General features: G+C 60.0%; 37 protein-coding genes and 3 pseudogenes. 18 read left to right on the top strand and 22 right to left on the bottom strand.

Annotation, left to right across the window (positions count from 1 at the left end; all coding sequences use genetic code 11):
* The first annotated feature begins 742 nt into the window (after window positions 1–742).
* The 3 genes and pseudogenes from PRZ03_RS23115 to PRZ03_RS24140 form a co-directional block, all read left to right on the top strand.
* Window positions 743–964, top strand: a complete 222-nt coding sequence (locus tag PRZ03_RS23115; protein WP_273602465.1) for an MbcA/ParS/Xre antitoxin family protein — start codon at window positions 743–745, stop codon at window positions 962–964.
* 828 nt (window positions 965–1792) lie between these two features.
* Window positions 1793–2593, top strand: a complete 801-nt coding sequence (locus PRZ03_RS23110) for a PEP-CTERM sorting domain-containing protein (protein WP_273602464.1) — start codon at window positions 1793–1795, stop codon at window positions 2591–2593.
* A gap of 1739 nt (window positions 2594–4332) precedes the next feature.
* Window positions 4333–4419: pseudogene (locus PRZ03_RS24140) on the top strand (PEP-CTERM sorting domain-containing protein); the annotation flags it as partial.
* A gap of 318 nt (window positions 4420–4737) precedes the next feature.
* On the opposite strand, the gene PRZ03_RS23100 reads toward PRZ03_RS24140, so the two are convergent.
* The 3 genes from PRZ03_RS23100 to PRZ03_RS23090 form a co-directional block, all read right to left on the bottom strand.
* Complete coding sequence (locus tag PRZ03_RS23100) at window positions 4738–7578, bottom strand: ATP-binding protein (RefSeq protein WP_273602462.1); 2841 nt, start codon at window positions 7576–7578, stop codon at window positions 4738–4740.
* Window positions 7579–7760: 182 nt separating this feature from the next.
* Window positions 7761–7904: a DUF2721 domain-containing protein gene (locus PRZ03_RS23095; RefSeq protein ID WP_273602470.1), complete on the bottom strand. Its 144-nt coding sequence runs from the start codon at window positions 7902–7904 to the stop codon at window positions 7761–7763.
* Window positions 7905–8182: 278 nt separating this feature from the next.
* Entirely contained in the window at window positions 8183–9337 is a 1155-nt protein-coding gene (locus PRZ03_RS23090; protein ID WP_273602461.1) for an SGNH/GDSL hydrolase family protein, read from the bottom strand.
* A 409-nt stretch (window positions 9338–9746) separates the two neighbouring features.
* On the opposite strand from PRZ03_RS23090, the pseudogene PRZ03_RS23085 reads away from it, so the two are divergent.
* Window positions 9747–10043: pseudogene (locus tag PRZ03_RS23085) on the top strand (SDR family NAD(P)-dependent oxidoreductase); the annotation flags it as partial.
* 173 nt (window positions 10044–10216) lie between these two features.
* Here the strand turns inward: PRZ03_RS23085 and PRZ03_RS23080 are convergent.
* A complete protein-coding gene (locus tag PRZ03_RS23080; protein WP_273602460.1) occupies window positions 10217–11347 on the bottom strand; it encodes a rhomboid family intramembrane serine protease in 1131 nt (376 codons plus the stop codon).
* Window positions 11348–11596: 249 nt separating this feature from the next.
* Here PRZ03_RS23080 and PRZ03_RS23075 point away from each other — a divergent pair, with 249 nt between their 5' ends.
* On the top strand, window positions 11597–14167 hold the full coding sequence (locus tag PRZ03_RS23075; RefSeq protein WP_273602459.1) for an ATP-binding protein: 2571 nt from the start codon (window positions 11597–11599) through the stop codon (window positions 14165–14167).
* Between the two features lie 430 nt (window positions 14168–14597).
* Here the strand turns inward: PRZ03_RS23075 and PRZ03_RS23070 are convergent, their stop codons facing one another.
* Window positions 14598–15017, bottom strand: a complete 420-nt coding sequence (locus PRZ03_RS23070) for an Hsp20/alpha crystallin family protein (RefSeq protein ID WP_273602458.1) — start codon at window positions 15015–15017, stop codon at window positions 14598–14600.
* Between the two features lie 252 nt (window positions 15018–15269).
* Here PRZ03_RS23070 and PRZ03_RS23065 point away from each other — a divergent pair, with 252 nt between their 5' ends.
* Complete coding sequence (locus tag PRZ03_RS23065) at window positions 15270–16124, top strand: hypothetical protein (RefSeq protein WP_273602457.1); 855 nt, start codon at window positions 15270–15272, stop codon at window positions 16122–16124.
* A 656-nt stretch (window positions 16125–16780) separates the two neighbouring features.
* Here the strand turns inward: PRZ03_RS23065 and PRZ03_RS23060 are convergent.
* Window positions 16781–17656 (bottom strand): Crp/Fnr family transcriptional regulator, encoded by an 876-nt coding sequence (locus PRZ03_RS23060; protein WP_273602456.1) that lies wholly within the window; start codon window positions 17654–17656, stop codon window positions 16781–16783.
* A gap of 342 nt (window positions 17657–17998) precedes the next feature.
* On the opposite strand from PRZ03_RS23060, the gene PRZ03_RS23055 reads away from it, so the two are divergent.
* Together PRZ03_RS23055 and PRZ03_RS23050 are read left to right on the top strand one after the other, a co-directional pair.
* Window positions 17999–19579: a sensor histidine kinase gene (locus PRZ03_RS23055; RefSeq protein ID WP_273602455.1), complete on the top strand. Its 1581-nt coding sequence runs from the start codon at window positions 17999–18001 to the stop codon at window positions 19577–19579.
* Complete coding sequence (locus tag PRZ03_RS23050) at window positions 19561–20247, top strand: response regulator (protein ID WP_273602454.1); 687 nt, start codon at window positions 19561–19563, stop codon at window positions 20245–20247. Before PRZ03_RS23055 ends, PRZ03_RS23050 begins: the two co-directional genes overlap by 19 nt.
* Window positions 20248–20269: 22 nt before the next feature.
* Here PRZ03_RS23050 and PRZ03_RS23045 read toward each other — a convergent pair whose 3' ends face one another.
* The 5 genes from PRZ03_RS23045 to PRZ03_RS23025 all read right to left on the bottom strand — a co-directional run bounded on the left by PRZ03_RS23045 (window position 20270) and on the right by PRZ03_RS23025 (window position 27514).
* The gene (locus tag PRZ03_RS23045) at window positions 20270–20929 is read right to left on the bottom strand and encodes a hypothetical protein (protein WP_273602453.1); all 660 of its coding nucleotides are present in this window, start codon (window positions 20927–20929) and stop codon (window positions 20270–20272) included.
* 37 nt (window positions 20930–20966) lie between these two features.
* Window positions 20967–23312, bottom strand: coding sequence for a putative bifunctional diguanylate cyclase/phosphodiesterase (locus tag PRZ03_RS23040; protein ID WP_273602452.1), 2346 nt, complete (start codon window positions 23310–23312; stop codon window positions 20967–20969).
* Window positions 23313–23389: 77 nt separating this feature from the next.
* A complete protein-coding gene (locus PRZ03_RS23035) occupies window positions 23390–26053 on the bottom strand; it encodes a chemotaxis protein CheB (RefSeq protein WP_273602451.1) in 2664 nt (887 codons plus the stop codon).
* Between the two features lie 79 nt (window positions 26054–26132).
* The gene (locus PRZ03_RS23030) at window positions 26133–27137 is read right to left on the bottom strand and encodes a zinc-dependent alcohol dehydrogenase family protein (protein WP_273602469.1); all 1005 of its coding nucleotides are present in this window, start codon (window positions 27135–27137) and stop codon (window positions 26133–26135) included.
* A gap of 65 nt (window positions 27138–27202) precedes the next feature.
* Window positions 27203–27514: a DUF883 family protein gene (locus tag PRZ03_RS23025; RefSeq protein WP_273602450.1), complete on the bottom strand. Its 312-nt coding sequence runs from the start codon at window positions 27512–27514 to the stop codon at window positions 27203–27205.
* Between the two features lie 187 nt (window positions 27515–27701).
* Between PRZ03_RS23025 and PRZ03_RS23020 the strand changes: the two genes are divergently transcribed.
* Window positions 27702–28733, top strand: a complete 1032-nt coding sequence (locus PRZ03_RS23020) for a CBASS cGAMP-activated phospholipase (RefSeq protein ID WP_273602449.1) — start codon at window positions 27702–27704, stop codon at window positions 28731–28733.
* On the opposite strand, the gene PRZ03_RS23015 is transcribed toward PRZ03_RS23020, so the two are convergent.
* The 8 genes from PRZ03_RS23015 to PRZ03_RS22980 all read right to left on the bottom strand — a co-directional run bounded on the left by PRZ03_RS23015 (window position 28696) and on the right by PRZ03_RS22980 (window position 36922).
* Window positions 28696–29949 carry a class I SAM-dependent methyltransferase gene (locus tag PRZ03_RS23015; RefSeq protein ID WP_273602468.1) on the bottom strand — a complete coding sequence of 418 codons (1254 nt, stop codon included), beginning with the start codon at window positions 29947–29949 and terminating at the stop codon, window positions 28696–28698. The genes PRZ03_RS23020 and PRZ03_RS23015 overlap by 38 nt on opposite strands.
* A gap of 50 nt (window positions 29950–29999) precedes the next feature.
* Complete coding sequence (locus PRZ03_RS23010; RefSeq protein ID WP_273602448.1) at window positions 30000–30656, bottom strand: BON domain-containing protein; 657 nt, start codon at window positions 30654–30656, stop codon at window positions 30000–30002.
* A gap of 98 nt (window positions 30657–30754) precedes the next feature.
* Complete coding sequence (locus PRZ03_RS23005) at window positions 30755–31399, bottom strand: nitroreductase family protein (RefSeq protein ID WP_273602447.1); 645 nt, start codon at window positions 31397–31399, stop codon at window positions 30755–30757.
* Between the two features lie 142 nt (window positions 31400–31541).
* Entirely contained in the window at window positions 31542–32771 is a 1230-nt protein-coding gene (locus PRZ03_RS23000) for an efflux RND transporter periplasmic adaptor subunit (protein WP_273602467.1), read from the bottom strand.
* 7 nt (window positions 32772–32778) lie between these two features.
* Window positions 32779–35181: an ABC transporter permease gene (locus tag PRZ03_RS22995; protein WP_273602446.1), complete on the bottom strand. Its 2403-nt coding sequence runs from the start codon at window positions 35179–35181 to the stop codon at window positions 32779–32781.
* A gap of 15 nt (window positions 35182–35196) precedes the next feature.
* Window positions 35197–35946, bottom strand: a complete 750-nt coding sequence (locus tag PRZ03_RS22990; protein ID WP_409993989.1) for an ABC transporter ATP-binding protein — start codon at window positions 35944–35946, stop codon at window positions 35197–35199.
* 15 nt (window positions 35947–35961) lie between these two features.
* Window positions 35962–36423, bottom strand: coding sequence for a CBS domain-containing protein (locus PRZ03_RS22985; RefSeq protein ID WP_273602445.1), 462 nt, complete (start codon window positions 36421–36423; stop codon window positions 35962–35964).
* A gap of 70 nt (window positions 36424–36493) precedes the next feature.
* Entirely contained in the window at window positions 36494–36922 is a 429-nt protein-coding gene (locus PRZ03_RS22980) for a universal stress protein (protein ID WP_273602444.1), read from the bottom strand.
* A gap of 244 nt (window positions 36923–37166) precedes the next feature.
* On the opposite strand from PRZ03_RS22980, the gene amrB reads away from it, so the two are divergent.
* From amrB to PRZ03_RS22965, 3 genes are read left to right on the top strand one after another with little or no spacing between them, the layout of a single operon-like run.
* A complete protein-coding gene (gene amrB, locus PRZ03_RS22975; protein WP_273602443.1) occupies window positions 37167–38612 on the top strand; it encodes an AmmeMemoRadiSam system protein B in 1446 nt (481 codons plus the stop codon).
* Complete coding sequence (gene amrS, locus PRZ03_RS22970; protein ID WP_273602442.1) at window positions 38609–39751, top strand: AmmeMemoRadiSam system radical SAM enzyme; 1143 nt, start codon at window positions 38609–38611, stop codon at window positions 39749–39751. The genes amrB and amrS overlap by 4 nt, the downstream gene beginning before the upstream one ends.
* Before the next feature lie 40 nt (window positions 39752–39791).
* Entirely contained in the window at window positions 39792–40418 is a 627-nt protein-coding gene (locus PRZ03_RS22965; protein ID WP_273602441.1) for a flavodoxin domain-containing protein, read from the top strand.
* Between the two features lie 157 nt (window positions 40419–40575).
* Here PRZ03_RS22965 and PRZ03_RS22960 read toward each other — a convergent pair whose 3' ends face one another.
* On the bottom strand, window positions 40576–41877 hold the full coding sequence (locus PRZ03_RS22960) for a putative glycoside hydrolase (protein WP_273602440.1): 1302 nt from the start codon (window positions 41875–41877) through the stop codon (window positions 40576–40578).
* 196 nt (window positions 41878–42073) lie between these two features.
* On the opposite strand from PRZ03_RS22960, the gene PRZ03_RS22955 reads away from it, so the two are divergent.
* From PRZ03_RS22955 to PRZ03_RS22945, 3 genes are all read left to right on the top strand, one after another.
* Window positions 42074–43957: a hypothetical protein gene (locus tag PRZ03_RS22955; protein ID WP_273602439.1), complete on the top strand. Its 1884-nt coding sequence runs from the start codon at window positions 42074–42076 to the stop codon at window positions 43955–43957.
* A 1174-nt stretch (window positions 43958–45131) separates the two neighbouring features.
* Complete coding sequence (locus PRZ03_RS22950; RefSeq protein ID WP_273602438.1) at window positions 45132–46031, top strand: PEP-CTERM sorting domain-containing protein; 900 nt, start codon at window positions 45132–45134, stop codon at window positions 46029–46031.
* 298 nt (window positions 46032–46329) lie between these two features.
* Window positions 46330–47067: a PEPxxWA-CTERM sorting domain-containing protein gene (locus PRZ03_RS22945; protein ID WP_273602437.1), complete on the top strand. Its 738-nt coding sequence runs from the start codon at window positions 46330–46332 to the stop codon at window positions 47065–47067.
* Window positions 47068–48138: 1071 nt separating this feature from the next.
* On the opposite strand, the gene PRZ03_RS22940 is transcribed toward PRZ03_RS22945, so the two are convergent.
* On the bottom strand, window positions 48139–48663 hold the full coding sequence (locus PRZ03_RS22940) for a helix-turn-helix domain-containing protein (protein ID WP_273602436.1): 525 nt from the start codon (window positions 48661–48663) through the stop codon (window positions 48139–48141).
* A 121-nt stretch (window positions 48664–48784) separates the two neighbouring features.
* Between PRZ03_RS22940 and PRZ03_RS22935 the strand changes: the two genes are divergently transcribed.
* The 3 genes from PRZ03_RS22935 to PRZ03_RS22925 are packed head-to-tail and all read left to right on the top strand — an operon-like array spanning window position 48785 to window position 51158.
* Entirely contained in the window at window positions 48785–49444 is a 660-nt protein-coding gene (locus PRZ03_RS22935) for a hypothetical protein (protein WP_273602435.1), read from the top strand.
* Window positions 49445–50527 carry an AAA family ATPase gene (locus PRZ03_RS22930; RefSeq protein WP_273602434.1) on the top strand — a complete coding sequence of 361 codons (1083 nt, stop codon included), beginning with the start codon at window positions 49445–49447 and terminating at the stop codon, window positions 50525–50527.
* 40 nt (window positions 50528–50567) lie between these two features.
* Complete coding sequence (locus PRZ03_RS22925) at window positions 50568–51158, top strand: hypothetical protein (RefSeq protein ID WP_273602433.1); 591 nt, start codon at window positions 50568–50570, stop codon at window positions 51156–51158.
* Window positions 51159–51552: 394 nt separating this feature from the next.
* On the opposite strand, the pseudogene istB reads toward PRZ03_RS22925, so the two are convergent.
* Window positions 51553–52342, bottom strand: a pseudogene (gene istB, locus PRZ03_RS22920) (IS21-like element helper ATPase IstB); the annotation flags it as partial.

Raw genomic sequence — 52342 nt, 5'->3', positions numbered from 1 at the left:
TCGCGGACACCTGAGCTACCATCAACCCAGGCACTTGCGCGCGCCCAAACTGTCCGCGATCAGTTTGAAACGCTGTCCACCATCACGCTGAAATGACTGTCCGGGATCGCTGAAATCCGCAGAAGGAAGGTATCCGAAGCCGATAAGGCTCTCCGAGAGGAGAGTTGCTTGGCCCGAGCCGGTGATCGCGGCCTTGCAGCGAAGCCGGGCTATTTGTTGATCGGCGATGTTGACGCCTGCCGAATTTTGACCAAGGTCAGTCTTCTGTCAGCGTCAACCACGCCAAGGAGCAGTTTTGAAATTTTTCCGTGAAGGCGATAAGAGCCAAGCGTTTTGCCAAGAATGCGCAGCCCTTTCCTCCACCACTTTCGTGCGAAGGACTATTCCTTTCTCCGACGGACGTGGCGAGGCCAAAAACATTCTTGCAGCTTGCTGCGATTTATGTGGACGTACGGTGACCATCCCTCGTCAGTCAACCCCGGCCATAAAACGATCGCGTGTCGCATAGGGCGATTGTCATCACTCGTAAATCGCTACCTGAAGCCAGCGGTGGCCTGATGCGTTTTTGCAGCCTGTGAAAGCTGTCATTGGGTCAGATAGGGGCTAGGCAGCTTCATTAGAACCATTTAGTCCCAACTTGGCGCACACTCCCAGCATCATGCTACAGCCGAGGCGCTGGTCGCGGCTCGCGGCTTGCAAATTGATCATAGTGATTGCATGCAATGTTGGAGCTTGGACGGTCGTGAAATCGCTTGAGACCTCGAATCACAGTGAAACCGATGCTGCTGAACTCGCTGCAATGGCTCGCGACACCTTCAAAACAGAAGCAGACGCAGACGGATGGATGCGAGAAGAGCACCCTCTGCTCGACGGACAGAGCCCGTTCATGGCGGCGCAAACAAAAGCCGGTGCAAAGCGGGTGAGCGAAATCCTGACAGCAATAAAGTGGGGAGGTGCTGTTTGAAGACTTTGTTCTACTTTAGACAACAAACTGCAGCGTCTTTCAATCAAGCCCCGGGCCTTGGATACAGCGCTTGCGATTGAGCAAAATGTTGACGGCAGGCGCGGTGCCATGCGATTTGCAGCTTTACGCATACATGCGTAAATTTTCGGCATTCCGCAAATCGAGCAAAAACTATGGCTTTTGCGCGAGGAAATCATGCCGGCCTTGACCAAAGCCGGCGTGCTACACCAATGAAAAGGCCCCTCACCGTTACCGGGAGGGGCTCGTATTTTAAATTTCGGCTATTTGCAATTCTGAGGATTGATAGCGGAGATTTCGAAGCCCCTCCTGGTTCGGTGCCAAGGTTGAAATGAACTTTTTGGGTGGAACCTCGTTACAAACCAAATTGGTTGATGCTGAGTGCGCATGAAGTGGCTATACCTGCTACAGGCTGGCAGCAGTCGCTCGATTTTGGTGAGCAAACAACCGCTGCGGTCGAAACCGGACATTGAGCTTTTCGTTGGACGAATGTCTGCTGCACCCCCCGAAGCTGCCGATCGGCAAATCTGCGACGCGAGACCATCAGGGCATGAGGCGCCGGCCGATCCAACGACAGCTTTCACAAGCTGCGAAGTGGCTTCTGGGCCCGCTGGCTAAAACGGCGAACGAGTCGGCGGCGGTCAACTCCGTGCCCAAAGCAGCCACTTGCCCAACTTGCTTCCCGGCGCTTTTTCGGCATCTCCAACGTTACCCCCCCCCCTAGAACCAAAGACAAACCGGGAAAGGATTGCAGCTATCCTCCGCGAGCCTTTTAGGCTTACTCACTCCATTCGTCTAAGGGAAAGAATAATGAAACTAGCCGCGATTGTCTTGTTGTTACTTGCATTCGGAGCCCGCCAAGCCTGTGCGGCTGAATACCACGAATCGATCCCCTATCTTGATGACCCAAGTCATGCAAGCATAACCTTCACTAAGGCACCGGCTCCTTCAGTCTACGCTAGTGCTGCCGTCAGCAGTACGGCTCAGGGGCAAATGGTGTACACGTTTGATGTTAATGGGGCGCAGCCTGATTCCTATGTCCCGGTTAACTTTGCGGGGACGTACAAGATGGTTTTCCAGGGGGATGTTCCAGGTCTTGGGCAGGGGCGCTGGTCAATGCTCGGAGCATCATTCTATTCTGGATATTTTGATGTTGATGGAGGTTTTCATTTTGAGGGCGTTAAATTCTCGGCAGGCTGTAACCGAATCAATACTGGCGGGTGTGATGTGGAATCACTAGGCAGCATGCCGCCCAGTACGTACTCGAAAATTGAATTATCCAATACAAAAATTGGAGCTGCTTCTATATTGGGCGAATTTGGAGGCACTTTATATATTCCAATTAATTCAAAGGGCGATGCGGTCGGAGTAGTCAACTTATTTGCCTTTGCAGGTTCTTTTGGGCTTCAGTCGACCTCATTCATTGACCCTAGGCTCCAAATTGATGAAGCGTGGCTAGCCGCCCATCCCGGGGTAACGATTACCTTACCCGACGGGGTTGGCAATGCGACTAGTCCGGTCCCGGAACCTTCAAGTTATCTCTTGCTGCTGGCTGGCTTGTGTCTGATTGGTGGCGTATTCACAAGAAGATCAACACTACGGAGGATTTGAAAATGAAGAACACCTTCTTCGCTTTATCTCTTTCCGCATGCGCCAGCGCTTCATGGGCAACGCCGGTGACGTACTACAACGAATTAGTCGACTTGAATGGCGGATACGTCGGAGTATCGTCCAGTCCACACGCTACGCCATCGGTCTATACGAACAACTCGACTGGCACCAATTTTGCGTTCTTGAGATCTGTCGAGTTCAATAGCACGCCGGCTCCTTCTGTCCAAGCACGCTCAACTGTGTTCAATCCCGGCGGGGGTTTCTCAATTACCAAAGCCACCGGCGAGCTTTCATATGACATCGGTATCACTGGCCCAGCATCTACTTGGGTGCCCGTCAGTTTTTCTGGGATCTATGCGTTCGGGGGATATGACTTGGCTGGCGTCACAAATTCATTGGCGTCGACTGCGACAAGAGTCAACTTCTCTATCGACGGATCCGCACCGACGTTCGACTACCAGTGCTCATACCATCTGTGCACCAATGGCGTGTACGGCAACGACCACGCCAGCATCACCCTCTTTGAAACGCTCCAATCGATTGATTCGTTTGCAGGCTTCTTCATAGGGAAGTTCAACGTTCTGACGGATGCGTCGGGCTTCGCAACACGACGAGTTTCCATGATGGCTTCAGCTTCAAGTATTTCTTCAGGTGCGAGCTTTTCCGCTTCGGCATACGCATTCCTGGACCCCGAGTTTCATATCGACCCCACCTGGCTCGCGCTGAACCCAGGCGCCTCGGTGTTAGTGCCAGAAGGAGTGGGCAATGCCATCTCTCCAGTGCCCGAGCCACGCTCATGGCTGCTGATGATGTGCGGATTGTCTCTGCTTAGCCTCGGGCTGCACAAGCGCCTGCCTGTTCAGTCGCAGTCCATTGGATGTGAAAGTGCGCGACATGGGTTTGATGCCCGCAAGAGAGTGCTGGCCATTTGTGCAATGGCTCTAGCAGCGGGCCTGTGGTCCTCGGGCGCGCGGGCTACCACTGAGATAACCTATCTCTTGCGCGGAAATGGTACTCCTGGCACAGGCTATGTTCACCTGCAAGACCCACAGGGCACTGTAAGTCGCAGTTTCACCAATGACCACTTTGCCTATGGCCTGGGTGCGTCCCACGCTTCGATGGCCGCGCTTGTGGACTACGGAAAACTCAAGATTGAGGCATCCAGCGATGGTGGTCCATTATTTGGGTACGCAGAGGTCGCTGCGGGATTCCGGGACACTATCCGGATCGATGCTCCTGGACAGGAGGGAAAAACAGGTTTCGCTGCCATCCATATCGATACGGATTGGCAACTTACTGCATTGGCCAGCACGGGTGGTGGCGCATTCAGTCAAGTTCAAGCCGATGTTGTAGTCGATGGGAGCCACATCGGAGTGCTTCAAAATCTAAGGGTGGAGTGCCCGCCTGGACAGGGTTGCATTACTACGAATGCTGGTCCCCAACTTAGCGTGTTCGCAGCAGGCCAGCCGACTTCGACAGGCTGGATTACCAACTCTGGTGCATGGGCCTACCTGCCGTTTGTTTTCGGCAAGAATTCCAACATAAACATGAGCTTTAGCGCATTGACGCAGGCCGAAGGACCGTTCGGCGGTCCACACGGCGAGGCTGCGGTCGATGGATTTCATTCGCTGTACTGGGGTGGTATTTCGAGCGTTCTAGACGAAGGTGGCAATGCAGTGAACTTCTCCCTCACTTCCGGTTCGGGCACCGACTACCGCGATTCGCTCAAGCCGACGACGCCAGTGCCTGAGCCATCGAGTTACGCACTGATGCTCGCCGGTCTTGGCCTCATAGGTTTCGTTGCCCGCCGCCGCAAGCAGCAGTAAGCGACTGGCATCGACCGCACGACAGAACCGGCTTAAATGGCCGGTTTTTTTATGGACGGCTGAGAAATTCAATCCCTGCCGATTCACCCCTGCCCAATACAGATGTCGTGCGACTGCTCAGGGCACCCTCTTGCCGGCCACTCAACGCACTCGATTGACAAGAACTGGCCGGAACCGTGAGGCCGCATCATCGCCCGTAAGCCGACGTTGACCAAAACGGTCGGCGCACAGAGTGTCAGCTTTGCGGTGCCTGTTCGAACTGTCGGCCTGGTGCAGGATCAGCAAAGGCAGCGTCCACCCCGAGCAACCGGCAGGCACTTAAATCCGGAACATAGCCCTGCGCGGAAAGCTCAAGATGAAACGACTGCCCTGACCGGGCGAGGACTGCGCATGCAAGTCACCGCCCAGCACCGTAGTGACGATTCGGTAGGCCACCGACAAGCCCAGGCCGGATCCGCCGCGCCCGAGTTGAGTGGTGAAAAAGGGATCAAACACATGGGCCAAGACCTGCGGGCTCATGCCGAGGCCATCGTCCACCACCTCAAGCTCGAGTAAATCGCCATGGTCTTGGAGCTCAATGGCAATGCGCCCGTATGCGCGCCCCTTGAAAGCATGAGCCAAACAGTTTTGCAGCAAGTTGCCCAAGGCCCAGCCTAAAGGCCCGGGGTAGCTGTCGCAGAGCAGCGCCTGCGGCACCTCGATATTCACCTGCAGGCTGGACAGATCTGCCGGCACGTTCAGCGCAGCCACGCAGCCTTCCACCAGCGCCCGCAGATCAAACTCGCGCCGCTCTTCAGCCGCCTGGTCGACCGCCAGCTGTTTGAAGTCGGCTATCAGACCGGCCGCGCGCTGCATGGACCTCGTCACCAGGGCCGAACTGTGCATGCCATCGGACACAAAGCTATCCAGCATGGCGCGCCGCAGCTGCCCATCGGCCAGCCCTTGCGCGATCTGATCGAAGCCGCTCTCCAAGGTCGTGCTCGCCATCAAGGCATTGCCTATCGGCGTGTTCAGCTCATGCGACAGCCCCGCCACCATCGCGCCCAGCGAAGCTAGTTTTTCCTGCTGCACCAGCAAAACCTGCGTGCGCTTCAAGGCCTGAATCGCCTCGGCATTGGCCAATGCAATCGCGCCATAGGCACACAGGGTCCGAAAAATCGCGGTCTCCCGCTCCCCGTAGGCCTGCTCGCGGCTTGACTGTATCGTCATGGCACCCAGGCAACGCTCACCCACCGTCAGCGGCGCAAACATCATGCTCAGCGTGGGCAAGGTGCCGGGAATCAGCAGCGGGCTGCTCGTGCCCGCCGCCAACGAGCGCACTATCTCTAGACCATCGCGCACGCAGCGGGCCAAATTGGCCTCAGGGTCATCCAGCGCAATGCGATGGGGACTCAAGCGCTGACCACACTCCTCGCGCAGCGCACTGTGTAAGAAGCGGCCTTGCTCGTCTAATAAATAGATCGAAAAGCTGGGGGCATCGAGCAGGCCCTGAACATGGCGGGCCAAGGCATTGAACACCGCCTCGGCATCCAGACTGGCGGTGATTTCACGGCCAATTTTGCCCAAATCTTCCAAGGTCGCATTGGCGCCCAGCAAGGCATCGGCTCGGTGCGCCTCAGCCAGAGCTCGTTCGGCTTGGGCCTGGGCGAGCTGTTTCAAATGTTCCGCTTCCAATCGCGCACGTTCCATCTCGTGACGGATCTGCACCGCCATGGCGCGATTGCCGGCTTCCCTGGACTGGATGCGTTCACGCGAGAGACCCGCCTGCAAGGCCAGTTGATAAGCCTGCTCCAGCTGACCCAGGCGAGCGTATTCGCTGGCGGCATCTTCCAGCAAGGCATGAGGCACAACATAGCCATCCAGTTGCGACGCCAATGCCAGGGCTTGATTGAGATAGTGCAAAGCGGGGCTGCTGACATCTCGGCCCTGCTCAGGAGCCGGCATCGGCAGGCCGAGCTGCCCCTGCAATCCGGCGACCACCTGCAAAAGCTCGATTTGTTCAATGCGGTAGCCCCAGGCATGACACAGGCTGAGTGCCTCCTGAGCATGGGCGAGCGCTTGGTCCGGAAGGCCCAGCTGCTTCTTCACAAGGGCCAAGCCACGCAAGACGTCGATCAAGCGGTCTTGTGCCGCCATGTCCCGGCACATCGATTCAGCCTGCCTGAACCAGTCCAAGGCTTGCGCAGGTTCGGCCAAGGCAAGGGCGATATCGCCCAGCTCAATGATGGCGATCAAATAGTTGCGCGAGGCCTTGACAGGCTGCAAGGCATGGATGGCATCCAGCAGATGTGCCTGTGCAGCGGCCGGCTGGCCAAGATGGCGCAAAGCCTCGCCGGTACGCTGCAACATGCTGCCCGTCAATATATCCAAGCCAGCGGTGCGGGCAATATCCAAGCCGCGCTCGGACCACTCGAGTGCCAGCGCCGGGTTGTTCAATTGCAGGAATGCAAAACTCATGCTGGCCGCCGCCGTTACTGCTTGTTTGATCTGACCGGTCTGCAATGCGCTCGAACAGGCCATCTGGAAGTGCCAAGTGGCTTGCCGATGCTGGCTCGCCAGGCCTGCCAACAAGGCAATGCCGGCGTGCAACCAAGCCGCCGCTGCCGGATCAAGCGCCGGCCCCTCCACCAAACCGCAATTCGCCAGCAGGGCCTGGGCCGCCAACGCGTCGACATAGACCTGCACATAGATGCTGCGGGCTAGGCCCATCTGCTGACGTTGCCCATCGTCACTGGCGGCGTAGGCCTCACACGCGCACTGCATGTCTTGCAAGGCCTGCTTCGGCACACCGCAGTCATTGCTGAGGAAGGCGGACAGCCAGTACACATCTCCGCGTCCTACCGGGTCCTGCAGATCATCGAAGTCGGCTAGCGCTTCTCGCAGCAGCCGTTGAGCCTGTTCCAGATCGCCAAGCAACCAAGCACCCTCGGCCCGAATCAGTTGCAGACGTGCTCGGTCACGCGGCCACGCTCTGTCACCGCAAGCGACCGAGATGAACATCCGTTCCGCCTGATCGGCTAACTGCAATGCTCGGCTGATATCGCGTTGGCGCAACTGCCAGGCCAGGGCCAACATCAAGGCGGGAGCCGCTTCGGGCGATGCTGCAGCCAGCTTGGACTCCAGCCGCCCGAGATCCTCCGTATTCGCAAAGAATTGCATGCCGCCCCTACGCCCTCTGTAGACGCCGCAGTCTACAAGGCCGTCCATGCTTGTGCTGCGTTAGTTCGTCATGGCACCAAAGAAGAAGCGAACCCTCCAGCCTACTGGCGATGATGCGGCCTGACACTCCCGGCCAACAGCCTGCCCCGGGTCTGCCGCGTGCGGCACTGACGCCCGGGACTTTAGCGGGGCACAAGGTTCGGCGCTCGGAACTCCTCTATGAACAGCGTCACGATGACCGTGCAGACCATCAGCGCGGCGCTGGTGCAGTAGTTGATAGCCCAACTGGCCAAGTGGCGCCGGCGTTCAAGGCAGGCGAGTTCCAAACGTGCCAAGGCGACACCGTGTTGGGCATCATCTCAATCCGCGACCTGATAGAACTCATCATTGCCGAGCATGAGGCCACGATCTCCCACCTGGAGAACTACATTCGGTCCTGATCTGAACGACCACGGACCGGCCGTCGCCAAACGTCCACTCTGGTTGTTGTGGATAGCTAGCCATAACGGCCATAAGCCGGAATAGTTAACAACTGATGGCCTGAACCGCATTCCCTCGGGCAGATCAGACCTTGGGCGTCATTCGCTGCCGACAGTCGAGCCTGCTAGGGCGCAAGGGCCAGCGCCTTCTTCAAACTTGGGCTGATGGCCTCGGCCATGCGCAAGAAACCTAAGTCGGTGGGGTGGGTGCCATCGACCGTGGCCTCACCGTCTTGACCCAACAAGGACTCGCCAGGCACGAAGAAAATGCGTTCGTCCTTGGCCATCAAAGCCGAGACGATGGGGGCCAAGACGGCGTTCTTTAAGGCATGGCCCGTTTGGTTCATTGGCCCCAGGCCCGCGTGCTGATAGCTGATGTTGCCGAGCAAAATGATGGGCGTGCGCGGGTGCCGGGCACGCAGACGGGCCACAAAAGGCTCAATGCGCTCGGCAATTTGCTGCGGCGTCATGTTCGGCAAGGGGTCCAGGATGAACACGCTCGGGTTCAATTCTGAGATCAAGTCCGCCGCGACCATCTCGGCATTGCCATTGCCAGAGAAGCCCAGGTTGATGACGGGCAGATCGAATTTACGCCCCAGAATGGCGGTGTAAGCCATGCCAGGGCGAGAAGCGCAACCACCCTGCGTGATCGACGTGCCGTACACCACCACCGATTGGGTACTGAGTGGCGCCATGGCCGCAAGCTTGGCGCCCGCGGGCACGCCGATCTGCAGGTCTTCAATGCCGTTGTACAGAGGCAGATACAAGCGATAGTCACGCATGCCGCCACCGGCCGGCACGCTGGCCAGTTTGACGAGATTGGTCGGGCTCTCGGTCGGGCGGCCCACGCCCAACCACTGCCAGCGCCCCTCGTGGCGCACATATAGGTCCAGCCCGCTCATCCCCGTGGCGGGCATGTGATCCATCGCCAAGCCGGGGTTGAGCAGGGTCCAGCGCGCGCCGATTTCGCTGGCATCGGTGGAGAAGTTGATTTCGATACCGGCGCTGTGGCGGCTCAAGCTCCAGACTTCGGGCCGCACGATTCGCTCTGCCCGCGCCGGCAGGCGATCCCAGGGCTTGGCCAGGTCTTTGACGGGCCAACCGGCGCTGCTGCGCCTGAGTTGTAGGGCCGAGTACCAACTCAAGTCACTGCCAGGCTGGCTGATCGAAAAATTTGGGTCCAACTTCTCTGGGGCAAGTGCCGAGACGCCGGTGCTGCTGATGGCGTAGGTCGGAACGAAGACACAGACCAAACCAGTGATCAAAGAGTGAAGCTTCATGCAAACGAGCCCATGTATTGCGAGGAGGAATGAGGGACAGGTGAATAGAGGCAAGCCCCCCGATTCTGGCGCCCAGCCTTGCCAAGGCTGGGCCTGCGTGCAAACTTCTTCTCGGGCGGGGCGCCAAGAGCTGAGCACAGCCCAATGCGCGGCCTAGTCGGGGTGGCAGGACTTGACCCTCATTCCTCTATCAGGCTGTGAGTGACGAGGCGCATTGGGCACCCGAATGACAGGAGTTGGTCAGTTGCGTGAGTCCGCATCATCGCCAGCAAGCCGCCGCTGACCAAATCGGTCGGCGAATCGAACGTCAGCTATGCGGCGCTTGTTCGAACTGTCGACCTGGCCAGGCGGAGACATTTTGAGGGCACTTGCTGCGCAGCAACTCAGTGCCCAAAGCCGAAGTTCGGCGGCCCTGCGGTGCGGGCTGCCACAGAGCGTGCTGCACGTGTGTGACGACACCGAGCTGAAGATGGGCGCGTACTTCGATCTGGCCGCCGATCTTTGCGGCCTGCCGCGGCCGCCGCGCGTCTCGCGCGCCGAGGCGCAAGCGCAGTTGTCGCCGCAGATGCTGTCGTTCATGAGCGAGTCGCGCCGGCTCGACAACCAGCGCATTAAGCGCGAGTTGCGTTTGGAGCTGCGCTATCCGACGGTGCGCGAGGGGCTCCTCGGTGCACCGCTGCCGGGCGAGGAAGCCTCAGCCGATTAGCCGATGCCGGGCAAAGCATTCGCCCGCGCCGACTGCACGAGGCCCAGTACACGTCAATCGCGAAACCAGTGCGAGGTCGCCGCGCTGCCGATTCAAACCGGGATGCCCTGCAGGCAATGCCAAAAACAAAGCGCCCGCGGGATTGCCGCGGGCACATTCAGGCGAAGGTCGGTTCAGCTCTTGCGGCGACGCGCAACCCATGCCACGCCGGCCAAGCCGGCGATCATGAGCGCATACGTACCGGGCTCCGGAACCGGCGCCAGCGTCACGTTGTCGATGCCCACGTCGTATCCACCATTGGGGTAGATCCCGAACGTGCTGAATCGGATCGTGGCGGACGTGCCGGAGGAGGTGAAGCTGTAGGACTTCGCCACCCAGGTGTCCCAATAGTCGCTGGCCTTTGGAGGTGCGGTGAACGTCATTGCCGACGCACCGTCAGCAGTCACGATGACGCTGTCGGAATTGGTATGCTCCGACGCCATGATGAAGTTGACCGTGTAGGACGTGCTGGCCGTCAAGCCCGTCAAGGTCTGCTCGAAATACCGTGGTGCTTCGTAGCCAGCCACCCAGGCCCAATAGCGACCATCCATTCCCGAGCCGTAAGTCGTGCCGAACGGATTCAGGCCGAAGCCGTCGGCAGATGTCGCCCAACCCGTCGTGTCACCGGTCTCGAAGCTTCCGTTGACGAAGCCGGCCGCGCTGGCAGGGTTGGCGCTCATCAGCGCCGCGGTTGCGGCTGTTGCCGCGAGCAAGTGGAACTTGTGTTTCATGATGTTGGTACCCACTGTAAGTTTGTCGATCCAGGCCGCACCAGCAGCGACTCCCGCCGCTGGCCTCGGCGGAGTTGACACCCGTCGGTGCCAACGGCCAATCCCCTGAATGGGGGGGGGGGGCCAGCGATAGCGGCGTCCGAAAGGCGCCTGGCCGCGCCAGTAGCGGATCATCAGATAACCGCCAAGCGTCCCGCCCAGGTGCTCGAAGTGCGCCACCCCGGACTGCGTGCCGGTCACGCCGAGCGCCAGCTCCAGCCCACCGAACACCATCACGAAGGTCTTGGCCTTCATCGGGATCGGCGGGACCAGCGGCATGATGGTCCGGTTCGGAAACATCATGCCGAACGCGAGCAAGAGCCCGAACAGCCCGCCCGAAGCGCCCACCGTGGGCGCCGGCGAGCCGAACCTTGGGGAGGAGTCTTTTGAGGGTGAGGTCTTGAGTCTGAAGGCCGAATCGGTTCCTGCGACTCCATTTTTGGTTAGCCAGCGAACTTCCGGTATGGGCACCCTGCCGCCGGCCCCACTGCGCATCCGAATGTCAGGGCCTAGCAGGTAGCGTGAGGTCGCATCATCGCCAGCAAGCCGCCGTTGGCCGCATCAAACCGTTTCAACTTGCTGGAAGCACAGTCATTGGTGCATTGCGCAGACCATCCTTAGCGGCAAATTCAATCCCGGCGAAAGGATCGGTGCAGGCAAGAATGGAGTTGAACATAGACTTGGCGTTACTTTGAGCGCATAGGCTGCTGGTGTTGCCTGTGACAATCAGCACAGAGACCCGATATGTCCTCACATTTACCTTCTTTGATAGAACGCATCAGTTGGTTGAAGGAGCAATGGCATCTCTACGGGGAAGCGCCTTGCTCAGCTGAGGCTTTGATCGCACCCGCACTGCGCCTATATGAAGATCAGGTGCTGATGGAACGGCCCAGCGAATTCGGAGTGTTGCTGACGCTGTTCCTCTGTGAAGTGTTGCAACAGGTCCACCGCCGCGAGGAAGTGGCCACGCTGGTAGCGCGCGCACTGGCTTGGGCCGAACTTGACATCTCCAGGCGGGAGAAGGTTGCCCTCTTGAGTTGGCAATGCCGTATGCATTCGTTCTTTCAGCGTCAGGAAGAAGCTTTGACCTCCCTGGCGCAATTGAGCGAACTGACGCGAAACGAAAATGACCCGCTGCTGTTGGCGCAGCACCGCCGCGTCTTGGCTATGTCACTTTTTGCGCAGCGTGAATACCGGCGCTCGATTGAGCTGTACCGAGAAACCATCGAGCTATATCGGCGCTCTGGTGATGTGTGCGGATGGATAGGCCTTTTCACGTTGATTGCCCAACTCCACCGCAGATTGGGTGAGCGCGATGAAATGCTAGCAGCCTATGTCGACTGCGTCGCCGGGGCCGTCACACAGCGCCGTTGGGTTGAGGCCAGCAACGCCAGTACCGGAATCGCAGAGGAATATGCCGAACGAGGTGAGCACGCGCTCGCTGAGCTGGCGTTGAAGGATGCCCGCGACCTAGCTGGCCGAGCCGGCACGCTGCCAGTTTGGATGGAGTTGGAACTTTGCGCCACCGAGGCCGTTCTTTGCGCGCTAAAAGAGGATAAGGCTGGCGCAGTCGCATTAATGCGAAAAGCAATCGAATCCGGCAAGGCTCTCGGGTGGCGCGATATGTCCCAGCGCCTGCGTCAGATCGTGCCCTGGCTCTTGGACTTGGGTCAGGTCGAGGAAGCAGTGACCGCCCTTGAACGAGCCCATGGCTTGGAATTAGAGGCAGCGCACGAGGTCGGACGTAAACACATGGCCACCCAACTCAGGCTGTTGGAGGTAGATCATGCCAAAGCCGAGCAAGCTCGCAGTGTGGCTCACTCTACCGAACTGGCCGCCCGCAATCAGGCGCTGGAGCGGGCCAATGCCACGCTGGAAGAACTAGGGGGGGTGGGCCGCAACATTGCGGGTATTTTGAACGCCAACGCGATCTTTAGCGCACTCGATACGCATGTGCATGCGCTACTGGATGTCACGGCTTTCGTCATCTACCAACTTGAGGAAGATGGCCGGACGCTGAAGATGGTGTTTGGTGTGGAGGGCGGCCAAGCCGTGCCTCCGCACATCACCCGGCTTGATAGCCCGATCAGTAAGGCAGCCCTCTGCGCGCGCGAGCGGCGGGAAGTCATTGCCGACCTTTCGCAGGGTCATGAAGTGATGGTGCCCGGCACCCTGGCCAATTTGAGTGTGATGTTCTCGCCCCTGGTGGTGGGTGAGCGTTTGCTGGGCGTGATGACCATACAGTCTAGCAAGGCCAAGGCTTATGCTGAGCGCGAGGTGGCCATCTTCCGCACCCTGTGTGCCTACGGAGCCATTGCTCTGGCCAATGCACAGGCTCAAGCCCAACTGGTTCAGGCAGAAAAAATGGCCTCGCTGGGTCAGTTGGTGGCCAATGTGGCACATGAGATCAATACCCCGATTGGCGCCGTCAAGTCCAGTGGCGCCAATATTGCCGACGGACTCAAGGAGGCGCTGGCCGAATTGCCCAAGCTGGGTCGTTTGCTGAGCCGCGATGACGAACAGCACTTCATCGCTCTGGTCAGCAAGGCCTACATGCCTTCCGGCCCATTTAGTAGTCGCGAAGAGCGTGCGGCGCGCCGTGACCTCAGCGGGCAACTCCAAGCAGCAGGGCTGGAGAACAGCGAGCGGAAAGCCCGATTGCTGATGCAACTGCGTGCCCAAGACGGCTGGCAAGAACACCTGCCGCTGTTTCGCCACCCGGACTACGAGATCATCCAGAGCAGCGCTGAGCGTCTGGCCGCCATCATCAACAACACTGGCAACATCAACCTCGCCGTCGAGCGGGTGTCAAAAATGGTGTTGGCATTGAAGGGTTTTGCCAAGGCGGAACAAGCCGATGAGTGGGAACATGTAGACGTGCGCCAGGCCCTGGATACGGTCTTGACCGTGTACCAGCAGCACGTCAAACAGGGCCTTGAGTTGGTACTGGAATGTGAAGACTTAGGGCCCTTGCATTGCGTGCGTGAAGATATGAGCCAGCTCTGGACTCACCTGATCCACAACGCTTTGCAGGCGATGGAATACAAGGGCAGGCTGAGCATCGGCATTCACTCGCGCCGCCATGCCGGCCGGCGTGAAGCGGTGCTATCGGTCGGTGACAGCGGTCACGGCATTCCTGATGAGATCCGCCCTCGCATCTTCGACGCCTTTTTCACCACCCGGCGCGCCGGCGAAGGTAGCGGCTTGGGCCTGTACCTGATCAAGAAGATGGTGGACAAACACCAAGGGCGGATAGAAGTTCAGACTTCGGAGGGAGTTGGTACGACGATTGCCGTGCATCTGCCTTTGAACTAGGCAATTGAACCGCACCGGGGCGATTCAAACGTCAGCAATGCGCCGTTCGTTCGAACTCACGGCCTCGTGCGTGCCATGCCATTTCGGTGGTGCTGACGGTGTGGCAGTACCGTGCCCAAAGCAGAAGTTCATTGAGCTTCACCAACAGGAAAACTGTAGTCGCTTGATTTTGGAGAGGCAATGACCGCTGGGGCAAAGAGCAGCCATTCAGAATGCAGTTGCTGGCCATTGACCCTACCTTCGCGATGGCTGCCATGTGACCGAAGCTCAGCTAGTTCCAATCACCGATGAGCTTGTCTGCGACTCTCTGCGCAGACCGGTTCACGAAATCGGTGAAGCTTCAACGAGCCCCGCATAGGGAAATTCGGATAGACCCGGCTCATTCAGCAGGTATTTAAGCAACCTGCCGAGCCGGGCCGAACTTGATTGCCTATTGAATAGCAATTGCGCGAGTGCGTGAGCCTTCCCGTTTGGGGAGTGTCAGCTTGAGAACCCCGTCCTCCAACTTCGCAATCACTTCTTTGTCATCGATCTCGTGCCCTAACGAGAAGCCTCGTGATGCGCTGCCAACATAGGTTTCTTTCAACAGGACTCGACTGCCTGACTTTTCTTCGCGCTCTCGTTTGATGTCGGCAGAGATGGAGACAAAATTCCCCTCGACGGACACATGGATATCCTCCTTCTTCGCGCCGGGGATCTCGGCACGCACCACATACTCTTTGTCATTTTCAAGCACGTCAATGCGGATGTCGGCCGGCGCTTCGTCGGTCAATTGCATTTGGCGGCCAAATCGGCGAAAGAACTCCGGGAACATATCGTCAAAGCGCTGCAAGCGGGTCAAGGCGGTCATGTTGATCTCCAAATTGTTTGTTGTCTTTGGCTAGCGCTTGGTCGCCCCATGCGACCATGAAAATGCGATGCCCGACAAGCAAGAGTCTAGAAATACGACTTCAGGCCGGATTGATCCAGCTCATCTTGCATGAACATCTGGTGCAAAGGCGCTGTCGCAATGACTGCGTTTTCTCAATTGCCCATTCTTCAAGCACGCTAACTTTGCAGGTGGAAGTCAATCCAGAAATTCACCCTAACTTGGAGAATCAACATGCCCATCACCGCAAAGGCAAGCAAGACCACAAACAGCAAGGCGACTTCTTCCAGGGGCAAGACCAATGAGAAGTCGCAGTCAGCCAAGAAGTTGAGCGCGGCCAAGGTAACCCACAAGAAGACTCTTAGCGCCAATGGTGGGGCGAATGGGGCAACAACCTTGCGGCGGCGTGCAAACACATCCCCTGCATTGGGCCCAACCGGCCACTCAATCAAGCAAGGCGTTGCAGTCAGTATGCAAGGGCTGGAAAAGATTGAGGTTGAAATCGCTGACTTGGTGCGCGGCACCGTAGCGGATACCCTGCGGGCCGGTGGACATATTGCCCAGGAATTGAGCAACGTCCTTCGAGAGGTTGTCACGGGGGCGATTGAGGCCGCCGAGCAAGCTGGCAGCGAATTGGCCATGTCAATCAAAGCGGTTGCCCGCGGCGCGGTCAAAGGCGTCAATGACGTGCAGGGTGATTTGTCTGTCGCGGCCAAAGAGATCATCAAGACTTCAATGCGCCAAGCTCATCTACTCGGTGGCGATGTAAGCGCCGTTGCCTTGCGCACGATGGATGGCATCGTTCAAGGTGTCAGTGAAGCAGGTGGCAATGTTGCGAAGATCACCAAGGTGGTTGTCAAAAGCGCCATCAAGGTGGCGAGCGGACTCAGTGATATGGGCGCCGACGCGCTACGTAAGGTGATGGCCGGCGCTGCCGAAGGGCTAAAGGATGTCGCAGCCAACAAGGCAAAGCGCCACTCCGCTGCAAACGCCGAAAAACCCGCCAGAACTTCAAAAGCCGTGAAGGTCTCGAATGGCGCGAGCGTCAAGCAAAAGCGAAGTTTGGCGATCCCTTACCCTGCGCAATAAGCTAGGCGTTGAGTTGCCAGAAGCGGGCGATCTCAAGCGCTTTTTCGAGGCAGGCCTGGCAGCGCTGCTCAGCCCTTTAGAACGGAAGCCAAAAATGCTTTTGCGAGTGCGCGCATGGGCAAACCTCAATCGCAGTTTGAGTCGGCTTGAGTTTGCTCAACGCTTGCAATGCCTGCCGGGTCATGCTGCCGGCCATCGTTGCTTTCGACCGAGTCGGTCACGTTCACGGAGAGTTTGATGACGCCGCCGCCGCATTTCAATCCGATCACACAGAGCCTATGCTTTCATGTCCCTATCGGTAAGGGGTTCGTGACGGCCTATTTGTCCGAGACCGCTTGGCGAGCGAAACACAACCAAGACCGCCGTGACACCTCGCTACAGGAACTCTATTTCACGCATAAATCGGAGATCGACCAAGCGGTGTGCCGAAAGCTATCTGCGGGAGGGCGCGTGCCGGTGATCTTGCGAGTGGCTGACCTTTGATTTGAACAAGCCAGGCAAGACACCGACGCGACTGCAGGAATACGTGTTTTGCGCCAGCGATAACGTCCGCCTCATGTTCCATGTACAAAAACAAGCAGATCTAGCGAATTGACACTGAAATGCAGATCCCTCACCACCTGATGCAAACAGATAGCCTCAAACCAGCCCCATGCTCACGTCAGCGGCGCAGCCAAGTAATTCGAACCGGGCATGGCTTTTTTCTGGGCCAATGAATGACCATTGGGTCGACGGTCGTGCCGACATGTGCGCCCCAACAACTCATCGGCGGCGCTGCGCGTGCAGGCCGAAAAGGACTTCAAGGCGTCCAAGTCCAAAATTTCAACTTCCCGTTGCTTGACCTGCAAGTAGCCCAAGTCGACCATCGCGCTGAAGGAACGGCTGACCGTTTCGTGTGCTACGCCCAACTGGCTCGCGATATCGCGCCGACTCATGCGCAACAACAGCCGCAGCGGTGATTGCCCGCAAGCCTGCATGCGCGCCGACAGGTCCACCAAAAACCTTGCCAAACGTACTTCCGCCGCCACTGCAGCCATCAAATCAGCTGAATCGCCTTGACGACTCAATTGACGGCTGACGGCCATGTGCAGCACGCGCTCGAATCCCGGGACGCGTTCGCCGAAGGTGCAGAGGTCCTGGAAGCGCACCGCGTAAACCATTGAATCTTCCATGGCGACGGCTTCGGTTGGATACCTACCCTGGTACAGGGCGTCGTACCCGAGCAGATCACCGACGCTGGCAAAGGATCGCACCTGTTGATACCCATCTTCACAGGTTCGGAAGTTCTTGAACCAGCCCAGGCTAATGAAGTAGAAGGTATCGGCTGCACTGCCTTCTCGGAACAAGGTAGTGCCGACCCGCGAATGGCGCACCAACAGCGGTATGGCGTCGCTGCTGGCGTCGACATCCTTGTGCGCCCCCATCAGGCGCAAGACATCCGACAAAGTTCTGCGGCTGGGCAATTCAGCGCGCAGCTGACGGCGTTCTTGGCTACAACAGCCGGAGGCGACAATTTCAAGGCTTTGATTCATCGTTGAGTTCCTTCGGTGCGATTGAATTCACAACATATCAAGCATCAATCAGGGGCGCTGCTTTAGCCATCGGCGCTTGAGCAAAGTTGGAGTCAGTCCGGCAGCCTTGCCGCGCTTGTGCTCCGAGTCAAAATTAGGATTACTCCTAACAAGTTAGTTTGATGGCGCTTGACTAGAATCACCCGTGTGGAACCTCAGCTTGATAGCGATCGAAATTTCGGTGGTCGGTGTCGCTACGGGCAGTTGATTTTTCTGTAGATCTGCACCTGTCTGGCGATATTCGTCGTACTCATGCATCAATGCAATTTTTCTGTGACGGAAGTCGAATCGCAGAGGCCCAATATGGTTGGGCCCTGCATCGGTGATGCGGCTCCGAATGCAGCACTTTTTGCCTGCGAAGGCGCGGTGCGAACGGCTTTCGAGGGCGTCATCAGTGTCGATACCGAACACCGCATCGTGTTGATCAATCCGGCGGCGCTGCATATGTTTGGCTGCACCGAAGTGGAAGCGCTGGGTAGCGACTTATCACGTTTCATCCCGGCCGAGTATCGGGATGACCATGCGGCACATGTGCGCCGCTTTGCCGACTGCACGCAAGTCGATCGCGTGATGGCACAGCGTCGCACTGACATCTACGGCTTGCGCGGCAATGGCGAGCGTTTTCCGGTGACCGTGACGATCTCCAAATCCTTCGGTGCTGGTGCATTGGGGATGTCACAACCGCTTTTCACTGCGGTGGTCAAGGACCTCAGCGTTGAGCAAGCCCTGCGTGCGCAAGTCCACGAATTGAAGCATCAGTTCCGCTGCCTTTTCGAAGTAGCACCAGTTGCGATGTTGATCACGGAGGATGACATCATCGTCTTTGTCAATCGCAGTTGTATCACCCTGCTCGGCGCCACTTGCTCAGAGGAACTGACCGGTCGGCCGGTCTATGAATTGCTGCATGCCGACTCGCGCCAAATCATGAAAGCGCGGCTGCAAAACGCTTTAAACGCCCCCAGCAGCGCGCTATGCATGTTCACCGAGCAAATCCTGCGCAAGGACGGTAGTCTTCGTCGGATCGAGATGGCCGTGGCTGTGCTGCCCGGCGCCAACAAAAGCACGGTGCAAATGGTGTTGAACGACGTGACTGAGCAGACTCAAACGGCCCAGGATATGGAACAGTCGCGACTCGAACTGCGCGGACTTTCTGCCAGCTTGATGGCTGCCCGCGAAGAAGAGCGACGCCGCATCTCGCGCGAGCTTCATGATGAACTGGGCCAGAGCCTGAGTGCGTTGAAGATGGAGCTCGCAGAGGTGGGTGAAGAACTCCATGGACGCAATAGCCAGCGACGGGTCACTCGCATGTTGGACATGCTGGATAGCACGGTGGCTTCGGTGCGCAATATCGCGGCCGACCTGCGACCTTTGATGCTGGATGACCTTGGTCTCAACGCCGCGGTCGAGTGGCTGGCACGTGAATATGCCCGGCGTATGGATATCGAGGTGTCGGTGCGCCTGGATGAAGACGAGCCGCCGATAGAACCTTGCATGTCCACCGCGCTATATCGCCTGGTGCAAGAGAGCTTGAACAATGTCTCCCGCCACGCTCGCGCCACCGATGTGCAGATCGAAATGCGCGTGGAGGGCGCGGACGTGGTGTTGACGATCCAGGACAATGGCATCGGTTTTCCCGCCGGACTGGCCCGCAAGGAAAATTCCTTTGGCCTATTGGGCATGCAAGAGCGGGTCTTGCTGCTGCAAGGCAAGATGGAAGCCGACAATCCGCCCGGCGGCGGCGCGCGCATCCGTATTCGACTTCCTCTCCCTGCAAAGCCGGCCAAGCAGCAGCTTCAGACGCCGTGCCTACACCATGAGGCTCGGCAAGATATGCCAGCTCATCCAAGCATTGACACGGAGCAAACATGTCAGCGCCGACCCTGACTGCTACACGCATATTGTTGGTGGATGACCATACCATCGTGCGCGAAGGTGTGAGGCGCATCCTCGAGTCACAGGAACCAACTTGGCTGATTGACGAGACTAGCAATGGCTCTGATGCGCTGAACTTTCTAAGTCAACACGACGTCAACTTAATCATTGCCGACATCTCCATGCCAGCAATGTCCGGGGTTGAAATGATCCAGAAAGCTCGTTTGCTGCAGCCCAAGGTACGAATTCTCGTGTTGAGCATGCATGCAGAAGATCAATACGCCATGCGTGCCTTTAAGGCCGGCGCGAATGGCTACCTGACCAAAGAGAGTGCCACCAAAGAGTTGATGACCGCGGTGCGCAAGCTGTTAAGCGGGGGGGTCCATGTCAGTGCCCACTTGGCCGAGCGGGTCGTACGGCAACTCAACGGTGGGGTCGGCGTGCCCAGCCACGCCTCACTCTCAGACCGAGAGTTGGACGTTCTACGTCGCTTGGTAGATGGCCAGCGCCTGATTGACATTGCCGAGCAATTGAACTTATCAATCAAGACAGTCAGCACCCACAAGGCCCGCATTCAAGAAAAGCTGGACCTGCCCAATCTTGCTGCGCTGGTGCGCTACGGACTCGAAAACCAGCTTGACCGGCAAGCCCGAGCGGCCACGCAGGGGATGCCGGGCTGAGTTCGGCCTGGGCTGAGTCGCCTCAAGAGGCGCGTTGAGCGCTAGCTTGGCGCCGCCTGGCCTGTTGCGAGTGCTCCTCATGGGCGCCATTGCCCTCAATGGCCAAGCGTTGAGTTGACCCGGCTTTGCGGCGATTCTCAAAGCTGATCAGCTGAGCCGAGACGCGACGATCAAGCACCAAGCCATTGACCTGCGATTGCGTCACGCTGGCACGCTGACCGAGAGCAATAAAGTTATCACAAGATTGATTGACGCAGGCACTCTGTGCTCTGGAAATGATTTCAAACCCGTCTCGCAAGCCCTTGGCGACGCGCTCCGCCTGAGCAGGATAGAGCATCCCCAAGCGCCAAGGCGCGCCGAGCACACCGTCGATGTTTAGTGGGGGCAATAGAACCGGCAGGCTGTCGCTAAAGGCATCAGCAAAAAAATCCGTTTGCAGTTGCAATAGTTGCAGCTGCGCGTCGGTTACGGTGCTGAGCCAGCGGTCGCGCTGATCCGCCAAAAGCTTGAACGGTTTTAGGAACGCCTGCATATTGCCGGCTTGTTGGGTGTCGGTCATGGGAATCCCTTTTTGCTGCGATCGGAATAGAGCGTGCAGCAGAACTATCAGTGCCGCGCCGCATGCTCGAATTGCGAAACCGCAAACCGGAGCGCTTTGGGATTTCTGTCTCCATGAGGCCATGCCGGGCCCGGCATGGCTGGGTCCAATGTCGCTGCGGCTACGGCAGGCCTGGCAAATCGCTTTGGCCCTTGTCCGGCATAGGCGGCGAAAACTCCGCAGACGGTGGGTCCGGCCATCCCAAACGATGCTTGACCAAAAGTTGAGTGGCCTCAGCCGGGCACAGCGGCGCGCCGAACAGATAACCCTGCACGACGTCGCAGCTCTGCATGCGCAAAAACTCCAATTGTTCGGCCGTTTCGACCCCCTCCGCCACCACGCCCATGCCCAGCGTATGGGTCATCGAAATCATCGCGGCTGTGATCGCTTGGCTGTCCCCGTCAACGGCCAGGTGGCGCACGAACATCTTGTCGATCTTGATCACGTCGATAGGCAATTGCTTGAGCAGGCCCAGCGAAGAAAAGCCGGTGCCGAAATCGTCAATCGCGATGCGCACGCCCAAGGCGCGCAGCTTGCCCAAGACCTCGATGCTTTGCGGCATTGACTGCAACAGGCTCTCGGTAATCTCGATACCTAGCTTGATTGCGCCGCCGGGTAACTGGTTTTCGTGCATAGCCTGCGCGATCGCGTCTTCAATCCCGTTGTGCAGAATCTGTCGGGGCGACACATTGACCCACAAATAGCCCAGGTTAAAACCTTGTTCACGCCAAAGCCGCGCCTGCCGGCAGCCCTGCTGTATCACCCATTCCCCGATCTCGCTGATCAAGCCTGTTTCTTCAGCCACGCCGATGAAGGAATCCGGCTGAACCAAGCCACGCTCGGGATGATGCCAGCGCAGCAAGGCTTCCATGCCGACGATGCGGCCAGTGACCATGTCGACCTGCGGTTGATAGTACAGCTCCAATTGCTGCGCGCTCAGGGCCGCGCGCAGTCCGCGCTCAATCAGTACTCGCTCAACCGACGAGGCCATGATCTCGGTGGAATAAAAAGCAAAGGTCTTGCGGCCTTGCTGCTTAGCGCGGTACATCGCAGCGTCGGCGGCACGCGTCAAGTCTTCGGTATTGGCGCCGTCGGCGGGGTAGAACGCTATCCCTATGCTCGGCGAAATCGTCACCTGGTTGCCTTCCAGTTGCATAGGCTCCGACAGCGCCGCGATGATCTTATGAGCCATGGTCGCCACATCATCAGCCCCCCCAACATCCTCCAACGAAACCGTGAACTCATCGCCGCCAAGCCGAGCCACGCCGTCCTGCGCACGGACCGAGTTGCGCAGTCGGTGGGCGATTTCGTGCAGCAATTTGTCACCGACCGCATGGCCCATGGTGTCGTTGATCAGCTTGAAATGATCCAGATCCAGAAACAGCAATGCAATGCTTTTGCCGCTGCGCTTGGCACGCTCAATGGACCGCTCCAGATCGTTGGCAAACAGCAAGCGGTTCGGCAGGCCGGTCAAGGCGTCATGATGGGCCAAATGGTGCAAGCGCTCTTCGGCGTTCTTGAGCGAATGGATGTCCGAGAACAAAGACACATAATTCTCCACCTGACCGGCAGAATTTTTTACCGCGCTGATGGTCTGCCAACTGGGGAACAGCTCGCCATTCTTGCGCCGATTCCAGATTTCGCCTTGCCAATGGCCGCGCTCGGCCAAGCTTTGCCACATGCGCGAAAAGAAGACCGCCTCATGCCGGCCGGAATTTTGAAAGTGCGGATTCAAGCCCATCACCTCGGCGGCGGTGTAGCCGGTGATGGCGGTGAAGGCTGGGTTGACGGCCGTGACGCAGGCCTGCGCGTCGGTGATCATGATGGCTTCACGGGCGTTGTAGAAGACGATGTCGGACTGGCGCAAATGCTGCTGCGAGCGTTGCCCTTCGGACAGATCGCGCAGCAGCAACTGCCAGCGCTCGCCCGGCAGCGGGTTGATCACCAGCTCAATCGCCAGCATCTGACCGTCATGACAGCGCATCTCGGTCTGCAGCAGCTCCCCGGCAAGGACAGGCGTCGGTTTGTCACCAATGTCTTCAAATTCGGTCGCCGGCAACAAATCGGACAAGGGTCGGCCCGATAAACCTTGTGCGCTATAGCCGCTCAGCCGCGCCACCAACGGACTCACTTCCAGCAGCAAGCCATGCGCACTGAAGATCAACTCGCCGAGCCAGGGTTGTGCCAGCACACGGCCTAGCCGCTGCTCGCTGCGCCGCAAGCGGCTGGCAAAGCTGCCCAGGCCCAACCCCATCAAGGCCAGCAAGGCAGCAAAAAAAATAGCCCAATCGGGCGGCCCGAACGGGGGATGAGGCAGCCACTGCAAACCAAGCACCACCAGCGGCAACAGCAACGCCACCAACCAGAGCAAGGTGAGTAGCAAGCGCCCCTGATCTTGCAACTCGGCAGCGTCGCCAAGCGCCTCATTCTGGGCTTGCTCATCAAGTTTTGTGGCGGGCGTCATCATCTACCCATCCTCGGCCTTGGGGCGCGAGTCGAGTTGACAACCCTCAATGAGCCGCAATTTTCCGATTGCGCCTCGGTTTAAGCGGTAGGTGGCGAAGCTGGGTCAGAGTTGGCCAGCGGCGTTGGTACAGGGTTTTGCTGGGCGGCCAGCAGCCTGGCTTCCAACTGCTTGGAAGCGCTGATATCGACAAAGGTGATGACCACGCCGAGGATCTGATCGTTCAGATTGCGGTAGGGCATGGTGCGCACCGACAACCAGCGTTGATCGGCGGTAGGGACTTGCTTTTCGGAGCTGGCGAGACTGCGCAAGGTTTCCCGCGCGTCGTTCTGAAGGTCCGGGAAGTCGAGCGTGCTGCTGAGGTCGCCGAGTGGGCGTCCGACATCGCTGTCGCGCAGTTTGAATATCTTCTTGGCCTGCTCGGTGAAGCGGCGCACGTTCATCTCTTTATCAAGAAACAGCGTCGCGATCTCGGTGCTGTTGAGCAGGTTTTTCATATCACTCTGCGCCAACTCCAAGTCATCCAGCTTGGTCTGCAGCTCCACATTGATCGCTTGCAGTTCCTCGTTCATCGACTGCAGCTCTTCTTTTGAACTGGTCAACTCCTCATTGGTCGATTGCAACTCTTCATTGGTTGACTGCAACTCCTCGTTGGACGCTTGCAATTCCTCTTGCATGACCTTCATGTCTTCGCGCAGCAGTCCCAACTCCTGCTTGCTGCGTTGCAGGCCGGCCTCGGCCTCCAGCAAAGCGGCATTGCGTCGACCATGGGCAGGCGGCTTGGCCGCCGAGACATTTGTTTCTGTGGCGTCGGCAGCAGCGGTTGGCTGCGTCGCTTGAGCATTGAAAGCGACCAGCAGCAGCGCCTGGCCGGCCTCGTCCGCGTCCGGCAGCTTGCGCAGGCTGATGTCAACGCCCAGCCGGTCGGCCCCTTCTTGAACGAACAAACCCTGCAATAGCACCGGCGCCTGCTGTGCCAAGGCCTGGCGCAAGCCTCCGTCCAAGGCGCTACGCAGGCCGTCGCGGGCCATCACATGAATATTCCAGTTGGCCCGGCCGGCGGCAGGCTCGAGGTATTTGCCGGTGCGCCCGTTGATGTAGAGGATGTCGCCTTGCGCGTTGACGACCACGGCCGGCGGCGCGAACTCCTGCAACAATATGGATTCGGCCGTGGTCTGCAGATTCGGTGCTTTGTGGCTGGCATCGTCGGTCAAGAGAGGCTCCTTGCTTCTGGGGGGCTTGCGGGAATTGGCACGAATTGGAAAATCCGCCAGCAACTTGCCGCCGACATTGTCGCGGCGGCGATAGATGCGCAGCTGCGCGTCAAGTGGCTCGAACAAGGCGCCATAGCGGCCTATGCTTTCGGACGAACCCAGCAGCAAGACGCCGCCCGGGCGAAGGCTGTAATGAAACAGCGGTAACAAGCGATTCTGCAGCGGCACGGTGAAGTAAATCAGCAGATTGCGGCAGCTCAACAGGTCAAGCTTGGTGAAGGGCGGATCGGCGTTCAAGTCATGCTTGGCAAACACCAGCATCTCGCGGATAGAGCCTACGACGCGGTACTGGCCCTGCTCCAGTTTGAAAAAACGCTGCAAGCGCTGCGCCGACATCTCGCCGGAAATCGCGTTCGAATAAACCCCGCGCCTGGCCCGCTCGATCGCGTCGGCGCTCAGGTCGGAGGCAAAAATCTGCAAGCTGCTGGCAGAGCGCTCGGGCAGCCCCGCTTGCGCCTCGGTAAACGCTATCGCCAATGAATAGGCCTCTTCGCCGGTCGAGCAACCGGCCACCCAGGCGCGAAATTGGTAACCGTTGACCTGAGCGGCCAACAACTGCGGCAGCAGCTCGCTTTGCAGCCGTTGCCAGACCGTCCGATCGCGGAAGAAACCGGTCACGCCGATCAGCAACTCCTTCATCAGCAGGTCAAGCTCTTGCGGCTGCTCACTCAAGAGCTTCTCATAGGCCGCGTATGAGTCCAGCTTGTGCACACCGATTCGGCGTTCGATGCGGCGGTTCAAGGTACTGCGTTTGTAACGCGAGAAATCATGTCGGCCGGAACTCTTCAGCAACTGCAATATGCCGTCCAGATCCCGTGCCGACAGCGTGCTCGGGTGATGCTCTTTTGCCCCGCTGACCAAGGGCTCGTTACCATCCTGCAGCAGATGTTGGGCCAGCAACTCCGGTGTGCCCTGAAAGTCGACACAGCCGCTCTGGATCGCGCTGCAGGGCATGGTGTCGAACTGCGCCGAGGCCGGTGCCTGCGCCATCGTCAGCCCACCGGCCGCCTTCACCTGCCGTAGGCCGGTCGTGCCGTCCACGCCCATGCCCGTCAACACAATGGCCACAGCGCGCGGGCCCCAAGCCTGCGCCAGCGAATCGAACAAGGTGTTGATCGGCAGGCGCAGCCCGCGCGGCTGCATCGGCTCGGCCAATTGCAAACGGTCGGCCGTCAGCGTCATCGACTTATTCGGCGGAATCACATAGACATGGTCCGGCAATATCCGTTGATCTTGCTCGGCCTCGCTGACTGGCAGCGCGGTGACCCGCTGCAAAAGCTGCGACAACATCGTCGGCTGGGTCGGGTCCATATGGGTGACGACCAGAAATGCCATGCCGGTCCGCAGCGGCAGCCCGGTGAAGAATTGCTCCAGCGCGGCCAAACCGCCGGCCGATGCACCAAGGGCCACCACGCGCTTCATGACGGAAGCATCAGCGGTGGCAGGAGCAGTGGCAATATTTGGCGGCATGTCGGTGCTCATGGCACAGCAATGTAGCTGCAAACTAAGCAAGCTCGGTCGCCCATCGAGACGCTGACGACTTGCGCAGTTAGTCCGTCAAGAGTACGGCTGCCCCATCAAGCAGGCCCTGACGCAAGTCACACTGTGCCTGTTCGGCGTCGCGCAAGGCATAGCTTTGCGTATGAACCTGCAAGGGTATGCGTGCAGCCAGACCCAGGAATTCTTCGCCATCGGCCCGGGTCAGATTGGCGACCGACTGCAGGCGCCGCTCACCCCACAGCCAAGCATAGGGAAAGGAGGGAATGTCGCTCATATGGATGCCCGCGCACACCACCGTGCCGCCCGCGCGCACCGCCCGCAAAGCCGTCGGCACCAGACTGCCCTGCGGCGCGAACAGCAAGGCAGCGTCCAGCGCCTGCGGCGCGAGCTGTTCCGAGTCGCCCACCCATTGCACGCCCAAGGCGCGCGCCAGAGCCTGGGCACGGATGTCGCCCGGCCTAGTGAAGGCGTACACCTCCAAGCCCTGCGCCAGCGCCAGTTGGGCCAACAGATGGGCGGCTGCGCCAAAGCCGTAGAGACCCAGACGCCCCGACTTCGCCTCGGCCATGCCGGACATCCGATAGGCCCGGTAGCCGATCAGCCCGGCGCAGAGCAAGGGGGCCGCATGCTCATCGTCGTAAGCCGTTGGCAACTCGAACACATAGCGCGCATCGGCCAACATGTACTCGGCATAGCCGCCTGCAAGTTGCCAGCCGGTGAAACGAGCCCGCTCACAGAGGTTCTCGCGCCCCTGCAGGCAATGCGGGCATGCGCCGCAAGTCCAAGCCAGCCAAGGCACGCCGACCCGTACACCCAACTCGAAACCATTGACACCGAGACCCAGCGCATTAACCCGCCCAACCACTTCATGGCCGGGAACCACGCCCTTGGCGCCCAAGTCGGCAGGAAACGGCAATTCGCCGTCAAGGATATGCAGATCGGTGCGGCAGACCCCGCAGGCCGACACCTTGATCCGCAACTGCCCGGCAGCGGGCTGCGGCAAGCCCTGCTGCCAGACCTCCACCAAGCCCTGACCCGGCGCCCGCATGGCCATGGAAAGCCAGCGCTGCGACGTTTGACCTGCGGTAACGGGCATGTCGGCCACGGCCGGCATCGACCTCAGCGGCGACTGATCAGCATGCCCAATAGCAAGCCGATACCGGCCGTAGCGGTGATGGCCTTCCAGGGGTTTTCATGTACATAGCCGTCGGTCGCTTGACCGGCGGCGCGCGCCTGCTCGAGCGCGAGATGCGGCAATTGCGCCAGACTGGCCTTGGCACGCTGCAAATTCCCCTGCATGCGCAGGCGCAACTCGTGCATTTCCTCGCCCGCCTGGCCCGAGGTGGCACGCAAGACCTCCTCGGCGTCGGCAATCAAGACACGCAGATCGTTTTTCAACTTGTCGGTATGGATTTCATGAACCAGAGGCATGGCAAAGCTCCTGCTGTGAATATCGGCCTCAAATCTAAGGCAAGACTTGGGCTTGCCAATGAGCACGATCAATCATGCCCAGAAATGAGCGACGTCAATCTGCCGCGAAGGTCTTGGCTGCAGACTGCCCGCAAGGCATAACGCATTACTCGCACCGCTCTTCAGACAAGCCAGGGAGCCGGCTACCATGACAAGCATAGAACCGATTGAGTCTGCGGACGACTCCCCACGCCACTTGCTGGCCTTGGCCGGCGGGGGCTTTCTTGGGCTCTACACCGCAACGCTGCTGGATGCGCTGGAGGCAGGCGCCGAGCGCCCGCTGGCGCGCCATTTCGACCTGCTGGCCGGCAGCTCAATCGGCGCAGTGCTGGCTCTGGCGCTGGCATTTGAGCTGCCGATGAGTCGGCTCGTCAGGCTGATCAGAGATCATGGCCCGGAGGTATTCTCAAGCCGCCCATTGCCGGCCAGCACGGTCAGTCGCCTGCTCGATATGAGCCGCTCGGTGCTCGGGCCGAAGTACAGCGGTGATCGCCTGCGCGAGGCACTGCAAGCTGAATTCGGCGACTTGAGGCTGGGCGAGGCCCTGCATCCGGTGGTGGTGCCGGCGGTCGACATTGGCAGTTGCCATGCCAAGATCTTCAAAACGCCGCATGCGCCAGGCTCGCTCGGCGATGGTGAGTTGCGCGCAGTGGATGTGGCGATGGCCGCATGCGCCGCACCGGCCTACTTCCCCTCGGTACGCATTGGCACGCGCTTGTATGCCGATGGTGGTCTATTTGCCGTCGCACCCGACCAAGTCGCTTTGCATGAGATCGAATATTTTGTCGGCATCGACCCGGCACGCGTGTCCATGTTGTCGATCGGCACGGCGGCCGCGCATTACCAGCCCAGCGAGGGCTTGAATGAAGGGGCCGGGGCCGTGGGTTGGCTGACCGATGGTCGCTTGCTCATGACGCTCATCAGCGTGCAGCAACAACATGTCAAGGCGATGATGGAAGACCGGCTAGGTGAGCGCTACCTGCATTTGGACGCTGATTGGCCAACGGACGCCGGCTTGGGCATTGATGTGGCTACGCCCGCAGCAGCCAAGCTTTTGACGAAGCTGGCGCACGCAACCTTGCAACCCGAGCTGCTCCTGCAACTTGATCGCTTTTTTGGCCATTTCGCTGATCCGCTGCCCTTCAAGGCTGCGGATCAGCGTACATGTGAGCCCGGCTGAAGCAATAGTCGGACTGCGCACCGGGCAGGACCGCTGCCGTGCTTTGGCCGGCCGCTCCCCGCACCTGGCCGTCCGGTTTGGCCGCTAGCAACTGGTAGAGCGACAACCAGCCCTGCTCAAAACTCATCGCCGAGCCGGCCAAATAGAGGCGGTAGGCGCGCACTTTTGCTTCGTCCGTTAAGCAACGCGCTGCTTCAATCTGGCGCTCCAAACCGTCTGACCAGGCCCACAGGGTGCGGGCGTAATGCGGGCGCAGGTTCTCGACATCCAGCAGCTCCAAGCCGCCTTGTGCCAAGCTCTGCGTCACCGCTGCCACATGGACCAATTCGCCGCCCGGAAAGATGTGCCGTTCGATGTACTCGCCTATGCCCGCACCCAAGCTTTCATTGCGCAGGCCACCGGCCGTGATGCCATGATTGAGCACCAGGCCACCGGGACGTAAATGGTTACATAGCCGGGCAAAGTAACCGCCAAGATGGCCGTGGCCGACATGCTCGAACATGCCAACGGAGGCAATACGGTCAAAAGTCTGCGCCTCGGGCAGCTGCCGATAGTCGAGCAATTGCACCTCAACACGCCCGCTCAAGCCACGTTCGTCAATCAGGCGTGAAACGTAGCGGTGTTGGTTTTGTGACAGGGTGATGCCGGTCGCATGCACGCCGTAATGTTCGGCCGCCCAAAGCAGCAAGCCGCCCCACCCGGCGCCCACGTCCAGAAAGCGCTGGCCCGGCGCCAACTGCAATTTGCGGCAAATAAGCTCAAGCTTGGCCTCCTGCGCCTGCGCCAAGCCCATGGCCGGATCGCTGAAATAGGCGCAGGAATAGACCCTGCGCGGGTCCAGCCAGAGTGCGAAGAAATCGTCCGACAGATCGTAATGAGATTGCACCGAACGAGCGTCGCGCAACTGATGGTGGCGCCAGCGTGAGCGCCAATGCCGTATCGGCGCCGGCCACCAGCCCCGCTCACCGCGCTTGACCGGATTGCCGACCAAATGTGCGGCGACCTTCATCACATCGGCGAGCGAGCCCTCAATCTCCATACGGCCACGCACATAGGCATCGGCCAAGTGGCCAATTTGCCCGCGCGCCAAACCCAGCAGCAGTGGCAGGTCATGCAGGGTCAGGCGAACATCGGCGGACTTGGTACCCAAACGGCCACCCGGCCAAGCCAGCGCCAACTTGCAAGGTAGCGACTCGAATATGCGCATGTCGACCATGCCGGCAATGCTGCGCGGACCTAAGCGCAGGCCCTGGCCTTGCCCCGCGCTCACGTTTCGACCGAGATCCGGTTGATCACCCCGGTAACGCCGGGCGCCGACCAGACCGAGCCCTCCACCGCATTGCGCTCCGCCCAGGAATGGACCGAGCCTTTCAGTGTCACCAAGCCTGTTTCCGCGATTGTCATTTGCACGCGCTTGGCCTCTCGCATGGCCTGACGATTGAGCGCGCCCTGAATCCGCTCATACAGATCGCTGGACAGGGCACGTGGCCGAATTTTGATGCGGTTGCTGATGCCGGTCACGCCTTGCAATGGCCGGATCGCAGTCTCGGCACTGCGCCGCTGAAAGCCCCAATCCAGCTCACCCTCCAGCGTGACATGCCCTCCGTCCACTTTGACAGTGACCCGGTCATCCGGCACTTGCGAATTCCAACTCAAGGCGCCGCGAGCCGCGCTGGCGATTTCGGTGTCGCTGCGCCGGTGCGGTCCCACGGGCGTCACTTCGATCTCCATCGCCAATGCCTTGACACCAAAGACCCGCTTCGCCGCCCGTTCAGCCGCTACTTTCTCCGCGAAGCTGTCCAGATGGCCGGTTAGCGTTACGACGCTGTCCCTGACGGCAACGCCGATGCGAGTTTCGTCTACATTCGGATCCCAGGCCAACTCGGCCTGCACATCCTGCTTCAATACGGCGTCGGTTTTCATGCTGTGTCCTTTGAAGAACGTTGAGGAAGGCCCTTTGAAAGCATCTGCAGCTCAAAGATATATGCCTCAGTAAGCGCTGACTTGAGCAGGCGCAATCCTCAGGCGGGAAGTCCGACGGTTTGTGCCAGTAACAGTTCCTCGTCCTGCGTCAATCCCATGGCCTTGGCCAAGGCTTCGCGGTCTATCCAGGCCCGGATCACCGTGGCCAGTCCGATCGAAGCACAATACAGATAGACGTTCTGCGCCATCGCTCCCGCGGCGGCGTTGGCATAGGCGCCGCGCTGCTTGGCCGGCACCAGTTTCATGCGACGGTAATCGGCGACAAAAACAAGATCAAGCGGCGCGGTGTCGACGAAGTCCTGATAGCCGGTCACGGGCCTAACATCCTTGGTCTGCAGCAGCTTCAAGCAATGGGCGCCAGCGTCATAGCGGTACAGCCCCTCGGGCAACGCCACATACAGATCGACCTCCTGCGCATTCATCGCACTCGGTGCCGTGCGCCCGCCGAGTTCGGGCCGGTTGACACCTGCAGCGGCCCAGAGCAGATTGCTGAGTGTCTGCGCGGGCAAGACGCTGGACGAGAATTCACGCTGCGATTCGCGCCGTTGCAGGGCCTGCATCAAGGGCAGGCCACCGTCGAGTTGCGGCGGCAGCAAGGCCAGCGTGGCCAGCGCCTCGCCGGTGGAGTCTCTGGCTACGCTCTGCCCTAGCAAGCCGAGAGCCAATTTGGTCAGGGTGTTCATCGAAGTCTCCAGTAGGTTCATGCGTCGCGCCCAGCCGCTCAGATGGGCGGCCAGATCAACTCCAGTCAGCGTACTGCTCGGCAAGCTCGACGAATTGCGCCCGCGCAATCGGCCGGCCGTGCACCAAGAGCCGGGGCAAGGCTCAGGGACCGCGTTGCTTCACCCGCGCCCCATCCTTGACTGCCGGCGACGGGTAGACGATGACGGCGCTGCCAACTGGCGGGCCCTTGCGCAACCAAGCCACCCGGTCATTGCGCGCTTCTAACTCAACCTCGGTCAGGCGCGCCCGCCCGCCGTCAATGACGAACAGCGCGCGTTGTTCGGGCCCGCCACCGGGCAAGGGGAAGACCGCGCTGACTGGCACCTGCAGCACTTCCGGCTGGCTGCGTGTGATGATTTTCAGCGCCACCCGGTAGCCGTCACCGAGCCGTTCTCGCCGCGCCAAGGGCTCGCTCAATTCGACAATCACGCGTACCCGCTGCTCCTCCACCCCCAAGGCAGACACCTTGGTGAAGGCACCCGGCTCGACCCGGCTGACGCTCCCGACCAGGGGCTGCGGCCCGCCCCAGCGCTCGATCAAGGCCGGGCTGCCGGGGGCGGCCAGCAAGGCATCGGCGCTCAGCAACTCTGCCACCACCTCCAGCCTCGCCGTGTCGCCAATTTCGAGCAAGGGCGTGCCCAAGGCCAACACGGCCTCGCTGGCCTGGTACACGCGCAGAATCATGCCGGCCACCGGAGAACGCAACTCGAACGGCTTGCCGCTGCCGCTACTCAGCAGCCCCAATGCCGCACGCGCCTGCGTCAAGCCATATTGGGCCAGTTGAGCCTCGGCCGCCGCTGCAGCTCGCTCCTCGGTGGCGGCACGCACACCAAGCAAGTCAGCCTCCAGCTTGGCCTCGCCGACAAAACCCTGGCGGCTCAACTGCTCGCTGCGCGACAAGTTTCGCTGCGCCTGCTCCAGGCCTACCCTGGCCAAGGCCAGGCGACTCAAGGCAGCACGCCGGGCGGCATCGGCACCGTCGACCTTGGCCCTGAGCTCCGCAACGCTGCGCTCATCCAGCAGCGGCGCGCCGGCCGGCAATAGCCGCCCCAGCAAGTCGCCGGCCGCCACCGTATCGCCCTCGCGCAAACTCGGCCGCAGCCAGCGCCCACCCAGCGGCGCCGACACGACATAACGGTCCAGCACCCGGGTCTTGGCGTCCTCCTCGATGCTGGTTTCAAATGGCCCGAGTTGCACCGCTGCCGCCTCAACCAGCAGCGGTCGCGGTGCCATTGCCCAGCCCAGCAAGGCCAGCAAGGCGAGGGCTGCGCCCGCAGCCAGCCATTTGCCGCGATGTTTGCCATGACTGGCTTGGCCTTCGCTACTTTGCATCACTTGTTTACTCCCTCGTTTTCAAGGCGGCCACCATGTCAAGCCGGTCGATATGGCGCCGCACCACCAAGGCGCTGAGCACCCCGGCCGTCACCACCACCAAGCCGGCCAAGGCGTAGGTGCGCGGCAGGATAACGACGGGGAAGAGGAACTGATCCGACTTCAGCAGCCCGACCACCGCATGCGTCAGCGCCCAGCCCAGCCACATCCCCAGCGGCAACGCGACGGCGATGCTGAGGCCCAACTCCCCCAGCAGCAGGCCCGAGACCTCGGCGCGGCTGAAGCCCAGCACGCGCAGCGAGGCCAGCTCCCAACTCCGCTCGGCCAGCGCAATCCGCGCGTTGTTATAGACCACGCCGACCGCGATGACGCAAGCAAAAAAGGTCAGGATGCCGCTCATGATGCGCACATTGCGAGCGCTGACATCCTGCATATTGCGCAAAAGACTGGCCTTGCTGAAGGCGCCCGCCACTCGCGGCAAGGCCTTGCTGGCACTCAGCAAACCGGCCTCGCTGCCGCCCTCCAGCGCGAGGGCAAACAGATTGCTCACGTCGCCCTCGCCCAGCCAGCGATTCAGGGCCCGCCGTTCGGCATAGGCGTTCAGACCCATCATCTCGCGCACGGTGCGCTCCAGCGGCAGCGTCAGGCTGCGCCTGTCACCCTCGAGCACCTCGACCTGCACCGAGTCACCGACCCGCAAGCCCAACTTGTCGGCCAGACGGTCCGTCATCACCAGGCCAAAGCGACCGGGCAGGGTTTCGCGGCCGTCGACATCGATGATGCGGCGCAACTGCGGCCGTGCGGCAACACCCTGAATGCTGACGCGCTCGCTCAGATGACCGTTGACGAGGCGTACCGCCACATCCCGACCCGACTCCACCGCCAGCACGCCGGGCAGGCGTTGCAAGTCATGAGCGGCGCTATCGCTGCCGGCCTCGCTCAACCACATCAGCACATCGCTGCGCATGGCCAGATTGAACTGGGTGTCGATGATGTAGTCGATCGCGTCGCGGAAGAAGTTGCCCATCACGACGATGGCCACGGCCGCCGCCACCCCGCCAATCGAGAGGCCGCTGCGCCAGGGTCGGCGCTCCATATTGCGCAGAATCATGCGCAACATCACATGTGAAGATGTCGGCACCCGCCCACCGCCCAACCATCTGGCCAGGCGTTCCAGGCTGGAGCGTCGATAGCGCCCGGGTGCGGCCGGCCGCATCGCCTCGGCGGGGGCCAGCCGCACAACGGTAGCGAGCGCGTTCAAGGTCGCCAACACGGCCGTCAACAAACTGGCCCCGCCGGCGATCAACGCGAGGCCGGGCGCCAGACGGTGCTCAAAGCGCGGGAACTGGAAAAACTCAGCGTACAAACCGGTCAACTGCCCACCCAGCCAATCACCCAAGACCAGACCCAGCAACAGGCCCAACAAGGTGATCAGCAAGACCAGACGCAGATAGTGGCTGGCGATCTCGAAGTTAGGGTAACCCAGCGCCTTCAGCGCGGCCACCTGCTCGCGCTGCGTGGCCACCAGACGCGACAGCACGACATTGAGCAAGAAGGCCGCCACACCGAGGAAGATCGCCGGCAACACGCTGCCCATCACATGCTGCTCCTTGATCTCGTTGTCCAGCATCGCGTGCGAGGGCTGATCGGCGCGGCCATGGGCGTCGGCGCCGCCGTAAGGCCCCAGGCGGCTGTTCAACTGCGCGATCAGCCCCGGCTCCGAGGCTCCGGGGGCCAGCTTCACTGCCACCCGGTTGAAGGCACCGCGCATATCGTAGGCGGCGGCGAGTTGCTCGCGGTCCAGCCAGAAGACACCAAAGCCACGCATATCCGGCATGCCCTGCAAACCGGCAAACACATATTCGGGCGACAGCGCCGCCCCGACCATCACGAGTTCGCGCTGGCGGCCGTTGATCAAGGCCGACAGCTTGTCGCCTGGCTTGAGCCCGCGCGCCTGCGCAAAGGCCTGCGAGACCAGCACCTCGATCGCCTTGTCGCCGCTCTGATCACGGCTGAGCCAGCGGCCGCTGCGCAGCGAGACCCGGTTCAAATTCTGATCTTGCTGCTTGCCCTGGCGCAGTTCCAGGCCGATCAAGCGGCCGATGATGGGATCGGGCAGACCGGCAATTTCCACCCGCACCATCTGCTCCAGCGTGGTCTGCACGGCCTGCACACCGGGCAGCTCCTGCAACTGTTGCTGCACGGCCAGCGGCGCCCGTTTCAGGTCGACGAACAGGTCGGCAAAATGAGCCTCGGCATAGAACTCGTCGCGCGCGGCGGCCAGCGAATCCACTGCCGACAAGCTGGTGATGAAGCCGCCCACCGCGCTGGCGACGACCAGCGCAATCGTCAGCGCCTGACTCCAGAGCAGGCGCAGGTCGCGCAGCAGCTTGCGGTCAAGCGCGCGCATCGCAGCCACCCGGCGTTACCACGACAGCTCCGACGGTGTCAGCTTGCGGGCATTACGTTCAATGCGCTGAATTGCACCGTCACCAAGATAGATCACCCGATCGGCCATCGCCGCGATGGCCGCGTTGTGGGTGATGACGATGGCGGTGGTGCCGAGCTGCTGATTGATGCCGGCGATCACCTCCAGCACCAGCTTGCCGGTCTGGTAATCGAGCGCGCCGGTCGGCTCGTCACAGAGCAGCAAGTCGGGGCGCTTGACGATGGCCCGCGCGATCGCCACGCGCTGCTGCTCGCCGCCGGACAACTGCGCCGGGAAATGATCGGCACGCGGCAGCAAACCAACCATCGCGATCGCCTCGTCCACCGGCATCGGGTGGCTGGCGATATCGGTCACCAAAGCGATGTTCTCGCGCACCGTCAGACTCGGGATCAGGTTGTAGAACTGAAACACAAAGCCGACATGCTCGCGCCGGTAGCGGGTCAGCTCGGCCTCGGAGGCGCCGCTGAGTCGGTGGTCGGCAAAGTGCAATTCGCCGCTGCTGGGAATGTCGAGCCCGCCCAGAATATTCAGCAACGTCGACTTGCCGCTGCCCGACGCCCCGAGCAGCACGATGAATTCACCCGGCATGATTTCAAGATCAACCCCGCGCAAGGCGTGCACCGCCGTGTCACCTTCGCCGTAAACCTTGCTGAGGCCCTTGGCGCTGAACACGCTGAGGACCGTACCCAGATTACCGAGCTTGCCCAAATGGCTCAGGCTACTCACCGGCAGCCTCGCAGGCTATGCCCGTTGACTGAATTCGCGATCGCGACCACCGCGCATGGCTTCGGCCAAGTCACTCAACTCACGAGCCAAGCATTCCAGCACATCCTCCATCGCCACGATGCCGACCAAACGCTCTGCCTTGTCGGCAATGACGAGGCGCCGCAGACGATGCTGACGCATCAGGCTGACGGCCTCCATCAGGTCCATTTCCGGGTGACCGAACACCAAGTCCACTGACATGATGTCACCTGCGGTGAACAGCTCGGGATCGAGCCCTTCTGCCATCAAGGCCAACACCAGATCACGGTCGGTGACGATGCCGATCGGCCGAGTCTGCTCGGTCGCGTCGACCACGACCAGGGAGCCGATATGGTGTTTGCGCATCAACTGCGCTGCCACCAAAGCCGGCGTCTCAGGCTCCACCACCGCCACGATCGAGCTTGCAAGGTCTTTCAGGCGCGCCTTCTTGATGTCCATATTCATCAGTCCCCGCAGAGGAGGCCCTCGTTGTCGGTTCTAAGCTGGTCGATCGGGAAAATTGGAGCGCTCACTTGACCAGCAAGACCGGTACGGTCGCCAAGTGAACAACCCGTTGTGCGATCGAGCCAATCAGCAGGCTGCCGATTGCGCTCATGCCGCGCGTGCCCAGAACGATTTGGTCAACCTGGTGTTCTTCGGCAAATCGAACGATCTCCGGGGCAGGCAGCCCCTCCGAACGCAGGCTGGCGCGCACCACCAATCCGCATTCCTTGGCCCTCTCCTCCGCTTGCGTCAACAGTTGGTCTTGGCGCTTCAGCTGAGCCGCCTCGATATCACTGGCGCTCAGGGGCTGCAGCTCGCCGTAATAGATGGGGCCATCTCGCACATTGAGCAGCAAAACATCCAGCGACACCGAAGCCCGCGCCAGCCTCCCAACGGCCTGAATGGCGTGCATCGACGCCTCGGAGCCATCTATCGCAATCAATAGTTTCAACATACCGACCTCCGTCCCTCATAGCCAGCCATTTGCCTTCTCGCCCAAAACTGCAAGTAGCTTGCCCTAAAGAGGTTTTTCGGCATTGAGCCGGCGCAACGTTGGATAGATCGGCTGGCTGCCTCGACTTAGCCCGCCGCACGGCGACAAGCACGGCAGCTCCCGAACTTAGAACAGTTGCGCTCGCTCAAGTCCGACGCTGCGCTGCGGCCTAGCATTGACGACCAAGTACTGTCGAGGAGCTGCGATGAATACGAACATTCGTCCAGCGGCACTGGGCGGCTATTTCTACCCCGCCGAGCCGCAAGACTTGCGCGGCCTGCTGGACCGTCAGCTGGCCGCTGTCAGCCCGCCCACTAACCCGCCGAGCAGCCCGCAACGGTGCCCCAAAATGCTGCTGGTGCCGCATGCCGGCTATGTCTATTCTGGCGAGGTGGCAGCAGCGGCATTTGCCTGCTTGCGCCGCTGGCACAAGCAAATCGAGCGGGTGGTATTGCTTGGCCCCGCGCACCGTGTACAGGTCCGCGGCTTGGCCGCGCCGACGGTCGGCGCGTTCGAGACACCGCTCGGCCGCATACCGCTGGATCTGGAAGCTATGTCAGGGCTGAAGGATTTGCCGCAGGTCGAATGGCTAGACCTGCCGCATGCTCAGGAGCATTCACTGGAGGTGCAGCTGCCCTTTTTGCAAAGCGTGCTCGGAGATGGCTTCAAGTTGCTGCCCTTGCTGGTTGGCGGCGCCGGCCCGGCGCAATTGGCCGAGGTGCTGGAGCGCGTCTGGGGCGGAGACGAAACGCTGATCCTGATCAGCAGCGACCTGTCGCATTTCTTGACATACGGGGAGGCTCAGGCGCGAGATCAGGTCACGGTCGAGCGCATTCTTCATTTCGCCACCGATTTGAGCGGCGAGGAGGCCTGCGGCGCGGCGCCACTCAATGGCGCGCTGGCAGTGGCGGCAAGGCATGGTCTGCAAGCGCGCTTGCTGCGGCAGCGCAATTCCGGCGATATCCAAGGCGGCGACCATAGCCGTGTAGTCGGCTACGCGTCGATCGCTTTTGAAGCCGGCCCCGGCGCTGGCGACTTGCTGGAAGGCGAGCAAATCCTGTCCAGCGATCAAGGCTTGGGCAAGCTGCTGTTGGCCATTGCGCGCCAGACCATCGCACACCGTCTTGGCCTGGGCCTGCCGAGCCCGCCTGCGCTGGAGGATGACGCTCACCCGGCGCTTGCTCGCCCAGGTGCGAGCTTCGTCAGCCTGCATGATGCTCAAGGCCATCTGCGCGGCTGCGTGGGCAGCTTGCAGGCGCGACGGCCCTTGATTGAGGATGTGCGGGCCAATGCCTTCGCCGCCGCCTTTTGCGACCGCCGTTTCGCGCCGTTGCAGGCCGAGGAATGGCCTGGCTTGCAGGTGGAGGTGTCGCTGCTGGGAGCGGCCGAGCCGCTGCGGGTCCAGAGCGAAGCCGAGGCCTTGGCCGCCTTGCGTCCCGGCGTTGACGGCGTGATTCTGGCCTGGCGGGACAGACAGGCGACGCTGCTTCCGCAAGTCTGGGCGCAATGCCCGCAGCCCGCGCAGTTTCTGGCCGCACTCAAACACAAGGCCGGTCTTCCGCCAGACTTCTGGGACGCTGATCTGCGACTGTCGCGCTACCAGGTGCGCTGTTTCAATGAGTCAGCTTGCGCCGACGGAGCCGAATCATGAGGCCAATTCCTGCCGAAGACGAGGGCTTGCCAGCCAGCGACCCCTTGATGCTCGAGAACGGCGCGCCGGCGCGCTGGTGGCACAAGTTGCCCGACGGTCGCATCCAATGCGATCTTTGCCCGCGTGACTGCAAGCTGCACGAGGGCCAGCCCGGCATGTGCTTTGTGCGCCAACGCATTGGCAATGAAATGCGTTTGATCACCTATGGCCGCAGTTCCGGCTTTTGCATCGACCCGATCGAAAAGAAGCCCTTGAATCACTTCTTCCCCGGCTCCAGCGTGTTCTCCTTTGGGACTGCCGGCTGCAATCTGGCCTGCAAGTTCTGCCAGAACTGGGATATTTCCAAGAGCCAAGAGATGGACAGACTGATGGCAGCGGCAAGCCCGTGCCAGATTGCCGAAGCAGCTAGCAAGCGAGAGGCGCTCAGCGTCGCCTTTACCTACAACGACCCGATCATCTTTGCCGAATATGCACTGGACACCGCCGATGCCTGCCATGCGCTGGGCCTCAAGACGGTGGCGGTGACGGCCGGCTATGTGCATGCCGAGCCGCGACGTGAGTTCTTTGCCAAGATGGATGCGGCCAATGTCGATCTAAAGGCCTTCACCGATGAGTTCTATCAGCAGCAGACAGGCTCCCACTTGGCGCCGGTGCTGGAGACGCTGCTGCATATCCAGCATCGCAGCTCATGCTGGCTGGAAATCACCACCTTGCTGATTCCTGGTCTGAATGACAGCACGCCCGAGTTGGAGGCGCTGACGGCCTGGGTCGCCAAGGAGCTGGGGCCGGACGTGCCGCTGCATTTCAGCGCCTTCCACCCCGACTACAAGATGAGCGGGATCGCCACCACGCCGGCAGCGACCCTGAGGCGTGCGCGCCGCATCGGGCTGGACAAAGGCTTGCGCTATGTCTATACCGGCAATCTGCACGATGCGGATGGCGACACCACCTTCTGCCCCGGCTGCCAGGCCAAGCTGATCGAACGGGACTGGTATGACTTGCTGCATTACGAACTGGATGCCGAAGGCAAATGCCCCCATTGCGGCAGTCGCATCGCGGGCCATTTCGCCCCACAGGTGGAACGCGGCTTTGGCCGGCGTCGCATCCCGGTGCACATTGGCCGCGGCCAGCCGACATGAGCGCCTGGGTTGTGGCTGTCTATCGCTGTTTGAAGCAGAGTTGTACCGGGGCAAACAGAAAGTCGAATCCCTTTATCACGGACTCACTGAAAGGAAAACTGACATGCTGCCCGTCCTGATCGCCTATGGCACTACCGAGGGCCAGACCCGCAAAGTGGCCGAATTCATCGCCGAGCGCCTGCGCATTCGCGGTCATCAAGTGGACCTGCTTGATACGGCCAGCGCTGCCGCCGATCAGGTACAGCCATTTCAATTGGCCGTGATTGCCTGCGGCTCATTGCACCTCGATCGGCATCAGAGTTCGCTTGCGCATTTCCTGAAGTCAAATCAGGCATGGCTGCAGACGCTGCCGCTGGCCTTCTTCTCGGTTTCTCTGAGTGCCGCCATGTCCGATGCCGACAGCCGCAAGGAAGCTCAACAGGCCGCCGATCACTTCATGCTGCAGTGCGACTTGCAGCCACTGCTGACGCGCTGCGTTGCCGGCGCGCTGAAATACACGCAATACGACTACTTCAAGCGCATGATGATGCGCTTGATCGCAAGCCACCAAGGGCAGTCCAGCGACATTGGACATGACCACGAATACACCGACTGGCCGCAACTAGAAGCAGATCTCGATCAGTTTCTGAATACTGCAGGGCTTGCACCCAAAGCTCACGCCGCCTGATGACCAGGCGGCACGCAGCCCCACTGGGTAAGCTGGCTCGCGCGACTCGCGAGTATTCAACACCGGCGAGGCTATTGGGCGTTATGACAGCGGCCGAGTGACCTCCCTTTATGAAGCGATCCCTGCCTACCTGGAGCCCAACGTCAGCGCGGTCCGCTCAAGGCCTTGGCTCACGCAGGTTCAAGCCGTCATCGTCATAGCGATTGAGTGGGTTCCAAAGCATCCAGCCGTCGGTGTCGCAAGCTTCAGCGGCTTCGATTTGCTGGCGAATTTCAAACTCGCCAAACTCCCGGTGATCGAAACCATAGTCGCGAAAGGCCTGCAGCCAGGGGCGAAAGCGCAGCCCGATCAGACCGCTGCGCTGCATTGCATGGCGCAGGCTAAGTTCGACGATTTCACCCGGCTCTGCGACCGGGTTGCGGTGGCCGGGGATGCCAAACTTGAAGCCCGAGGGATAGAGCATCGGTGACAGGTAGTCGACCTGGCTACCGAGGCTTTCGAGCTGCTGCCCAATCTGCGTGTCGTCGCTGTTCCAGGCCACATAGCCAAAGATGTCGGCCGAAATAAAGACGTTGTAGGGCCGCAATCTTTGGCGGGCGGCAGCTAAAAAGCCGCCGATCGCCGCCACCCTGGCCGCCTCGGTATTGGGCGACCTAAAGCTCAAACCCAAGGCATCCGGAAAGCGCACATAGTCGAATTGCACCTCGTCAAACCCCAGTTGCGCGGCCTCTTCGGCCAGATTCAAGCTGTGCGCCCAGGCTTCGTGCCGCATCGGGTCGATCCAGGCGAGATCCTCATGATCTTTCCAGATTGCCCCCTTGCCATCGCGGACCGCCCATTCGGGATGCCGCACGACCAAGGCATCGTCCTTGAAGCTGACGATGCGGGCGATCAGGTAGAGCCCCCTGGCTCTCAGCTCCTTCATCAGCGCCGGCATATCGGACACAGTGACCACTTTTTGCGGCGGCAGACCCGCTTCCACTAGGGCGGCACTGCGGTACGGCACCAGGCCTCGGTCGCCCTTGATGTCGATCACCAGCGCGTTCAGCTGCGTTCGCTCGATCAGCTTCAAGGCCTCGCCTCGCAGCAGTGAGCTGCCGACGCCGTAGACCGATAGATAAAGGGCCTTGGGCCGTATCGGAGTCAATTCGATCAACAGCGGCCGAGAAGAGTCCGAGTCTTGGGTGGGCAAGACGGTGCGCCGGTAGCCGATCGCGCGCGCGCTGATCTGAGCGCCTTCCGGCGCATTCCCTTCGCCCGCCAGCGCGGCGTCAAAGTCGAATCGCCCGCTGGCGTCACTGAGTCGCAAGGCCGACCCCGCCATCACGACGGCTTTTGCAATTGGCTGGCCGCTGAGACGGTCGCGCACAAGGCCGTGCTGGGCAGCCGCCGGCGCTGCCAGCAAGGCCAAGGCCAGCCATGCGCATAGGCGAAAACGGATGAGCGCCCATGCTTTCATGACGAAGGCCGCTCAAACAAGACGTTCGGATATCTGTCAAGTCTCATCATCCACTCTATATGAACATCACGCCAGCGACTGAACCATCGCAGCACGGCATTGGCCCCAAAACTAACAGGTTCACTTGATCATCGGCGCAGACAATTTCATGTGCTATTGTCAAAGAGGTCAGCGTCCAAGACTGCAGGCAGGCGCCATGAATCCATCCGATCCACCCCGACGTTCATCGATTCGCGTTTCACTGACTGTGCCATTCCACACCGTCGAAGTGGCCGATTACCTGTTGCGACCTGATGTTCTGGCTTACTGGCTGGGCAAAGATTCGGTGTTGCAGCCCGAACCGGCCGCGCTCGCTCGATTGCCGCACGCCACCCTTGTCGGCAGCGGGATCGAATACGGCGAGCCACTGAGCGGCAAGGTGTCTTCTCTCGCATGGCCGGCTGTGGCGAAGGACGCAGCCAAGGAAAGTGCTCCCGGCAAAAGCCAAGCAATCTCCGACTCGCGCTTCGATTTGCTCGTCACGCTGGATCCACCGTTCGAGAACAAGCACATCAGCTTCAGCTTGACGCCCCGGCCTGGACAATCCTGCAGAATCAGCATCGTGCTTAGCGGGCTGACAAGCTGCGGTGAAGCACATGCCGGCGTCAAAACCTGGCAGAGTGCGCTGAACAGGGTAGCCCGATTGATGGCCCGGGCAGAGCTAGTTCGCCGCCGCGAACGCCAAGCCGTGATCGTCGTACACGGAATTGGCGAGCAGCGCCCGGGGCAGTTGCTTCGGCAGTTCGTTTTGAACGTGTTCGACCGAGACGGCGGCGAACTGCATCACGTCAAGCCCGACTACGTTGCCTCGCTATTCGAGATGCGCATGGCGACCGTGCCCCGCAATGAAGGCACTCGGCCGACCACGGACGTGTACGAACTCTATTGGGCCCACTTGATCCGCGATACCACGGTGGCACAGGTGTATGGCTGGATATTCCGGTTGGCGACTTCGCCTAAGGACAAAATTCCGCGCAGCTTGATCAACTTGGTATGGGGGCTGAGGGCCAGCATCGTGGCCGCGCTGCTGGGCTTTGCTTGGCTGATGACGCAAGACTTGTCCGGCTGGCTCACGGGCTTGGGCCTGGGTTCACTGGCCGCCTTGCCGGCGCTGCTCGCTATCGGTTTGAAGGCCTTGCGGGACCATTTCATCGTAGGCTATGCGGGTGATGCGGCACGCTATCTCGAGCCCAGGCCAGAGAATATTGCCCGTCGACAGGAGATCCGCGAAGCCGGCATGCAGCTACTTGACGCTTTGCACGACAAGCGTCGTTACTCGCGGATCATGGTCTATGGGCACAGTCTTGGCAGCGTTATCGCCTACGACATCTTGAGCTATGCCTGGGCGCAGCGATCACGGCGCCACGGTGCGCAATCGAAAACGAGGAGCAGCGCCCTGAGGGCGCTCGAAGACCTGCTCAATCCGCGCGACGAGGCCGCCGCTGCTATCAGCGCCGAGAACGCGCAAGCGATGCAGCATGCTGCCTGGAACGAGTATCGGCGCAACGGTTTCGACTGGCTGGTCAGCGACTTCGTGAGCGCAGGCTCGCCACTGACCCACGCACAATGGCTACTCAATCTGGACGCGAAGACCCAGTTTGCGGAACTCGTTCGCGATCGTTCATTCCCGACCTGCCCGCCGCAAACCGAGGCCATCAAGAGCCCAGTGCCAGGTGAGCAGCGCCAGGCCTTTAGCTTCACCCATGCCTATGTGGACGAACAAAACCCGGGGGCAAAGCGCTCGGTCCAAGTGCCCCATCACGCCGGGCTGTTCGCGCTCACGCGCTGGACGAATCTTTACTTCCCCTTTTCAGGACTGATTGATGGCGACCCTATCGGCGGGCCACTTGCCGGTCAATTTGGTGCCTGGGTCCGGGATATCCGGCTCGATAAAACCAAGGGCTTCGCGCACAGCCGGTATACGGACCGCGACCTTGACCCAGAGGCTGTCTTGCAGGTCCGTGCCGCTTTGCACCTGCCCTTCCAGCGCACGCTCGCCGACTATGCCCCGGAGCGTCTCCACCCCTCGGTGTTGGAGTAGTTGCTGCCGGGGCGCCACGACATCGCGTCCCGCAGGACACGAAACAGATGAGTCGAAACTCCAAGCTACCCGCAGCAGCAGCTGGAAGTTTAGCCCAGCTTGACGTGCCACGTTGACATGCAAAGACTCACTGCCCTCGGGCGCCAACCCGCCCGCAATCGAAACTCAAACCATTGTGCTAGCGGACATGTGTGCCGTGACATTCATGTTTGAAGGTGACTCAATCACCGAATTCTGATGCATAGGCCATGACCCTTTGATTCCGGGACGGATGCACGGCCAAGCCGGCTGAGATGGGTCCTGCAGTGAAGCTAGACCACAGAACCTTGCGCTGAACATAGGCTATCGGGCGACTGCGAAGAGAGCCACACGGTGTCTCGCACGCTAACGGCTTTGTGCTTCAAGTTCATTGATCGGTGGCTTCAGTTGGGTGCGAGAGACAATCGTCTAACGACATGCTGAATGGCCGGCTTCTGCCCCGGCGATCGTTGCCCCTCCAAAATCAAGCGACTACAGTTTGCCTGTTAGTGAAACTCAACGGACTTCCCCTTCCTTCGGTTTGAGAAAAGATGTCAGCGCTTTAGGGCCTCGTGAATAGACATGCTGTTTGGCGCCGGGTTGATATTGAGCCGAAAAGCCGTTCACATATTCAGCTCGCGTAATTGACCGCTCGGGCAGAGGGTCAGGTCTCCCAAATTCCCTTTTTTGTGATCACCTGCTTGAGCGTGTTGCTTCAAAGTCCGGACTTCAGGCTCGGGCAAAGCGCTGACCAAGGACCACGACACCTTCAGTCATGATGCGCTTCGAGGACTGATGTCGCAGCCTGGCCCGCCGATTGGGTTAGTCATCTCCGACCGCATGTGCAACAAGGCAGCAGGCAAGCGCAGGGCTTCAGATTAAAGACCAGGACCAAGCTCTTTTTTGCGCCTGCGGTTTCCAGCCTAGTCCTTGTTGCGATGGATCAAACCCTGTTGGCCAAGCCGGGATCGACGCGGCTCGCGCTTGCGGTTCCGCAATTCATGAGCGAATGGCTTGACGACACTGTGGTCGTGCGCTGTTGAAAAGGCACGCTACGGGGACTGGCCTGGCTCGGCGAGTTCCACCGCTGCCGGTATTGCTTCGGAATGCAGCCATGACGGGCGGCCGGCGGCAAACCCTCTGACTGGAGAATGCTATGTCGTTCAAACCCAATGCCCTGACTCTGACCCTTGCCCTTCATGCCGTATTTGGGACACCGATGAGTGTCCATGCGGCCTACTTGGAGCGCGCCCAGGATCTGCCGCACTTCTATTTTGGCCAACGCGGCCTGGGCCTGAGCCAGAACGGCAGCGCCGACACCCAGACCGGGCATATGCAGTTGGTGTATGACGACGGACAAGCCCTGCTGATGTCTGCTTCCGGCCATGTCGGCGTAGACACGGCGGCGGGATGGTCCTGGATCGATTCGACGCAGCAGTTGTCCATCTTCAGCAACGATGAACAAACACATTACCTGATCGACGCTTTTGCAGGTCTCAGAGCGGCCGGTACGGCCAATGTGAACGGCGTCAACATCACCGTAAAGAACGACAGCTTCAACCAGCCTGCCTACGCCGATGTCTGGGTACAACAGTCCTTCCGCATCCTACCCGGGCAGGGCGAAGCACTCGGCCAAGCGGTACAGGTCAGCATCATGGCCGACACCTTCTTGCATGCCGCCAACGCCGACCCACGCTTCGAGTCAGACGCCATACTGGCGGGGCTGCCTGGCAATCCATTCACGATCAACTACAACGGCGCTGCACTGCTGGCCCTGCCAGGCGATCTACATAGCGGGCAGAATATCTTCAACGGCAGCTTCATCGGCCATATCGGTGATGTGATTGGCTTCGAAGGTCCCACCGTGTTCGCCCGCCTGAACATTCCCGGTGCTGACTTCAACCTGGAAGCCTGGGATACCCCGATCAGCGCCGGCTTCTTCGCCTCCGTCGGCGTGACCGCCGTCCCAGAACCCGCCAACTGGCTGCTGCTTGGCGCCGGTCTGGGCTGGCTGGGCTTGCGCGCTAGGCGGGGTCAGGACCACGCGACAGCTTGATGCAAAGACTGAAAACGACGAAACCGCCCTGTTGTTTACATATTGCCAGTGGATCTGAATTACGCCAAGCGGCCCGTGGATCTCTGCGACTAAAGCCCGGCGGCCATTCCGTTGCCGCTAGGGCCAAGATCGAAGGCGACTTGGCATTGCCTCACACGTCAGGATTCCAATTGGGAAATCGGCTTGAATTCGCAAATGATCATTTGTTGATCGCCCTCAACTCGACTCTATTCTTCAGCCCCAATATGCCATCGCCAGATTAAGTGTTCAACGTGCTATTTTTGCAGAGGTACTCATCATGCAAGTTGCATCTCTAACGATCCGTCGTACCAAGCTTGCAGGGCTTGCTCGTCAGGCAGCCGTTGCCCATGCGGCGGCTGCGCTTCTCGTAACGACGGGGGCCGCTGTTGCAGGAGCTTCGCCGCCAGTGCTGGTTATGCACTATGACGCAATCACCTCGGTCGTGACACCAGTACCGTGGAGCTTGGACGGCTTTTCGTTTGGCGCAGATGATTCGATAAGCATCGGCATGTTTGAAGGCTACGGGCTCGTAGTGATTGACCCTCCGGGCGGTGGGCGAACCATCACGATTCCGACGTCGCTTGGTTCAAGCGTCGCCGGGGTCACCGAGGCCGGCGGCAAGGTTACGGTGCGATACACCGACGGTTCTACGGCGACAGTGCCTGGCAAGTTCGTACCGCCGGATCAGATCGAGCTCGACAAAGGCAAAGGAAAGCCCGGCAAGGCGGCCGCAGCGGCGCCTGCACCGGTTTCTGGGGCGGACATGGATAGGCTCATGGACGATTTCCGCAAGCAGGAGTGGAACATGCTGCATAAGCCGTTCACGCTCGACTACCACTTCGGTGGGGGTACACCCTATCAATTGTTCGGTAGTTCCTTCGACGTCAATTTCGGTGCAGAGGGTTCGGTGGGGCTGGCGTTTGCAGTGCCAGAACCTAGTACTTGGGCGATGCTGCTTGGGGGCTTGGTCGCCATTGGACTAGCCAATCGCAGACGGGCTCGTGCAACCGCGTGATTCTGAAGTCGAGTGAATTGAAATTCTCCGCTTCGTTCACGGTCGGCCTTTTGCAGCTTGCCGGCCGGTAGGTCGGCTTTGGTACGCGGCGTCATAGGCTGAAAGGCGTGTAGCAAAATCCCAATGCGATAAATCTGCCATCATGCACCCCTGATTGATAGGTGCGCGCCAGCCCGTCAGGGTACGGGTTTTCAGGGATCATCAGCCTAGGCGCGGCGAATCTGGATTGTGCTGTGGTTCAAGCCGCCTTGATCGGTATGACCTGCGCACCGGCTCCCAATTGATCCAGATAGTCAGCCCATGTCTGTTTCATCTGGCGGTGCTGCTCCGAGTACTCGGCCCGTTCATAGACTCCAGGATTAGCGACGGTCTTGGCGTGACCTAGTTGGGCCTCCACTATGTCAGGCGAGATACCTGACTAGAGCTCGGCTAGCATCGTCCGTGCAATCGCTCGAAAGCCGTGCGCCACATGATCGTCACTGCCGAAGTCCAATCGCCTCAGCGCAGCGTTGACCGAATCGTCCCTGACCGATTCATGGAGGCAAGTCAATTGGGGTCTCAAAAACGTGTAAGCCAAATGCCGTAGATGAGAGTTCCTCTTCGCCATTTTCCATTCGACGACGTTCTTCCCATATCCCACCCGACTGAGCTTCTTGTACCCTAGGCCTTGGCAGGCAGCAGTCATTGGCTTGCCAAATTCGAACGACTGCAGCCAGCTTTCCAGCGTCGAGATATCTCGCGCGATGGGCGACAGCAATGGGCACACTGCTGCCGCAGATGACGAGGGAGCGAGCGGCTCCTATAGGGTCGATCGCGCCTAGTCGACGGGTCAAGCAGCAGCCGTTCGGCTCCAGTTGACCGACGATTTCGTGAACGGCTCATCTGAATGACAGCAGCACATTCGAGACCGGACATCCGCGCCGAAAACTCTGCTCCGGTCAGTGACAGCTGAATGGCCAGCACCATGAGTCCGGCTCTTGATAGCCAATCACCGCAGACGCAGCATAGCTGCCTGAATGCGTTGCTTTGCTCACGCTTCAGACTTGTCTTATGGAATAGCGGTGGCGCGATTCAGTAGCGGCTGGTCGGCACGTCAATGTCATCTTGGGCTCCGGGCATTTGGGCGTCTGCCATATCGACAGCTTGATTCGGGTGGGGAAGCGACATGCAAACGTCTGTCACTGTTCGTGCGGTCGACTCATTGCTTGAAAGATTGGCCATGTGATCTTCGCTGACGATCACGTCAGCAGGCTTTGCTCCGTGACGCGCTCGCGCGCCGGCACCGGCGGCCTCGGTCTTCGCCTTCGGCCCCTTGAATGTAGCTTTCACTGCTGCCGGTACATCTTCGTCTGCTACGTAGACGAGTAGGTCCCCGGGCGTGCAAGAGAAGAACCGGCATAGACGATCGATGTTCGCGATCGTCGCGTTGTACCCGACCGACGAAACCATCTTTGACACAGTGGCACGGTGTATTCCGGTCGCTTCTGCGACTTCACGCCACTCCACGCGACGACCAGCGCGAAATGAGTGGTCGGCCATTAATTCGGCCAGTCTTATGCGAATCATGACGAACAGTCCTCTGTAAGAAGTCGTCATTATCAATCTTCCGTGTTGTGTAAACGCAACTTTATAGATTACTGGGACGCTAATCTCTTGTGAATATCCTGTCGATCCCCCATGATGCGTATACGCGACGTAAACGCCTTAAAGGAGATTCATGCGTGAGACTTTCGGGGGAATGAAACAAGCCGCAGCCAGTGCCACTGCGTTGGCCATGACGGGTAACCAGCAAATGGAAGGACTCGCTGTCAGCCCTTATGCAGCGGGCTCGCATATGCAGCGGCAACCTCAAGTGGATGAGATCAAGTCCACGAAATGCGGGGCGAGCACGCCGATCAATGCCGTGCGAGTGCTCAGCCCAGTCTCAAGGCGCCGCATCCCAGGCGAGGCGGATGTGGGCTGGGCTGCAGGCATTATGGATGGGGAGGGATGTATCCATATCGCCCGACAAACCTACGGCACGACCGGACGTCGCCCAACGTATCGACTGCGACTGCAGATCACTCAAAACGATGAGACGCTCCTCAAAGAATTTGAGTGGTCTGTCGGTGTGGCGGGGCGGATTTACAGTCCCAAGCCCTCTCGCAAGCAGAACAAGGTTTGTCACACACTCAACTATGACGGAACGCGCGCGTTCACGGTGTTGGCGCGACTGTTCGAACACCTTCGGCGAAAGCGGCCTCAGGCGGCGCTCGCGGTCGAGTTTCGCGATAACTGCGATATTCATCGCCACACCGGCCCAAAGGGCTGCTCGGAAGCGATCTGGGAATTGCGTCAGTGGTACTACGAGCGCATGCGTGACCTTAAGTGGTGCTGAATGATGAGCCAGAAGATCATCACCACGCATCACTCAGCCGACCGGGCTCAACTGGCTTTCTACGTAGAAACTTTGCTTGCCGATGCGCGGGCCGACTTCGACGCAGAAAGCCGATCGATGACCTGCAGCCAAACAATCGCCGTCTATACGAAAGACAACCTGGAGCAGTTCAAGGACTTCTGGGGGGGCGCGCGCAGTGACGGCAGCACGAACGCACAGTCTGTCCTCAAGGCGCTTGAAAAGCACCCAACTCCATGGCGATGTAGTCCGGCACCTGCGGATTTGGCTTTCGCTGAGTTTGAGCGGCGGTTTCCCAATTTTTCTGAGCCAATCGGGGATATGCGGCGAGCAGCTGCCCTGGCTAGTTTGGGAGCTGGGCGGCCATTGACGCTGAGCCCAATGTTGCTGGACGGCCCCCCTGGCATTGGAAAGTCACGTTTTGCAAGTGAGCTTGCCTCTTTGCTCGGAGTGCCGATGAGATCCTTCAGCATGGCTGTTTCGTCAGCAGCGTTCAGTCTCGGTGGATTGAATCCGCAATACGCGAGCGGTGGGCCTGGGTTGCTCGTTCGCTCCGTGGCAGACCTTGGCGTTCCTGATCCGGTCATTGTTGTTGACGAGATCGACAAGGCACAGCGGAACGGAAACTCTGACCCCACCTCGCCACTGCTTGAATTGTTTGAGATGGGCACTGCAGCTCGGTTCATCGACGAGGGGCTGATGATGCCGCTTAATTTGAGCGGCATCCGCTGGGTCTGTACATGCAATGACGCAGAGCAGATCGACGACCCTCTGCGATCGCGGCTCGTGCACTATCAAATTCCGGCACCGACACCTGAGCAGATGAGGGTCCTCGCGTCTACGACTTACCGGGATGTGATTGCCTCCGGGGATTTGTCGAGCCACTTCGATCCTGATCTGCCTGAGCATGTTCGAGACGAACTAGTTGAGTTGGTGCCGCGGGATCTCGCACGCGTAATCCGAACCGCGCTAGGCGCAGCTGCAATTGATCGACGATCCACCCTTCGGCTTTCCGATTTGCCCTCTACTCGAAAAGCTGGGCGACCTCGCATCGGCTTTTGTTGAGCTTGTCTGACTGAACGCAACTTCCTTTGAGGCCCCTCCTATGTCTTTCACTGATCGTTGGTTTGATCCGAGCAAGCCCCCCAAAGCTGCTATTGCCATCGCTATCCATATGTTCGCCGAAGTTCCGCTCGGCTGGCAGAAGCTGTTCTACGAAACCTTGAATGCGCTCGTGGCAGTAAGAACCGCAGATCGCGCATTCAGCCTCAACTACTTGGCAGTCGAATTCGAGAATCATCAACTTGAGTTCGATATGCCGGACCCAGACAGGGTGCTGGCAGGTATCTGCAGGCGATGCGCGCAGAGATCAAAGTCCATCTGTCAAAAGTGCGGGCGTCGGGGACGACTCCGAATGTTCAATATGACCGATGCTGCGGTGCTATGTCCGCGCTGTGCCGCCCCGGAACTGTTGCATCGCGCCATCGACGATGCGCTGACCTACCCAGGCTTGATTGCGGTGGCCGGGCGCGTCGAAAGCCCGCAGCGAGTGCCCGAAGTATTGCGGGGTGCGTTCATGCGTGCGACAGAAGCTGGAGCGATGGACGCGCGTCAATTTCGGAAGTGGCTTGATGAACTGAAGCGCTTGAAGCGTATGTTGCCGCCGGTCTCGGTACCAAATGAGGCTGATGCGTAGGAGTTTTGCACCTTGCAGAGGCATGTCTATCGCATGCGTGGTGCCAAAGAATCAATCGGCACGTTCGTAAAGGGCGAAATGAGCTGGGGGTAAACAGACCGTTTCGGCCCACAAGCCCCTTTCTTCTCGATATCGTATTCATTGGTTCCATCGCGTTAACTCGGCCGCAGCCGAAACCTCTGCGATGGCTTCGTATCCATTGATGTGGGCCTCCTATGAAAAATGTAAGTAACTCTCGTATTGAACCTCTTTCTCCTGCTGCTCCTGCAGGCGAAGTCGACATCATCCTGTCGACCGAAGACACCGCTGCTCCGACGCCTGAACCACCTGTTGTGTTGGCGATTGCATCGAACTGACCCACCGCGATCACGCAATACTGACCCACTGCTAGAGGCTACCCCAAGGTGCCTGCGTCAGTAGATTGGGATTGATTCTCGTCCTTGGATGAAGCTCCTTTCTTGCGTGGATTGGAAGACTTGGGTCTCGTGGCTGCCGTTGAACTGCTGTGCTTGAAGCGCCAGGATTCGTTGCCGGTCTCGACGATGTGGCAGTGATGAGTCAGACGATCCAGCAACGCTGTGGTCATCTTGGCGTCGCCGAAGACGCTGCTCCATTCGCTGAAGCTCAGATTGGTGGTGATCGCCACGCTGGTGTGCTCGTAGAGCTTGGACAGCAGGTGGAAGAGCAGCGCGCCGCCGGCCTAGCTGAACGGCAGGTAGCCCAGTTCGTCCAAGATCAGCAGGTCGGCGTACATCAGCCGGTGCGCGATCTGGCCGGCCTTGCCGGCCGCCTTCTCTGCCTCCAGCGCATTGACTAACTCCACCGGCGAGTGGAAGCGGACCCGCTTGCCGTGACGTTGGATGGCCTCCACTCCCAGCGCCGTGGCCAGGTGCGTCTTGCCGGTGCCAGGCCCGCCGATGAAGACGACGTTGTGCGCGATCTCGGTGAAGGCGGTGCTGTGGAGCCTGCGCACCAGCGCTTCATCGACGGTGCTGTTGCCGAACTCGAACCCTGCGAGGTCGCGGTGCGCGGGGAAGCGCGCGGCCTTCATCTGGTAGCCAATTGAGCGCACCTGCCGCTCGGCCCCTTCGGCCTTCAGCAACTGGTCCACCAGCGCCTCGGGCTCCAATGCGGCATGTCGGCAGTGCGCGAGCAGCTCGGGCCAGTTGGCGGCCATGCCGTGC

The organism is Roseateles albus, assembly GCF_028595345.1.
Lineage (GTDB): Bacteria > Pseudomonadota > Gammaproteobacteria > Burkholderiales > Burkholderiaceae_C > Paucibacter_A > Paucibacter_A albus.
Note: the sequence above shows the minus strand (reverse complement) of the source record. Positions and strands in the feature narration are given on the sequence as shown.

Bases quoted from the DNA above. Each gene is read 5' to 3' on its own strand.
- PRZ03_RS22980 (WP_273602444.1), bottom strand. From the start codon at position 36,922: ATGTTGAAACTATTGATTGCGATAGATGGCTCCGAGGCGTCGATGCAC.
- PRZ03_RS23070 (WP_273602458.1), bottom strand. From the start codon at position 15,017: ATGACCGCCTTGACCCGCTTGCAGCGCTTTGACGATATGTTCCCGGAG.
- PRZ03_RS22940 (WP_273602436.1), bottom strand. From the start codon at position 48,663: ATGACGACTTCTTACAGAGGACTGTTCGTCATGATTCGCATAAGACTG.
- PRZ03_RS23110 (WP_273602464.1), top strand. From the start codon at position 1,793: ATGAAACTAGCCGCGATTGTCTTGTTGTTACTTGCATTCGGAGCCCGC.
- PRZ03_RS23100 (WP_273602462.1), bottom strand. From the start codon at position 7,578: ATGCAATTCTTTGCGAATACGGAGGATCTCGGGCGGCTGGAGTCCAAG.
- PRZ03_RS22945 (WP_273602437.1), top strand. From the start codon at position 46,330: ATGCAAGTTGCATCTCTAACGATCCGTCGTACCAAGCTTGCAGGGCTT.
- PRZ03_RS23020 (WP_273602449.1), top strand. From the start codon at position 27,702: ATGACAAGCATAGAACCGATTGAGTCTGCGGACGACTCCCCACGCCAC.
- PRZ03_RS22935 (WP_273602435.1), top strand. From the start codon at position 48,785: ATGCGTGAGACTTTCGGGGGAATGAAACAAGCCGCAGCCAGTGCCACT.
- amrB (WP_273602443.1), top strand. From the start codon at position 37,167: ATGAATACGAACATTCGTCCAGCGGCACTGGGCGGCTATTTCTACCCC.
- PRZ03_RS23045 (WP_273602453.1), bottom strand. From the start codon at position 20,929: ATGGCCTCATGGAGACAGAAATCCCAAAGCGCTCCGGTTTGCGGTTTC.
- PRZ03_RS23040 (WP_273602452.1), bottom strand. From the start codon at position 23,312: ATGATGACGCCCGCCACAAAACTTGATGAGCAAGCCCAGAATGAGGCG.
- PRZ03_RS23000 (WP_273602467.1), bottom strand. From the start codon at position 32,771: ATGCAAAGTAGCGAAGGCCAAGCCAGTCATGGCAAACATCGCGGCAAA.
- PRZ03_RS23005 (WP_273602447.1), bottom strand. From the start codon at position 31,399: ATGAACACCCTGACCAAATTGGCTCTCGGCTTGCTAGGGCAGAGCGTA.
- PRZ03_RS23015 (WP_273602468.1), bottom strand. From the start codon at position 29,949: ATGGTCGACATGCGCATATTCGAGTCGCTACCTTGCAAGTTGGCGCTG.
- PRZ03_RS23030 (WP_273602469.1), bottom strand. From the start codon at position 27,137: ATGGCCATGCGGGCGCCGGGTCAGGGCTTGGTGGAGGTCTGGCAGCAG.
- PRZ03_RS22955 (WP_273602439.1), top strand. From the start codon at position 42,074: ATGAATCCATCCGATCCACCCCGACGTTCATCGATTCGCGTTTCACTG.
- PRZ03_RS22985 (WP_273602445.1), bottom strand. From the start codon at position 36,423: ATGGACATCAAGAAGGCGCGCCTGAAAGACCTTGCAAGCTCGATCGTG.
- PRZ03_RS23035 (WP_273602451.1), bottom strand. From the start codon at position 26,053: ATGCCGCCAAATATTGCCACTGCTCCTGCCACCGCTGATGCTTCCGTC.
- PRZ03_RS23080 (WP_273602460.1), bottom strand. From the start codon at position 11,347: ATGCGCAGTGGGGCCGGCGGCAGGGTGCCCATACCGGAAGTTCGCTGG.
- PRZ03_RS22995 (WP_273602446.1), bottom strand. From the start codon at position 35,181: ATGCGCGCGCTTGACCGCAAGCTGCTGCGCGACCTGCGCCTGCTCTGG.
- PRZ03_RS22930 (WP_273602434.1), top strand. From the start codon at position 49,445: ATGATGAGCCAGAAGATCATCACCACGCATCACTCAGCCGACCGGGCT.
- PRZ03_RS23090 (WP_273602461.1), bottom strand. From the start codon at position 9,337: ATGAAGCTTCACTCTTTGATCACTGGTTTGGTCTGTGTCTTCGTTCCG.
- PRZ03_RS22960 (WP_273602440.1), bottom strand. From the start codon at position 41,877: ATGAAAGCATGGGCGCTCATCCGTTTTCGCCTATGCGCATGGCTGGCC.
- PRZ03_RS23050 (WP_273602454.1), top strand. From the start codon at position 19,561: ATGTCAGCGCCGACCCTGACTGCTACACGCATATTGTTGGTGGATGAC.
- PRZ03_RS23065 (WP_273602457.1), top strand. From the start codon at position 15,270: ATGCCCATCACCGCAAAGGCAAGCAAGACCACAAACAGCAAGGCGACT.
- PRZ03_RS22950 (WP_273602438.1), top strand. From the start codon at position 45,132: ATGTCGTTCAAACCCAATGCCCTGACTCTGACCCTTGCCCTTCATGCC.
- amrS (WP_273602442.1), top strand. From the start codon at position 38,609: ATGAGGCCAATTCCTGCCGAAGACGAGGGCTTGCCAGCCAGCGACCCC.
- PRZ03_RS23010 (WP_273602448.1), bottom strand. From the start codon at position 30,656: ATGAAAACCGACGCCGTATTGAAGCAGGATGTGCAGGCCGAGTTGGCC.
- PRZ03_RS23025 (WP_273602450.1), bottom strand. From the start codon at position 27,514: ATGCCTCTGGTTCATGAAATCCATACCGACAAGTTGAAAAACGATCTG.
- PRZ03_RS23075 (WP_273602459.1), top strand. From the start codon at position 11,597: ATGTCCTCACATTTACCTTCTTTGATAGAACGCATCAGTTGGTTGAAG.
- PRZ03_RS23055 (WP_273602455.1), top strand. From the start codon at position 17,999: ATGGTTGGGCCCTGCATCGGTGATGCGGCTCCGAATGCAGCACTTTTT.
- PRZ03_RS22925 (WP_273602433.1), top strand. From the start codon at position 50,568: ATGTCTTTCACTGATCGTTGGTTTGATCCGAGCAAGCCCCCCAAAGCT.
- PRZ03_RS23060 (WP_273602456.1), bottom strand. From the start codon at position 17,656: ATGAATCAAAGCCTTGAAATTGTCGCCTCCGGCTGTTGTAGCCAAGAA.